This window comes from Mesorhizobium tamadayense (genome assembly GCF_003863365.1).
Classification (GTDB): domain Bacteria; phylum Pseudomonadota; class Alphaproteobacteria; order Rhizobiales; family Rhizobiaceae; genus Mesorhizobium; species Mesorhizobium tamadayense.
This window is the reverse complement of sequence record NZ_RQXT01000052.1, coordinates 1-50574: the sequence shown is the minus strand read 5'-3', so window position 1 is coordinate 50574 and position 50574 is coordinate 1. Positions and strand designations below refer to the sequence as shown.

46 protein-coding genes and 1 pseudogene are annotated in these 50574 nt (G+C 61.1%); 6 read left to right on the top strand and 41 right to left on the bottom strand.

Annotated elements, in window-relative coordinates:
* The 5 genes from EH240_RS29950 to EH240_RS29930 all read right to left on the bottom strand — a co-directional run.
* The coding region (locus EH240_RS29950) for an electron transfer flavoprotein subunit beta/FixA family protein (protein ID WP_425374845.1) at positions 1–312 on the bottom strand (312 nt) is incomplete at its 3' end.
* 24 nt (positions 313–336) lie between these two features.
* Positions 337–1197 (bottom strand): sugar phosphate isomerase/epimerase family protein, encoded by an 861-nt coding sequence (locus EH240_RS29945; protein ID WP_125005343.1) that lies wholly within the window; start codon positions 1195–1197, stop codon positions 337–339.
* A gap of 9 nt (positions 1198–1206) precedes the next feature.
* Positions 1207–2355: a dihydrodipicolinate synthase family protein gene (locus EH240_RS29940; RefSeq protein ID WP_125005341.1), complete on the bottom strand. Its 1149-nt coding sequence runs from the start codon at positions 2353–2355 to the stop codon at positions 1207–1209.
* A 34-nt stretch (positions 2356–2389) separates the two neighbouring features.
* Positions 2390–3172, bottom strand: coding sequence for a 3-ketoacyl-ACP reductase (locus tag EH240_RS29935; protein ID WP_125005339.1), 783 nt, complete (start codon positions 3170–3172; stop codon positions 2390–2392).
* Entirely contained in the window at positions 3169–4314 is a 1146-nt protein-coding gene (locus EH240_RS29930; protein ID WP_125005337.1) for an acyl-CoA dehydrogenase family protein, read from the bottom strand. Before EH240_RS29930 ends, EH240_RS29935 begins: the two co-directional genes overlap by 4 nt.
* Before the next feature lie 164 nt (positions 4315–4478).
* Between EH240_RS29930 and EH240_RS29925 the strand changes: the two genes are divergently transcribed.
* Both EH240_RS29925 and EH240_RS29920 read left to right on the top strand, forming a co-directional pair.
* On the top strand, positions 4479–5495 hold the full coding sequence (locus EH240_RS29925; protein WP_125005335.1) for an aldo/keto reductase: 1017 nt from the start codon (positions 4479–4481) through the stop codon (positions 5493–5495).
* Positions 5408–5959 carry a MaoC family dehydratase gene (locus tag EH240_RS29920; protein WP_425374844.1) on the top strand — a complete coding sequence of 184 codons (552 nt, stop codon included), beginning with the start codon at positions 5408–5410 and terminating at the stop codon, positions 5957–5959. The genes EH240_RS29925 and EH240_RS29920 overlap by 88 nt, the downstream gene beginning before the upstream one ends.
* Before the next feature lie 30 nt (positions 5960–5989).
* Here EH240_RS29920 and EH240_RS29915 read toward each other — a convergent pair whose 3' ends face one another.
* The 3 genes from EH240_RS29915 to EH240_RS29905 are packed head-to-tail and all read right to left on the bottom strand — an operon-like array spanning position 5990 to position 8719.
* Entirely contained in the window at positions 5990–6301 is a 312-nt protein-coding gene (locus EH240_RS29915) for a Dabb family protein (RefSeq protein ID WP_125005333.1), read from the bottom strand.
* Positions 6302–6356: 55 nt separating this feature from the next.
* Positions 6357–7127, bottom strand: coding sequence for an enoyl-CoA hydratase/isomerase family protein (locus EH240_RS29910; protein ID WP_125005331.1), 771 nt, complete (start codon positions 7125–7127; stop codon positions 6357–6359).
* Entirely contained in the window at positions 7127–8719 is a 1593-nt protein-coding gene (locus EH240_RS29905) for an acyl CoA:acetate/3-ketoacid CoA transferase (RefSeq protein WP_125005329.1), read from the bottom strand. The genes EH240_RS29910 and EH240_RS29905 overlap by 1 nt, the downstream gene beginning before the upstream one ends.
* Positions 8720–8927: 208 nt before the next feature.
* Between EH240_RS29905 and EH240_RS29900 the strand changes: the two genes are divergently transcribed.
* Positions 8928–9746: an aldo/keto reductase gene (locus EH240_RS29900; RefSeq protein ID WP_125005355.1), complete on the top strand. Its 819-nt coding sequence runs from the start codon at positions 8928–8930 to the stop codon at positions 9744–9746.
* Between the two features lie 74 nt (positions 9747–9820).
* Here EH240_RS29900 and EH240_RS29895 read toward each other — a convergent pair whose 3' ends face one another.
* The 7 genes from EH240_RS29895 to EH240_RS29865 all read right to left on the bottom strand — a co-directional run bounded on the left by EH240_RS29895 (position 9821) and on the right by EH240_RS29865 (position 18700).
* Entirely contained in the window at positions 9821–11422 is a 1602-nt protein-coding gene (locus EH240_RS29895; RefSeq protein ID WP_425374846.1) for a GMC family oxidoreductase, read from the bottom strand.
* A complete protein-coding gene (locus EH240_RS29890) occupies positions 11419–12918 on the bottom strand; it encodes an aldehyde dehydrogenase family protein (protein ID WP_125005325.1) in 1500 nt (499 codons plus the stop codon). The genes EH240_RS29895 and EH240_RS29890 overlap by 4 nt, the downstream gene beginning before the upstream one ends.
* Positions 12919–13005: 87 nt before the next feature.
* Positions 13006–14034: a zinc-dependent alcohol dehydrogenase gene (locus tag EH240_RS29885; protein WP_125005324.1), complete on the bottom strand. Its 1029-nt coding sequence runs from the start codon at positions 14032–14034 to the stop codon at positions 13006–13008.
* A 7-nt stretch (positions 14035–14041) separates the two neighbouring features.
* Entirely contained in the window at positions 14042–14986 is a 945-nt protein-coding gene (locus EH240_RS29880) for an ABC transporter permease (protein WP_125005322.1), read from the bottom strand.
* Between the two features lie 14 nt (positions 14987–15000).
* Positions 15001–16506: a sugar ABC transporter ATP-binding protein gene (locus tag EH240_RS29875; RefSeq protein WP_125005320.1), complete on the bottom strand. Its 1506-nt coding sequence runs from the start codon at positions 16504–16506 to the stop codon at positions 15001–15003.
* Positions 16507–16513: 7 nt separating this feature from the next.
* Complete coding sequence (locus tag EH240_RS29870; protein ID WP_167484216.1) at positions 16514–17521, bottom strand: ABC transporter permease; 1008 nt, start codon at positions 17519–17521, stop codon at positions 16514–16516.
* A 69-nt stretch (positions 17522–17590) separates the two neighbouring features.
* Positions 17591–18700, bottom strand: a complete 1110-nt coding sequence (locus tag EH240_RS29865) for a sugar ABC transporter substrate-binding protein (protein ID WP_125005318.1) — start codon at positions 18698–18700, stop codon at positions 17591–17593.
* 422 nt (positions 18701–19122) lie between these two features.
* Between EH240_RS29865 and EH240_RS29860 the strand changes: the two genes are divergently transcribed.
* The gene (locus EH240_RS29860; protein WP_125005316.1) at positions 19123–19764 is read left to right on the top strand and encodes a TetR/AcrR family transcriptional regulator; all 642 of its coding nucleotides are present in this window, start codon (positions 19123–19125) and stop codon (positions 19762–19764) included.
* Positions 19765–19981: 217 nt separating this feature from the next.
* On the opposite strand, the gene EH240_RS39325 is transcribed toward EH240_RS29860, so the two are convergent.
* The 12 genes from EH240_RS39325 to ccoN all read right to left on the bottom strand — a co-directional run bounded on the left by EH240_RS39325 (position 19982) and on the right by ccoN (position 33486).
* Complete coding sequence (locus tag EH240_RS39325) at positions 19982–20152, bottom strand: hypothetical protein (protein WP_245436497.1); 171 nt, start codon at positions 20150–20152, stop codon at positions 19982–19984.
* Positions 20153–21017: 865 nt separating this feature from the next.
* On the bottom strand, positions 21018–22925 hold the full coding sequence (locus tag EH240_RS29855; RefSeq protein ID WP_125005314.1) for a putative bifunctional diguanylate cyclase/phosphodiesterase: 1908 nt from the start codon (positions 22923–22925) through the stop codon (positions 21018–21020).
* Between the two features lie 310 nt (positions 22926–23235).
* Positions 23236–24417, bottom strand: a complete 1182-nt coding sequence (gene ubiM, locus EH240_RS29850) for a 5-demethoxyubiquinol-8 5-hydroxylase UbiM (protein WP_125005312.1) — start codon at positions 24415–24417, stop codon at positions 23236–23238.
* Complete coding sequence (locus EH240_RS29845; RefSeq protein WP_125005310.1) at positions 24417–24803, bottom strand: globin family protein; 387 nt, start codon at positions 24801–24803, stop codon at positions 24417–24419. Before EH240_RS29845 ends, ubiM begins: the two co-directional genes overlap by 1 nt.
* Positions 24804–25457: 654 nt before the next feature.
* Complete coding sequence (gene ccoS / locus EH240_RS29840) at positions 25458–25613, bottom strand: cbb3-type cytochrome oxidase assembly protein CcoS (RefSeq protein WP_125005308.1); 156 nt, start codon at positions 25611–25613, stop codon at positions 25458–25460.
* A 49-nt stretch (positions 25614–25662) separates the two neighbouring features.
* Entirely contained in the window at positions 25663–27897 is a 2235-nt protein-coding gene (locus EH240_RS29835) for a cation-translocating P-type ATPase (protein ID WP_125005306.1), read from the bottom strand.
* Entirely contained in the window at positions 27894–28391 is a 498-nt protein-coding gene (locus EH240_RS29830) for a FixH family protein (protein WP_125005304.1), read from the bottom strand. Before EH240_RS29830 ends, EH240_RS29835 begins: the two co-directional genes overlap by 4 nt.
* Positions 28388–29953, bottom strand: coding sequence for a cytochrome c oxidase accessory protein CcoG (gene ccoG, locus EH240_RS29825; RefSeq protein WP_125005302.1), 1566 nt, complete (start codon positions 29951–29953; stop codon positions 28388–28390). The genes EH240_RS29830 and ccoG overlap by 4 nt, the downstream gene beginning before the upstream one ends.
* Before the next feature lie 152 nt (positions 29954–30105).
* On the bottom strand, positions 30106–30969 hold the full coding sequence (gene ccoP, locus EH240_RS29820; protein WP_125005300.1) for a cytochrome-c oxidase, cbb3-type subunit III: 864 nt from the start codon (positions 30967–30969) through the stop codon (positions 30106–30108).
* Positions 30970–30971: 2 nt separating this feature from the next.
* Entirely contained in the window at positions 30972–31121 is a 150-nt protein-coding gene (locus tag EH240_RS29815; protein WP_125005297.1) for a cbb3-type cytochrome c oxidase subunit 3, read from the bottom strand.
* Between the two features lie 11 nt (positions 31122–31132).
* Complete coding sequence (ccoO, locus tag EH240_RS29810) at positions 31133–31864, bottom strand: cytochrome-c oxidase, cbb3-type subunit II (protein WP_125005296.1); 732 nt, start codon at positions 31862–31864, stop codon at positions 31133–31135.
* Positions 31855–33486, bottom strand: coding sequence for a cytochrome-c oxidase, cbb3-type subunit I (ccoN, locus tag EH240_RS29805; RefSeq protein WP_125005294.1), 1632 nt, complete (start codon positions 33484–33486; stop codon positions 31855–31857). Before ccoN ends, ccoO begins: the two co-directional genes overlap by 10 nt.
* Here ccoN and EH240_RS39935 point away from each other — a divergent pair.
* Positions 33473–34147 carry a hemerythrin domain-containing protein gene (locus tag EH240_RS39935; RefSeq protein WP_342634114.1) on the top strand — a complete coding sequence of 225 codons (675 nt, stop codon included), beginning with the start codon at positions 33473–33475 and terminating at the stop codon, positions 34145–34147. The two genes, ccoN and EH240_RS39935, sit on opposite strands and share 14 nt — an antisense overlap.
* A gap of 2 nt (positions 34148–34149) precedes the next feature.
* On the opposite strand, the gene EH240_RS29795 is transcribed toward EH240_RS39935, so the two are convergent.
* Complete coding sequence (locus tag EH240_RS29795) at positions 34150–34905, bottom strand: Crp/Fnr family transcriptional regulator (protein WP_125005292.1); 756 nt, start codon at positions 34903–34905, stop codon at positions 34150–34152.
* Positions 34906–35062: 157 nt separating this feature from the next.
* On the opposite strand from EH240_RS29795, the gene hemN reads away from it, so the two are divergent.
* A complete protein-coding gene (gene hemN, locus EH240_RS29790; RefSeq protein ID WP_125005349.1) occupies positions 35063–36412 on the top strand; it encodes an oxygen-independent coproporphyrinogen III oxidase in 1350 nt (449 codons plus the stop codon).
* Positions 36413–36540: 128 nt separating this feature from the next.
* Here hemN and EH240_RS29785 read toward each other — a convergent pair whose 3' ends face one another.
* From EH240_RS29785 to EH240_RS29725, 13 genes and pseudogenes are all read right to left on the bottom strand, one after another.
* Positions 36541–36813, bottom strand: coding sequence for a DUF2274 domain-containing protein (locus tag EH240_RS29785; RefSeq protein ID WP_125005290.1), 273 nt, complete (start codon positions 36811–36813; stop codon positions 36541–36543).
* 284 nt (positions 36814–37097) lie between these two features.
* Positions 37098–38046: pseudogene (locus EH240_RS29780) on the bottom strand (IS110 family RNA-guided transposase).
* Positions 38047–38185: 139 nt separating this feature from the next.
* On the bottom strand, positions 38186–39403 hold the full coding sequence (locus EH240_RS29775) for a TraB/TrbI/VirB10 family type IV secretion system protein (RefSeq protein ID WP_125005288.1): 1218 nt from the start codon (positions 39401–39403) through the stop codon (positions 38186–38188).
* An 11-nt stretch (positions 39404–39414) separates the two neighbouring features.
* Positions 39415–40443 carry a P-type conjugative transfer protein TrbG gene (trbG, locus tag EH240_RS29770; RefSeq protein WP_125005347.1) on the bottom strand — a complete coding sequence of 343 codons (1029 nt, stop codon included), beginning with the start codon at positions 40441–40443 and terminating at the stop codon, positions 39415–39417.
* Positions 40433–41164 (bottom strand): conjugal transfer protein TrbF, encoded by a 732-nt coding sequence (gene trbF / locus EH240_RS29765; RefSeq protein WP_125005286.1) that lies wholly within the window; start codon positions 41162–41164, stop codon positions 40433–40435. Before trbF ends, trbG begins: the two co-directional genes overlap by 11 nt.
* A complete protein-coding gene (gene trbL / locus EH240_RS29760) occupies positions 41165–42487 on the bottom strand; it encodes a P-type conjugative transfer protein TrbL (RefSeq protein ID WP_125005284.1) in 1323 nt (440 codons plus the stop codon).
* Between the two features lie 32 nt (positions 42488–42519).
* Positions 42520–43245, bottom strand: a complete 726-nt coding sequence (gene trbJ / locus EH240_RS29755; RefSeq protein WP_125005345.1) for a P-type conjugative transfer protein TrbJ — start codon at positions 43243–43245, stop codon at positions 42520–42522.
* A complete protein-coding gene (gene trbE / locus EH240_RS29750) occupies positions 43245–45695 on the bottom strand; it encodes a conjugal transfer protein TrbE (protein WP_125005281.1) in 2451 nt (816 codons plus the stop codon). Before trbE ends, trbJ begins: the two co-directional genes overlap by 1 nt.
* The gene (locus EH240_RS29745) at positions 45689–45961 is read right to left on the bottom strand and encodes a VirB3 family type IV secretion system protein (RefSeq protein WP_125005279.1); all 273 of its coding nucleotides are present in this window, start codon (positions 45959–45961) and stop codon (positions 45689–45691) included. Before EH240_RS29745 ends, trbE begins: the two co-directional genes overlap by 7 nt.
* Positions 45961–46269, bottom strand: coding sequence for a TrbC/VirB2 family type IV secretion system protein (locus EH240_RS29740; RefSeq protein WP_125005277.1), 309 nt, complete (start codon positions 46267–46269; stop codon positions 45961–45963). The genes EH240_RS29745 and EH240_RS29740 overlap by 1 nt, the downstream gene beginning before the upstream one ends.
* Positions 46270–46280: 11 nt before the next feature.
* Positions 46281–47249: a P-type conjugative transfer ATPase TrbB gene (trbB, locus tag EH240_RS29735; RefSeq protein ID WP_125005275.1), complete on the bottom strand. Its 969-nt coding sequence runs from the start codon at positions 47247–47249 to the stop codon at positions 46281–46283.
* On the bottom strand, positions 47246–47659 hold the full coding sequence (locus tag EH240_RS29730; protein WP_125005273.1) for a CopG family transcriptional regulator: 414 nt from the start codon (positions 47657–47659) through the stop codon (positions 47246–47248). The genes trbB and EH240_RS29730 overlap by 4 nt, the downstream gene beginning before the upstream one ends.
* A 120-nt stretch (positions 47660–47779) precedes the next feature.
* The gene (locus tag EH240_RS29725) at positions 47780–49810 is read right to left on the bottom strand and encodes a conjugal transfer protein TraG (RefSeq protein WP_125005271.1); all 2031 of its coding nucleotides are present in this window, start codon (positions 49808–49810) and stop codon (positions 47780–47782) included.
* Positions 49811–50574: the final 764 nt, after the last annotated feature.

Genomic DNA, 50574 nt, shown 5'->3' with positions numbered 1-50574 from the left:
CACGCCCTTCAGCACCTTGGCGACACCCAGCGGCTCGGTCTGCTCGTCGGTCTTGACCAGGATCGCGCGGTCGGCGCCCATGGCGAGCGCGGTGCGCAGCGTCTCCTGCGCTTGGCTCGGACCGACCGAAACGACGATGATTTCTTCCGCCTTGCCGGCTTCCTTGAGCCGGATCGCCTCTTCCACCGCGATCTCGTCGAACGGGTTCATCGCCATCTTGACGTTGGCAAGCTCGACGCCCAGTCCGTCGGCCTTGACCCGGACCTTGACGTTGGCATCCACAACCCGCTTCACGGGCACAAGAATCTTCATCGCTACAACTCCCAGCATCCGCTTTCAGCAAACCGTTCGAAAGCGCTCGACGCAGGTATCGAGCACGTCGGCCGGATCACGTTTCCACCAGTTCCCAGCGGAAAAGATCTCTACTTCGCACAAGCTGCAGTAGCCGGCCGTCTCGACTGCAGCCCGGATCGCCTTCAGATCGGCAACGCCGTCGCCCATCATGCCACGATCGACAAGAACGTCGCGCGTTTCGGCCAGCCAGTCGCACAGATGGTAGCCAAGGATGCGTCCCGCGCCGACGCGATTCAGTTCTGCCTCGAGGGTGGTATCCCACCAGACGTGGTAGACATCGATGGCCACGCCGACATTGGCGTGGCCGATGGCATCGCAGAGATCGATCGCATCGCGAATGGTCACCAGGCAAGAGCGGTCGCCGCCATAGACGGGGTTGAGCGGCTCGAGCGCCAGTTTGACACTGCAGGTCGAGGCATAGGAGGCTGCCTCGGCGACGCGTTCGGCGACACGCTTCAGACTTTCCGACACACCGAGCGTGCGCGGCTCGACACCGCCCGTCACGATCGTGAGCACCGGCGCTCCAAGGTCGGCCGCCATGTCGATGGAGGCGCGAAAATCGTCCATGATTGCGGACCTTGTCGGCAGCGCCAATGGACCGACGAGGAAAGGCGCCCGGCAGAGCCCGGCCACGGCGAGCCCCGCGGCACGGGCGCGATTGCCGATCTCGACCGCTCTCCCCCCGATCTCGCGCCGCCAGAACACGATGCCGCCGAAGCCCCGCTCGGCACAGGCATCGATGACACGCTCGATGGGCCAGCCGGCTCCGTGCCCGTCGACATTGTGGCCGAGCGTGGCCGTATTGAGGGCCAGCGCGGAATGATCGTTCGAAAAATCGCGCATCAGTTCGTTTCAGGCGCCGTAGACCGCAAGCAGTCGTTGCATGCGGTCGGCCGCCATCTCGGGATCACGCAGCAGTCCGCAGCCATCGGCGAGCTTGAAGGCCTCCACGAAATAGGGCAGCGGACGCTTCGCCTGCGCACCGCCCAACATGACGAAATGATCTTGGAACCCGTTCAGCCAGGCGAGGAAGACGACGCCGGTCTTATAATGTTGCGCCGGCGCCCGGAAGATCAGTCGCGCCAGCGGTACGGTGGGATCCAGCGCGTCACGGAACGCCTTGACATCACCCTCTCCCAACCTTGCCACCGCATGGGCAGCCGCCGGCGCCAGTGGATCGAAGATGCCAAGCAGCGCATGCGAAAAGCCGTGCTCGTCGCCGGCAATCAGCTCGGGATAGTTGAAATCATCGCCCGTATACATCTTGACGCCCGCCGGCAGCCGGCGGCGCATCCGGATCTCTTTGTCCTTGTCCAGCAGCGAGATCTTGATGCCGTCAACCTTGCTTTCGTTCTCGGCGATGATGGCAAGCACCGTTTCCATCGCCTGCTCGAAGCTGTCCGTTCCCCAGTAGCCCGCAAGTGCCGGATCGAACATATCGCCTAGCCAATGCAGGATCACCGGATTGTCGCATCGGCCAAGCACGTCGCGGTAGACCGACATGTAGTCGTCCGGGCGCGAGGCGACCGCCGCCAGCGCGCGGCTCGCCATCAGGATTAACCGCCCGCCCAGCGCCTGGATCGTCTCGACCTGTTCGAAATAGGCACGCCGCACATCGTCAAGCGAGCGCGTGGCGCCGGGGTCAAGGTGATCGGTACCGCAGCCGTTGAACACCAGCGCAGCAGGAAGTTCCTGCCTGGTGCGGCGGATCAGTTCGAGGGCGCCGGGCCAGTCGAGACCCATGCCGCGCTGGGCCGTGTCCATCGCTTCCGCAATGCCGAGGCCCATATCTGCAAGATAGCGTCGGAATGCCATGGTGGCGTCCCAGTCCACGCTGGCCGGCCCTAGCGGATCATTGTCCGTAAACGGGTCGGCAACGACATGGGCGGCCGAAAAGACGACGCGCGCGGAACGCTGCGAGAGTGTGGCCACCGGAACGGTCTTTCCGCCCATGCGGTAGTCGGAAAAGACGCCGTTGGCATCTGGAAGACTGATCATCATCGGGTCGCCTCCTGTCTCACATCGCCGCGGGAGCTCAAAAACGCGGCACCAGCATTCCGGCATCTGCCGAGATGACATGACCGGTCGTATAGGGCAGCGCGCCCGACGCCAGCGTCGCCATGATGCGGCCGACCTCTTGCGGCTGCCCGAGCCTGCGGATCAGGGTCAGGCCTTCCTCATCGATCCGCCGCTGATAGCTCTGCGAGACGGGTCTGGTCATCGCCGTCTCGATCAAACCTGGCTGGATGTCGTAAACCGCAATGTTTTCCCGCCCGAGCCGCACGGCGAAAACCTTGCTGATCATGGCGGAGGCGGCCTTGGAGATGCAGTACTCGGCGCGCGGCTCGGCCACCGCGGAGGCGTTGGATGACGACACGTTGATGAGGCTATAGAAACGGCCGTCATCGCGCGGCCGCGTCAGGACCCGTCGCGCCCAGCGCTGGCCGAGGAAGAATTGCGCCTTGGCGTTGACCGCTTGGCAGCGGTCATAACTCGCTTCCGACACCTCGAGCGGATCGCCGCGATCCATCACCGACACGCCAGCATTGTTGATGCATGTCGACAGCGGACCGATCGCATTTTCCACCTGGTCAAGGAGCGTATCATGCGATGAAAGATCGCTGACATCACAGACCATCCGGACCACCGGAGCACCTGTGGCGGCGACCGTCGCCTCTGCTTCACGCAACTCTTCGTCGTCGGCCGGCCCGTTAAGTGCAATGGCGAAACCGATCCGGGCCAGTTCGAGGGCAGCGGCAAGCCCGATGCCGCGGCTCGAACCCGTGATCAGAACCGCATGGCGCGGCGCTGCACTCATGCCCGCGCCCCATGCTTGAGCAATTCACGCGCGATGATCATCCGCTGAATCTGGTTGGTGCCTTCATAGATCTGCGTGATCTTGGCATCGCGATAGAGCCGTTCGACTTCGAAACCGCGGATATAGCCGGAGCCACCGAAAATCTGCACCGCATCGGCGGTGCGGGCGACGGCCATGTCGCCGGCGAAGCACTTCGCAATCGAGCAGGCCTTGGTCGCATTCTCGCCGGAGTCGATCTTGGCGGCCGCGCTCTGCACCAGAAGACGCGCCGCTTCGATGTCCTTGGCCATGTCGGCCAAAAGCCACTGGACGCCTTGAAACTCGACGATAGCCTTGCCGAATTGCCTGCGCTGCTGAGCATAATCGACGGCCGCTTCCAATCCGGCCTGCCCGATCCCCACCGCAAGCGAAGCAATGCCGACGCGCCCTTTATCAAGCACGCTCATCATCATGTGGAAGCCCTTCCCGTCCTCGCCGAGCAGAGCCTCTTCACCGAGTCTGGCATCGGCGAAATTGAGTGCGCCCACCTGGCTGGCGCGCTGGCCCATCTTGTGCTCCTTCGGGCCGCGTTCGATGCCCTTGGCATGTAGATCGACGATGAAGATGCTCATGCCGCGATGGCCGGCGTCCTTGTCAGTGCGGGCAAGCACGAAACCAATATCGGCGACCGGCGCGTTGTGGATCCAGATTTTCCCACCGTTAAGCCGCCAGCCGCTTCCCTCACGCGTCGCCGTGGTGCGGATGCCCGAGACATCGGTGCCGGCTTCGGGCTCGGTGATGCAGTAAGCGACCTTGGTTTCGGCGCGCATCACGGGACCTAGCCATTGCTCGCGCTGAGACGCAGTGCCGTGGCGCACCAACAGCGTGCTGATCAGTTCAACCAGACCGCACTGGTCGGCTACCGATGCGTAGCCCCGCGACAGCTCCTCCATCACCAGCGCGTAAGTGAGCGTATCGAAACCAGGGCCGCCCATCTCCTCGGGAACACCCACGCCGAACAGGCCGAGCGAACCCATCTGCTGGTAGATTTCCGCGGGAAAGCGCTCGTCACGATCGAGAGCCTCAGCCGCCGGCCGGATGACCTCGTCGGCAAACTGGCGGGCCATGTCCCGCACCTGGCGCTGGGTGTCTGTGATCAGCATTGCGTCCATCGTTTGTAACTATCTAGTTACTCCTAACGCCAATGCGGCTCCCGCGTCAAGCGCGGAAAATCGACGCGTCCGATCAACCTCCATAACAACGACTTGTCTGGCACGGGAAGTTGGGATAAAAAATAACCAGATGGTTACTAACGGGAGGAAATCGGATGCAGCCTTCAGACAGGCGCAAGTTCGGCCGGGTCGATCTCGATGTCACGGCTTTCGCCTTCGGCACCGCGCCAATCGGGAACTTTCTCAGGGAAATCGACGAAACCACGGCCGATGGCATGATCCAGCATGCCTGGAACGCCGGGGTCCGGCTCTACGACACCGCACCGATGTACGGCCACGGACTTTCGGAACTGCGCCTTGGCCATTCGCTGCGTTGGAAGAACCGTTCGGATTTCGTGCTGGCATCGAAGGTCGGGCGCGTGCTGAAGGCGAAGAAGCGATCCGAGATCGACTTTTCGCCGTGGACGAACGCTGCCGCCAACGAGATGATCTTCGACTACAGCTATGATGGGACGATGCGGTCGTTCGAGGATTCGCTTCAGCGTCTGGGGCTGGAGCACATCGACATGCTGTTCATCCATGACATCGACCGCTTCACGCGTGGCGACGCCCAGCCTGAGGTGTTCAGGCAAGCAATGGACGGCTGCTGGCGCGCGCTGGAGAAGCTGCGTGGGGAAGGCCTGGTCAAGGCGATCGGCGTCGGCGTCAATGAATGGGAGGTTTGCCTCGAGGCGCTCAGGCAGCGCGACTTCGACTGCTTCCTGCTGGCGGGCCGATATACGCTCCTGGAGCAGGATGCGCTCGACGAATTCCTGCCGCTTTGCCAAGAGCGCAACGTCGCGGTGATCGTGGGCGGCGGCTTCAACTCCGGCATCTTGGCGACAGGCGCGGTCGATGGCGCCAAATACAATTACGCGCCGGCGCCGGCGGCGGTTATGGACAAGGTCGCCAGGATCGAGGCCGTCTGCCGCGACCACAATGTGCCCCTCCCCGCAGCCGCGCTGCAATTCGTTGTGGCCCACCCCGCCATTCCATCCTTCTGCGCTGGCACGCGGACGGTGGAGCAATTGTCCCAGAACCTCGCATGGTTCAGCCATCCGATCCCCACAGAGTTCTGGGCCGACCTGAAGCAGCGCAAGCTGATCCGGGAGGATGCCCCGGTGCCGGTATGACGGCAGGAAATGCGCCGGGTCGCCTGATAGCTCAAGGCTTGTCCTACGGGGATATAGCTGTCGGCGATTGGTACGAGACCGGTGCCGTGGCTGTCACAGAGCAGATGATCGAATCTTTCGCCGAGCTGACAGGCGATCGTTTCGAAATCCATATGAGCGTAGCGGGCGCGCAACGCCACGGCTTCCAGGCCCGCGTCGCGCATGGACTGCTGGTGCTGTCGCTGGTGGACGGATTGAAAAACCAGGCACAGGCAGGGTTTCGGGCAATCGCTTCGCTAGGCTGGGACTGGACTTTCGCGGCGCCTGTCGTTGCCGGCGATGAGATCCGCGCACGCATCGTCGTTGCCGGCAAGCGAGAAACCCGGAATGCAGCGCGAGGGATCCTGGCGCTGCGCTTCGTCGTCACGAACCAGCGCGGCGAAACGGTCCAGTCCGGAGACAACAAGCTGATGGTCTATCGCTAGGTCGCGTCGCGCCGGTCAGTGGACCTGCCATTAGAATCGAAGATCGACCACCGTCACGCCATCAATGCCGCCTTCCGTATGGGCCACGATCCGCGCACCGACCTCCTGGTGACTTTGATCGCGCAGATAGTCATCACGGGCATTCTCATCTGCGAAATCGACCCAGAATGCGTCGCGGTTGCCGCGGATCAGGTCGGTTTCCACGCTGACATTCGGTCCACCGTGAAAGGCCACAATGCCCGGCAGATGATCGCGCAGGCGGCCCAATTCCTGATAGAGTCCGGATTTGGTTTCGGCACTTACATCGTCGCGAAAACGCAGCAGCACAAAATGGCGGATCATCGGAACCTTCCCCTAGTCACATGTCTCGCCTCGTCGGACGACCAATTGGCCGTCCTCAAAAACGCGCAGGCCGCTTTTCGCGGAAGGCGGCCAGACCCTCCTGAAGGTCGGGAGAGCGCGCGGCGGCAATGCCTGCCATCGCCTCCAGGATGCGTTCTGATTCCTCGCCTTCGGCAGCGTTGACAAGCATCTTTGTCAGCTCGGTCGCAAGCGGCGCGCGACCGCAGACCCGCTCGGCTATCTGCCGAGCTGCGGTCATTCCCGCGCCTCCTTCCGTCACGTGATCGACGATGCCGAGGCCAAGTGCCTGTCCGGTGTCGAAGACCTCGCCGAACAGCGCCATGCGCCGCACCAGTTGCGCGCCGAAACGGCGGGCCGCGCGCTGTGTGCCTGACCACCCCGGAATGATGCCCAGCCCGGTTTCCGGCAGAGCAATTCTGACATGCTGCTCGGCAATCCGCAGGTCCGCGCAAGCTGCCAGTTCCAGTCCGCCGCCGTACACATCCCCGTTGAGCACAGCGATCACCGGCTGCCGGAGTCGGGCGACGGCCGCAAAGGCATCATGGCCTTCGCGCAGCCAGAAGCGGCCGAAATCGTCCGGAGCCATGTCGCTCCAGGCCTGGATATCGCCGCCCGAGGAGAAGGCCCTGTTGCCCGCGCCGGTCAGGATCACGATCCTGATCGTTGCATCGTGCTCAATGGTCCTGCAGGCCTTCGCAAGCCCGTCGATCATCGCCGCGTTCAATGCGTTGCGCTTTTCGGCACGGTCGAGTGTCACGACCGCGACCTGGCCGACGACATCAAGACCGATCGGGTTTTCCGGCATCACTCGGCAGCCACGGCTAGGCAAAAATGGGCTTCCATTCGGTCCGGCATGAAAAGATGTCCCGACATCGGGCGAATGGTGTCGGCGACTGCCAGCGGAAACGCCGCCTGGCCAAGGATGTCCCGGTTCAGATCAACTCCGGGCGCGATCTCGGTCACCGTGACCTTGCCATCGATGAGCCGAAGCACGCAGCGCTCGGTGACATAGGTCACATCCTGTCCTTGCGCAGTTGCGCGCTTGCCTGAAAAGGACACCTGCTCGACACGGGGTACCAGCTTGGCCACCTTGCCTTCCTTGTCGATGGAGAGCTTTCCATTGCCGACTGAGAGTTTCGCCCCGGCATTGAAATAGCCGGAAAAGACGATCTTCCTTGCCCGGGCGGTGATGTCGACGAAGCCGCCGGCGCCGGCGGTGACGTGTGGCCGCGCCGACAACTTCGAGACGTTGACCGACCCGTCGGTATCGATCTGCAGGAAAGAGAGCAAGGACGCGTCGAAACCCGCCGCCTGAAAATAGGTGAACTGGTGCGGTGAAGGGACGAACGCCTCCGCATTTGCCGAACAGCCGAACTTGAAATCGAGCAGCGGAATCCCGCCGACCGCGCCCTGCTCGATCACCCATGTGACATCGCGGTGCCGGCCCTCCTCGAGGAAGATACGCGGCACGTTGGCCGAAATGCCAAAGCCGATGTTGACGACCCATCCCGGCTGCAGTTCCATCGCAACCCGGCGCGCCATCGTCTTGGCTGCATCGAAGGCCGGCAGCCGGAACGTATCGAGCGGCCTGAACAGTTCGCCGGATATCGCTGGATCGTATGACGTGGCCGTCGTCTGCAACTGCTCGGGATCCTCGACGATCATGTCGACCAGAACGCCCGGCACGCGTACGTCATGCGGGCGCAGCGTGCCGGCCTGGGCGACGTGCTTGACCTGGGCGATCACCAGCCCGCCGCAATTGTGCGCCGCAAGCGCAAGCTCCATCGCGCCGAGATAGGCGCCCTCGTGCTCGAATGTCAGGTTGCCTCGTTCGTCGGCGGTGGTGGCACGAATAATCGCCACGTCCGGCTTGATCGACGGGAAATACAGCCATTCATCGCCCTCGAACTCGATCTTGCGCACGATCGGACGCGCCCGCGCACACGCGTTCATGGCGCAGCCGTCCAGGCTGGGATCGACGAATGTTTCGAGGCCAACCTTGGTGATCACGCCCGGGCGATGTCCGGCCGCTTCACGCAGCATGTCGAAGATGATGCCGCTTGGGACATTGTAGGCAGCGACCCGCTCTTCGCCGAGCATCTGCCAGATCAAGGGAGGCTCCGACGAGGACGGTCCGGACGGGTACGACCCGCCGATAATGGTGTCGATCATGCCGTCTTGCGCCAGATGGTCGATGCCCTTGGTGCCGAACATGTCGCCGGCTGCGATCGGGTGGATCATGGTCAGCCCAGCCGGATGGCGCTCGTCACGGTAGCGCTCGCCAAGCGCCTTCAGGACCAGATCTGGACAGCACAGTCCGCTCGACGAATTGACCGCGACAATCGCGCCATCCTTGACTGCCGCTGCCGCATTCGCCGCGCTGGTAACCTTGGACATGAAGCCGCCTGCCTGCATCGAGTAAAGTAACTGTTTAGTTATTACCACGCTCCCGGATTTGGTCAAGACCGATCTGTGGCGGTCGCGCCTGGGATGCCACGAAATCGCTTCGAGATCGGCAGACGGCGATCTTGCCAGCGACATGCGGAGTGGTGTAAGTAACTATTCAGTTATTTATTTAGAGCAACCGACGACACTGGAGGAAATCGTGAACATCCTTTTCCAGAAGACGCACCAGAGGGCCTTCGGCACGTTCCCGCTGCGACACGACGCCTGCATGGCCGCAATTGCGGTGGCGCTGGACGTCGGCTACCGGGCTTTCGACACCGCGCAGATGTACGGCAACGAGGCCGAGGTCGGAGAAGGCCTCGCGCGGTCCGAGGTGCCACGTCAGGACCTTTTCCTTACCACCAAGGTCCATCCCGACAATTATGGCGAGGCGCTGTTTCTGACCTCGGTCGAACAGAGCTTGAAGGATTTGCGACTGGACTATGTCGATGCGCTCCTCCTGCACTGGCCGCCGCTCGACGGTGACATTGCGTCGCCCCTGAGGCAGCTCCAGCGCGCGCAGGACAAGGGCCTGGCACGCCATATCGGCCTGTCGAATTTCACCGCCAGCATGATGCGCGACGCACGCAACATCCTTGACGGGCCTATCGTGACCAACCAAGTCGAGTTCCATCCGCTTCTCAATCAGGACATCCTGCTCGGCGCGGCCAACGAGACCGGCATTCCGCTGTCGTCCTTCACCTCCGTTGCCCGCGGCGAAGTCTTCAAATATCCGCAGTTCGCCGAAATCGGCCAAGCCTACGGCAAATCCGCCGGTCAGGTGGTGCTGCGCTGGATCCTCCAGAAAGGGGTCTCGGTGAACACCATGTCGACCAAGCCTGAGAACATCCGTGCGAATTTCGACATCATGGACTTCACACTTTCCAGCATAGACATGGCGCGCATCGATGCGCTCACCCATACGAACAAGCGCATAATCGGCTCAGACCTGGTGCCATGGGCACCCGACTGGGACTGACAGGACGGCAGAATCTCGGATTCAAACGAAAACGGCAGCCTGCACGGCTGCCGCTCTCTGCCGGGAGAGTTCCCTTACCTATTGCCGCGGATGAGGTCTGCTGCCCTTTCGCCGATCATGATCGTCGCGGCGTTGGTGTTCGAGCCTACCAGGCTGGGCATGACCGATGAATCGCAGACGCGTATGTTTTCCAGCCCCCGCACTCGAAGTTTCGGGTCCACCACTGCGATTGCATCGATGCCCATCTTGCAAGTGCAAGTCGGATGGTAAGAGGTACGGCCATAGTGGCGCGCGTACTCCTCATAGTCCTTCTGCGTCTTGACGTCCGCGCCCGGCAGATGCAGGCGGCGGATGTATTTCTGCAGCGAGGGTTGCTGGAAAATCTCGCGGCTGATGCGCACCCCTTCCGCCGAGATCTTCAGATCGGCGGGATCGGCAAGAAAATTCGGATCGACAATCGGCTTGTCGGCGGGATCGGACGAGCGCAACCGGACAGTGCCGCGGCTTTTTGGCCGCAGCGCATAGGAATTGAGCGTGATGCCGGAGCCCGACGGGACGCTCGGAACGCCGTCCTCGGCGCCGGCACCGGCCAGGAAATGAAACTGCAGGTCAGGAATGACCGACGATCGGTCACCGTACCAGAACGCGCCGCCTTCGACGACGTTTGACGTCACCGGGCCGCTCTTGAACAGCTTGTACTGGATGCCGGCCCAAATCATCCAGTGAAGCTTGTTGTATTTGTCGAGGCTGGTCGGGCCCTTCAGTTCGGCGACGATATCGACACCGTAATGGTCGGTGAGGTTCTCACCGACACCGGGCAGGTCATGGACGACCTCAATGCCATGCTGTCTCAGATGCGCCGCCGGCCCAACGCCGGACAGCATCATGATCTTTGGCGAACCGATCGCGCCGGCGGTGACCAACACCTCGCTGTCGGCTCGCGCAACGCGCTTCTCGCCGGCACGGCGATACGCCACGCCGATGGCTCGAACTCCCTCGAAAAGGACGCGGTCGACCAGGCATCCGGTCTCGACCGTCAAATTGGGGCGGCCCTTGGCCGGCCTGAGATAACCGACAGCTGCAGAACAGCGCCGTGCGTTCCTGGTGGTCGTCTGGTAGACGCCCGCGCCTTCCTGGGCCTTGCCATTGAAATCGGGATTGTAGGGCATGCCGAATTCCAGGCATGCTTGCACAAATGCCCGGGTCGTTGGCTGCGGGTCCGGGATGTTCGAAACGCCGAGTGGACCATCGGTGCCGTGCATCTCTCCCGAAAACATGGTGTTGCCTTCCGAGCGCAGGAAATAGGGCTGGATATCGGCGAACGACCATGCCTCGGCCCCTTCGTCGTGGGCCCAGCGGTCGTAGTCGGCGGGATGACCGCGCGTATAGACCTCGGCGTTGATGGACGATCCGCCGCCGATCACCTTGGCCTGGGCATAGGGAATCTCGCGCTGGTTGGCATGTTTCTGCGGCGCGGTCTTCAATCCCCAGGTCAAAGGGCCGGAGGTCATCTTGGCAAAGCCGACCGGCATGTGAATGTAAGGATTGGTGTCGCGGCCACCGGCCTCAAGCAGAAGCACGCGCGCATCCGCATTTTCCGACAGACGCGCGGCCACCACACAACCTGCCGAGCCGCCGCCGACGATGACGAAGTCGTATCCGCGTTCGCTTGTCACGACACCCAAGGCTCACGCTTTCCGAGTTCGATATGCACGGACTTGATCTGGGTGTATTCCTCGACACCGTATATGCCGGCCTCGCGTCCCCAGCCTGACTGCTTGAAGCCGCCTAACGGAAGCTCCGGTCCGCCGGCAAGCGTAGTGTTGATCCAGAACCGTCCGGCGCGCACGCGCCGGGCCACCGTCAACGCCTTGTCTATGTTCTTGCTCCACACGCTGGCCGCCAGCCCATAGACGGTGTCGTTGGCGATGGCGATCGCCTCCTCGATCGTATCGAACGGCATGACGCTGAGCACCGGCCCGAAGATCTCGTCACGCGCGATCGCCATGTCGGCGCTCACGTCGCCGAACAGGGTCGGCGCGATGTAGTGACCATGGCCGAAATCGAGCTGTTCGCCACCGCAGACTAGCCTTGCGCCCTCCGCCCTGCCCTTGGCGATATATGTCATGATGGTCTCATTCTGCGCGGCCGTGGTGATGGCGCCAACCTGCGTCGCCGGATCGAGCGGGTCGCCGACCTTTACCTTGGCGAACTTCGCCGTGACCATTTCTTCAAACGCGCGCGCCACCGAGCGCTCGACGATCAGCCGGCTGCCGCTGACGCAGCACTGACCGGTATTGAAGCCTATGCCGAAGGCGACGCCATCGGCGGCGTCCTCGAGATCAGCGTCGGCAAAGACGATCTGCGGGTTCTTGCCACCGAGCTCCAGGCCGAGTTTCTTGAAGTTTCCGGTGGCCGCCTGGACACAGCGCCGGCCAACCGAGGTCGAGCCAGTGAAGGACAGCATGTCGACGTCCATATGCTCCGTCATCGCCTGGCCGATCGTGCTGCCCGACCCGGTGACCACATTGTAACAGCCCGCCGGCAGGCCGGCCTCCGCCAATACTTCGGCGAGGATCAGTGTCGTCGCCGAGGTCACTTCGGACGGCTTGGCGACGATCGTGCAGCCGGCTGCAAGAATGAACGGCACGCGCTCGCACAGGATGAGGAAGGGAAAATTCCAGGGCGTGATGAGACCGACCACCCCAATCGGCTCCCGTGTGACCAGCCCAAACAGGCGGTCGCCCAGATTGTTGAAAGCATCGCCATGCAGTGCGCGGGCTGCGCCGGCCGCGTATTCGAAGATGCCGACGCAACCGTCGATCTCGGCGCGGGCCTGACTGATGGGTTTGCCATTCTCCAGCGTTTCCCAAAGAGCGATCTCCTCGGCGCGCCGGCGGATTATCTGCGCGGCCCGCAACAGCACGCTCGCCCGTTCGACCGAGGGGATGCGCGACCACCGCCCGTCCTCGAAAGCCCGCCGCGCTGCAGCCACAGCCAGGTCGAGATCTTCCTTGGTACATTTCGGGATGCGGGTGACCGCAACGCCGTGCCCCGGACTGTGCCGCTCGAAATATGGACGGGCGCCAGCCTCAACGATCTTGCCGTCGACGAAGAAACCGAACGTCCGTGGGTCGGACGGTAGCAAGAAATGGGCGGGTTGATGATCCATGGTATTTCTCCTCCGGCCGTCGCCACGATCGCACTATAAGTAACTATTTGGTTATTTCAAGCGTCGCCGCCGCGCGCTCCCTGCCGTTCAGATCGCGATTTGCGTCTTCAGAACATCGGGCCGGTCCTTCAGCGTCTCGAACGCCTCCTGGATCGCAGAGAGTTCGTAAGTGGCTCCCAAGAAGGGGGCGACATCGAACCGGCCATGCAGCAGCAGGGTCAGCGCGTCGTGCATGTCCTCTCCCATGCCTGCGACCGATCCTTTCACCGAATTTTCCCTGAGCACGGTGTCGAGCAGCACAAGCGGAATGCTGTCCCCAGGACCGGTGATGCCGAAGGCTGCGACATGGCCACCGGGCCGGATCAGGTCGAAAGCCTGGGCGTAGAGCTGCGGCAGGCCCACGCTTTCGATGACAACGTCTGCACCGCGTCCGCCGGTCATGGCGAGTACGGTCTCCTCGACCCTGGAGGGATCGGTTACAACCGCGTCGGCGCCTGCCGGCCCTGCGAGCCGGGCACGCTCCGGAGAAAGTTCAACAACGATGATGGGCGCCGCCCCGGCCAGCCGCATCATCTGGATGTGGAGATTGCCGATCGGTCCCGCGCCGAGGACGACGACGGATTGGCCGAAGCGCACGTCGGCCTTGCGCGCGGCGCGCACGACGCAGGCCACCGGCTCGGTCAGCGCCAGCATCGACGGCGCGGCATCGTCGGGGGCCGCAATGACCAGCCTGCCGGGAAGCGAGACATATTGCGCGAAAGCACCGTCGCGCGAGATGCCGACCTGGCGAACCTCGGCGCAGTTGAGCACCTCGTTCCGGCGGCAGAAATAGCATCTGCCGCAGCCGATATTGATGTCGGCGACCACACGCTGCCCGAGTACGAATGGGCCTGCCCGCTCGCCGAGCCGGCTGATCGTTCCGGTGAATTCATGGCCGGGAACGATGGGCAGCCGCTCAGTGGCATAATGACCATTGAACATATGGATATCGGTGCCGCAGATCCCACAGCGATCAATCTTGACGAGGACGTCATCGGGTCCGCACACCGGGACAGGCAATTCCTTGATCTCGAAAAGTCGCGGCGCGACGAGCACCGCCGCCATCATCGTTTCCATGGCCGGCCTACTTCACGATACGAATTTTGGAACGGTCGATCGTCAGCGCGATCGCAACGATCAGCACGATGCCGAAGACGATCTGCTGGCTTGTCGCTGGCACTCCGAAATACAGCATGCTGGCGCGTACCACCGCCACGATCAGCACACCGACCAAGGTGTTCAGCACGCCGCCGACGCCGCCCGTCAGCGGCGTGCCGCCGACCAGGACGGCGACGATCGCCGGCAGCAGAAAGCCTTCGGCAAGCGTCGGCGAACCGCCGGAAAGCTTGACGGAGAAAAGCAGCCCGGCAATCGCGGCGAGCATGCCGGAGAAGGCAAAAGCCAGGATCTTGTAGCGCTCGACCTTCAGCCCGGAAGCGACGGCGGCAGGCTCGCCGGCGCCGATAGCTTTGAGGGCGCGTCCTATCGTGGTGCGGTTCTGCAGGAACCAGGCAAGCACGACCAGGACCAGGGCAAGGATTAGTTCATGCGGCACGCCGCTCCATCCGCTGCCGACCATCCAACCGAAGGCGTGATCGCGTTCACCGGCGTCCATGTAGAGCGCGCGCTGGCTGGAGGCATATTGCCCAACGGACAGCGCCAGGCCTCCCACCGCGAGCGTGGCAATGAAGGACGGCACTTTAAGCCGTGTCGTCACGAAACCGGAAAGAGCGCCGAACGCCAAGCCTGCCAGGATGACGAGCACGCCGCTGAACACGCCAAATATTGGCAGCGATATGGTCGCAAGCACAGTGGTCATGTTCGCCACCGACTGGGCGGAAAGATCGATGCCGCCGATGTAGATGACGAGCGTCATGCCAAGCGCCATGATGAACAGCGGCACGATGTCGCCGGCGAGCTCGATGAGGTTTTGCGGCCGCAGGAAACTCGGGTGGATGGTGCCGACGATGAGAACCAGGACCGCCAGGGTGATCCACGGAAAGTGTCGCTTGAGGCGACCAAATGACATTGCGCGCTCCTGGGTCATGTCATGTAGTGGATGAGATCGTAAAGCGACGGCTTGCCGCCGGGTGGGCAGTCGTACCATTTGCGGATCTCGCCATCCCTGATGACGGCAATGGTGTGGCTCAGACCAATTGCCTCTTCGAGCGTGTCGGCGACCAGGATGATGCCGACGCCGGCACCGCACATGTCGCGCACCATATCGTAGACGTCCTCCTTGGCGCCGATGTCCAGGCCCCGCGTCGGATGATCGAGGAGGATGATGTCGGAACCGCCGCTCCGCCACTTGGCGAGCACCACCTTCTGCTGATTGCCGCCGGAAAGGTTGGCGCAATCGACGTTCTCTGAAGATGCCTTGATCGAGAGTTTCTTGATCCAGTCGCGGGCAAGCCCCCTCTCCCTGGCAATCTCCAATACGCCTGCATTCGAATAGTTGCGCATCTGCGACAGCGTGATGTTCTCGTAGACGGTCATGCCACCGACCATGCCCTCGATCTTGCGCTCGCGCGGCACATAGCCGACGCCGCACTCGACCCCGTGCGCGGCGCTGAAGGTCTCGACCCGCCGGCCCTTGAGCGTGACCTGACCGAGATGCGGCTTCTGCAGGCCGAAGATGGTGCGCAAGATCGCTTCGCGCCCCGAACCTTCGACACCGACCAGACAGAGTACCTCCCCGGCATGCAGCTTGAGCGAAATGTCGTTGTAGCGACCCGCAAGGCTGATCCCATCGACTTCCAGCAGAGGCTTTGCGGCGTCGAAGGGCTTCTGCTTCTCCTCGCGGTAATATTCCTTGCTGATGTTGCGTCCGACCATCTTGTGCTGGATCGAGGCGACGTCAGCATCCTTGCCATCGACGACGTCGACCACGGCGCCGTCCTTCATCACATAGATGCGGTCGGACAGCTCGATGACCTCATCCAGCCGATGCGAAACGAAGATGAATGAAGCGCGCTTGCGCAGGTCCCTGACCAGGCTGAACAGAAGCTCGATTTCCTCCTTGGCCAGCACCGATGTCGGCTCGTCGAGCAGGATGACGAGGTCGCCCTGCACACGCTCTTCCAGTGTCAGCACCTTGGCAAGCTCCACCAGCTGGCGCTGTGCGAAGGACAATTTCGAGGTGACTGTTGCCGGATCGATCGAAAGCTTGACCTTGTCGAGTTGCTGACGAGCTGCCGTCGCCATCTTCTTCCAGTTGACGACGCCCAGGTGCACGAACTGCTGTTCGAATCCGAGGAAGATGTTTTCCATGACGGTCAGGTTCGGGATCAGCGACTGTTCCTGGAACACCATGCCGACGCCCATATCCATGGCCTGGCGCGGATTGTGGAAGCGCACCGCCCGTCCATCCACGAGCACCTGTCCGCCGTCATGCTGATAGGCGCCATAGATGACTTTCATCAGCGTCGACTTGCCGGCGCCGTTCTCCCCGACAAGACCAACGATCTCGCCGCGCTTGATGGTGAAATCGATGCCTTTCAGTGCGTGCACGCCGGGGAATTTCTTTTCGACTTTCTGAAGCTCGAACATTTGCGCGTCACTTCACGAAAGACAAAGAGCGACGGTCGGTCGACAGATAGACCGCGATAATGACAAGCAGTCCGAGCACGCCGTCCTGAACGTAGCTTGGCAATCCCATGACCACCATGCCGTTACCGATGACATTGACGATGAGGACACCAACGAGTGTGTTCCACACGCCGCCGGCGCCTCCCCAGAGCGCGGTGCCGCCCACGACCACGGAGGTGATGGAGACGAACATCAGGTTGCGTCCGGTCACAGTCTCGGCAATGCCGATCTGTGCCACCGCCAGCATTGCACCAAGCGCGTAGAAAATCCCGGCAATGACAAAGCCGATGATGCGCACCCTGGGTACGTTAAGGCCCGATGCATGGGCGAGATCCTCACCGCCGCCAACGGCATAGAAATTGCGCCCGATTTTCGTCTGCCCCTGAATAAAGCCCGCAATGAGCAGCGCCGCCAGCGCGACATACACCATCACTGGAAAGCCACCCAGCCGATAGGTAAGCAGCGAGCGGAAGAGCGGGTCCTCGACACGGATTCTGTCACCGCCAGTGATCAGAAGTGACAGGCCGATGCCGACGAAGCCCATCGACAGGCTCGCCATGAAGGACGGTATTTTGAGCCCGACATGCACCAGCCCATTGATCAGACCGAAAAGAGCTCCGACGAACAGCGCACCTGGGATCGCCAGCCATCCCCATCCTGCCAGACTTCCCCCCAATGCCGTGAACATCGTGGCGAACAGCACGGCGCAGACTGCCACGGCCCCTTCCATGGAGAGATCGATCGATCCCATGAGGATAATGAAAGTCACACCGACGCCGATCATTAGTGCCGGGGTCGAGAGAATGGAGATGCGCGCGAAGTTGCGCATGGATAGGAAATTCGGATTGGCGATCGAGAAAAACAGGACGAGCGCGAAAAGCACCAGAAGCGGTGCCCATTTCTGCAAATTGTCTCTGGTCAACAAATTTTCCACGCTCTTCTCCCACGGGCAAGGGACGGCGAAGCGGGTCGCCATCGCAAGCATATCGCAGACCGCCGGATCGGAACGCGCGCCGCTGCCGGTGCGCGTCCGCCGGCAGGCCGATTACTTGTACTTGATCTGACCGTTGCCTGGACCCCAGAAGTCCTTCCAGTCGTATTTTGGCGTGCTGTCGAGGTATTTCGCCTTGAACTCCGCCGCGTCCTTGGGCGTGACGAGGATGGTCGGGCCATAAAATTCGCGATGTTCCTTTGGCTCGGCCGAAGGTTTGAACGCGCCCGTCGCCGCATAATAGGCAAGCGCCGCCGTGATACCGCCGCCCCAATGGGGATTGGTGAAGACGGTAGCCAGGATCTCGCCCTTCGCCACAAGTTCGACAGCCTGCTGGTTGCCGTCATAGGAAACAATCGGCATGCCCTCGATGCCTTCGGCACGCAGAGCCTCTATGACGCCATAGGCGATGGTATCGTTGGCGCAGTGCACGCCCTTGATGTCGTCGCCGTAACGGGTCAGGAAGCTCGCCATGATCTGGTTTGCCTTCTGCGTATCCCAGTCGGCGGGCTGGGCATCGAGCAACTGCACATTCGGATAATCCTTCAGCGCGTTCTTCAAACCGTTGAGGCGCTCGATCGCCGGATTGTTGGACGCGATGCCGCCGAGATGTACCACTCCGCCCTTGCCGCCCATAGCATCGAACAGGATGCGGGCGGTCTTCTCGGCGGGCCCCTCGTCCGACCAGGTCATATGCGACACGTAATTGTCGCCGAAATCCCAGGGGTGCAGGTCGTCTGTCTTGTTCCAGATGGTGGAGACATATGCTCCGGCGGCGGCGACCGCCTCAACAACCGGCCGGCAGTTCGGTGCATCATTTGCATCGATGGCAAGCGCGAGGTTGCTGCCCTCCTTACCCAGAAGCGCCTTCACGTCGGCGAGCGACTTCTCGCTAGATCCTTCATTGATGAGGTTGACGAGCGCGTCCTTCGGCTTGCCGAGGCTTTCGACAAAGGCCTCGCCGCCCGACACGATATAGTTCCAGTACGGGTTTGTGCGGTCGCGGTAACTCCACGCGATCGTCGGATTTGCGGTTGTCGCGCGCGCCGGCGTCGCGCCCAAGGTGCGCAGCGCAGCCGCGCCGCCAAGCCCGTAGGCCGATGCGAGAAGAAGGTTGCGGCGATTGACGGTTTCCTGCTCGATGAATTCCTTGATGAACGACATTTTCTCTCTCCCTGCTGATCCGAATTCGAGCGAGCATCCTCCCAAGACGCGCACTCGGTTGAAACCTTTACGCACTATCTAGTTACTTTTTTAGCGCACGCTTGTCAACAGGAGTCCGGCTGCGGTGGCCGCGCCCCTTGGGGACATTTGGTGATCCGCCCGATTGCGCCTTGGGGGCCTCTATGTAACTATTGGGTTAGTTGAACTGGCCTTCAGATTCAAAGGCAGGCGGGAACAGGAAAACTTTGAAAAATGCAGCAGATCGCCAATGTTTCCCATGCACCCGACCGATGCTATCGGCGGGCTCCTGGCCGATGCGGAGTGCCCTCTGAGAATTTGCTGAGCGCTCTGTTCACAATCCAGTTAGTGCGTCATATCGATGGTCAAATGGCGGATTCGAAATGGACCAGCTAAGGAAAAAGATGTTGGCGACCAAGACAAGGAAGCCAAGAATTCGCGATGCCGAGGCTACCCAGAAGCGGATACTCGCAGCCGCCAAGCAGGAATTCGCCAAGAAGGGTTTGGGCGGCGCCAGAGTGGACGACATAGCCGAGCGCGCAAAAGCCAACAAACGCATGATCTACCATTATTTCGGCAGCAAGGAGGACCTGTTCCAGCGCGTGCTCGAGGACGCCTATGTCGATATCCGAACAGCCGAGCAAAAGCTTGAACTCGATCATCTCGACCCCAAGGACGCGCTGGAAAGGCTGGTGCGCTTCACCTGGAAATACTATCTCGACAATCCGGAATTCCTCACCATGGTGAACAGCGAGAACCTGCACAAGGCGCGCCATCTCAAGAAGTCCAAGGTCGTTCAGGACATCAGCAGACGCCTGGTCACGATGGTCGACACCATTCTGGAGCGTGGCGTAAAGCAGGGCTTATTCAGAGAAGGCATCGATCCGGTTCAGTTAAACATCACGATCGCCGCCATTGGCTACTACTACTTAACCAATCGCTTTACGGGCGCCATCATCTACGAGCTTGATCTAATGTCACGGCAAGCTCTCGATACAAGGCTGCAGTTCAATATCGATACCATTATGCGCCTTGTCTGCAAGTAGCCGTCGCTGGAGGTTCAGGAAGCCATTTTTGCTCGCGCAATGCGAGAGACCACAAAAGCCACCGCTTGCACCAACAATGGCGGCTTTGGCATCGTCCATTCCGCCATGTCGATCCGTTGCAGGACGTGCCGAGATCGACAACGGTGTTACCGGTGGCATGCGCCGCGAGATGAACTTCGCAATATTGACGCGCCTGTGACCCTGCAGTGAAGCTTCCTCAGACTTCGCGTGTCCAGCTGTAAACGGGCCACCACATGGGGACAGAAGTCGCGTTTCCTACAGACTGCAGGGCAAGCATCCGGACATGAATGCGAATACCGTCACGATCAGCAACCTTGTATATTTTGCCTTTAGGTTTCAGCTTCTTAAGTGCAATGTCGGTGAGCATGGCGAGGGCAATCCGAGCGCGTGGCCGCATATTCAGCGCCCGATTTTACCGTCATCGATTTTACCGTCAAGGTTTGACAATTTCGCTTGTAGTTCAACACCTTACCTAAATTTTAGCTAGCCTGCTAGGAAATCAGGTGGTGACGGTCTCGAGCGAGAATGATGAGGAAAGCGATACCATCAGGTCTACCGCCAAATGATTCCGCTTGCGGGCGATAGTCAGCGATAGGAAAAGAAAAATGTTACATGTCAATATGTTAAGTGTCTGGCGCCGATAGCCAGCAAATGCTGGCGAACGACCGATCTTTATCCCACTCGATCATCAATCATTGCCGCATCCTATTAATTTTGCAAACAAAATTTGGACCAATAATTTTCGATACCGTCAAAAATACCGCCAGATTCCTATGCTGTTGAAAAGGCTGCAACAATGTAGCCGCCGTCGCGGCATGCATATTTTTGACTCGATCGTTCCCGTTCCTGCCATTGCGGCACGGCGCCCGCAAGGAGAGGTCGGCAGCTTTGCTACCGCGTATCACGGATTGAGTGGGGCCGAACCCAGCCCTCGACAGTTCCGGCATGCTGTGTTCGCCGCCACCTTCAACCGGATCGAGGATCGCCCCCCAGGCCTATTCCTTCGGCGCGCGCCAGCAACCGGTGGTGCTGACCGCCAAACGGAATATCGATTTGGCAGGCACATCGTCAGGCGGCCAAGCCCGTGCCCTTGGCGTCGTGCGTGACAACGCGAAGATTCCAGCTCATCTACGGTTGTGACCGAATGGGCGTCGGAAGACTTCGCCAGCCTCGAGCCGTCATCCGGCTCAAGCTGCTTCCATCGCTCAAAATCAGATAGAACTGGTGGCCAGTCAAGAATCCTTAGCATGTTCCTTTAACACAAACTTAAGCGCCTGGCTCAGAGGCACCGCCTTTGAGAATAGGAAGCCCTGAGCGGTTCTGCAGCCAAGCTTGTACAGAGTTTGCCGATCTGCCTCTGTTTCGACGCCCTCGGCCATGACCTCAATCCCGAGTGACCTACCAAGATCAATCACCGTTTTGACAAGCAGCCGGTCCTCCCGGTGCTTGGCTAGGCCGCGAACGAAGCCCTGGTCTATTTTCACCTTGCGTATCCGACTGTCCTTGAGCGATGCCAACGTGGAAAAGCCGGTGCCGAAGTCATCGAGCGCGATGGAAATGCCGGCGTGTGAAAGCCGTCCGAGCTTTTCATCGACCCTCTCCGCGTCCACCGGCGATTCTTCTGTTATCTCGATTTCGAACATCGTTGCAGGGAGGTCTTTTGCCGCCAGACCATTCAGAACCATCTCGTCGATATCGCCGGCCTCCAATTCGCGCGGTGAAACGTTCATCGCCACACGGACCTCATGACAGTCAGCTTTCGCCAAGGCGTCGATAAAAGCGCAACATTCGGAAAATACAGTTTGAGTTAGCAGCTGAAGCATTCCGGTTTCGCGTGCAGCTGTGATGATTTCGGGCGGAGAGATAGAACCATGAATCGGATGGCACCACCTTAGCAAGGCTTCAAAACCGACGACGGCCTTGGTGTCCAGCCTTACAATCGGCTGGAACCAAGGCCCCAAGCTTCTGGTCTTGATCGCAGAGTGAAGATCGCGTTCGATGGACTGGCGGCGCTGCAGTTCCCTGTCGAGTTCGGTATCGAACAGGCAAAATTCGTTCCTGCCACGACGCTTCGCCGTGTAAAGCGCGATATCCGCCCGCAGCAACATTTCGGTCAGCGTCGGGCTCTCAGCTAAGTATATCCCTATGGATGCCCCGATCCGAACTGACGCTACCCCGAGATAGGGGCTAGCAACTTTGGCTATGATATTGGATGCAAGACTGTTGGGAGAAAGCGAATAGCCCGCCGAAGGAAAAAACAGCACGAATTCATCGCCGCCGATGCGGGCGAGCGTTGAGCCGTGCGGTGCTGCCTCCTCTATCCGTCTGGCGATCCTGACAAGCAGTTCGTCACCAGTCCTGTGACCGTAGGTATCGTTGACAGATTTGAACCCGTCCAGATCGATCAGCATTGCAACGAAGGGGCCGTCTTTGGTCTCGAATTGATCGATTGCATGTTCGAGGCCGCGCCTGTTGAGAAGCGCCGTCAGGTGGTCCTCCCTGGAATTGCGCTCCATTTCCGCGGCGAGCCGCTCCGCCTCATGTCTCAGGCGGCTCGCTTCGCGGAAGCGCGCCTGTCCAACAAGCGAAGCTCGAACCAAGCCGCCCATGAAGAGCAGAACGGCAAATGCCAAAACGCAGTCTTCAAAGTTGCCTTTCGCCGACAGGCACCCCGCGGTGATCAGGAGCGGCGGTGTGATGAAGTTGATCGCTGCCGCGGAATATGAACTGCCGTATGTAACCGCACCAGCCGATATACCTGCCAGAATTATCAGATGCAGCGCTGCTTGAGAGGTCGTGTATTCATCCGTAAGCACGGCAAGAAAGGACCAGGCAAATCCTGCCAGAAGAGCGAGGATGCCAAACCAGCGAAGCCGCGGCGAGACCCTCGCTGAAGCGTCCTGGGGCCCGGCTTCCTGCAGTTGGTAATGGGCGAGTGCAAGCCGAGCGGCATTTATCCCATTGATGACCAAGAACCAGATTGCGACGGCAGAGCCGTTGCCAGAAAGGGACTGCACGGTCAAAATCAGACCCGACAAGACGGTGCTTATCGGCATTGACACGAAAAGACCGGCCCTCAGGTCAGCAAGCTGATCCTGAAGGATTTTGGTCTCGAGCGCGTCATCTATCTTTAGGGCCATAGGCGGATAGAGTGCTTCCCTGCTTCGTCGCAGCGCAACCTATGCAAGCCCACTGAAGGACAGGTTAACCATTCAGCGGGGCATCAGCCCTGTGCCGCTCAGCGACAGAGTGCAATTTTCGAGACGGTGCGGCGCTCCGCAGCCGTCCTTCGATTTGCCTCTCCAGCCGCTCTTCAATGGCCAGAAGCGTCAGCGCGGAACCGCGCCGGGATTTTTCAAGCTCAGATCCGGTACCGCGGCGGTCGAAGTTCGCAAAGGAGGCCGTAGCGAGACAGCGCCGCAGAGCGGTTGACGCTTTGGCTACTGTGGTTCACCGCCGCAGCATTGCCGAAATGCCGTGGCGAACAAACGGAACATATTGGCCAAATCGAAGCCCAACGTGTCTTGCAAGCCGGGCCGCCGGGTGCTCGCTTGAGTAGAGTCCGACCAGTATATTGGTGGCGTAATAAAGCGGTGCCGCTGATAGGCGTAGCCAGCTTTCGTACCTGTGCAGCATGCCGGGATCGGCAATGTCGCGCCGGTCGCGAAATGCTGTCAGAATTCCATGGGCGAGTTGCTTCTGGGCGCTGAGGCCGATGTTGAAGCCATGCGCAGTGACCGGGTGCATGCCAATGGCAGCGTCGCCGATGAGTGCGGCGCTCGGGGCCCAGAACTTATGCGCCCACGTAGTGACCAGCGAATAACTATGGCGGTTGCTTGCCATGGTCATCCTTCCAAGACGCCCTCGACACCGGTTCGTCAATTCCATCAGGAACAAATCGTCTTCGCAGGCAAGCAGTCTATCGGCCTCGTTTGAAGGCAAAGTGAGAAGCAGCGACGAAACGCCTTCCGCAAGGGGCAGCATCGCTATCGTCTGATGGTGATCGAACCATTCAATTGCAATCTGGCGGTGGGCGCGCTCGTGCCTGACCCGGCAAATCAGCATCGAGTTGCCGAGCCGATTGATATCGGCGCCGATGCCGAGCAGATCACGTGTGACAGACAGACGCGAATCTGCGGCAACAACAAGCCGAGCAGACAACTGCATGCCATCAGAGAGCGTTATGACTGCTCCTTTGTGGCTGTTTGCTGCGTCCATGACCGAGTGGCCACACAGCAGCCGGGCATGATCTTGCAAGCGGACGATCTTGAATAGGGCGTCGCGAATCCGGCAATTTGGGACCAAAACTCCGAGGGGTTCTCCAGATCCACTGGGAGCATCGAAACGCAGAGCGAAAGGGCTCGATCCATTTAGCACGCGCGCGCCTTGAAGCGGTGATTTGTCCGAGGCAGAGATGGCGTCCCAAGCGCCGAGTTCGCGAAGGATTTTGATCGAGGCGTAGGTCAGCGCGATTTCGCGACCATCGAAAGGCGGATTGGCCAGACTTTCCAGCGGGTTCTGTTCAACAACTGCCACCTTGAGTTCGCTTTGAGCGAGCGATGTGGCGAAGGAAAGGCCGACCGGTCCGGCTCCGACGATTACGATGTCGAAGGTTTCGTCAGAGCCGCCCATCAGCGTGCCGCCATCGCGTCGGCTATCCTGGTGAGAGGCTTGTGGAGTGCCGCATGCCGCGGATCGATTGCGCTACGTTCTAGGACCCACCGCATCGTCTCAACGCGCTGGGCAGGCAAATCCGCATAAATCGGCAACAAAGCATTCAATTCTTTCAGACGCGGATGCGGGTGATACGACCAGCCCTTGCCGCCGTGCGGCCAGGCACATATCCAGCCAGCAAGCAAAGTTTCTGACGTGGCCGGTTCCTGGCCTGTGAAGCGTCGCTTCCCCTCTGCATGCGGGGCCGGTTTCAAGCCGACAGTTCCCGAGTTTCTGCTGATCACGACTGTCATCTCATGTTCGAGCAGCAGGGCGTTTCGCTCGGCTGATTTGGCTTTGGTCATTCTTCGCGTCGGCCTTTGTACAGACCGGTCGCCTCGGCGTTCGGCGGCGCGATTCATCGAAGGAGGCATAGCCGATCAGAACATGACAGTATCAGAGGGCTGCAAAGACGATGATGAGAGCTGACCGTTAGCACAAGCATTCTCCTTAAAACACCGGTCGAGGAAACCACGCCAGTGAGGAGATAACCTTGATCTGGATCAGCCAACACGCAGGCAACGGCCGAGTCGGCTGGTCGATCGCCAGGAAATGTCACCGTGGAAAGGGGGCTCCGTTCGTGGCGACCCAGCCGAAACAGTGAAACCAGAGGGTCCAGAAGCGAAGTAGGTGCCTTGACTATGCCGACGAGCAGCCGGTTTCGCCGGAACCGCAGATGGACTCGCCAACGCGTGGATAGCCTTGATGGTGCACCCTGTGGCAACATTTCTACGTAAGATCGGAGGTGCTTATCAGGATGTGGCGTCCGGCCGTGCGAGTAGTTGGTGACATCGGCGGCCCCTCGGCGACGCAGTCCTTCGAGTGACAGGACTTCCAAGGCGACGTCAAACACGGCTTACCAGGTGTGAGTCACAACCGGCTGTTCCCGGCGGACGGCGTCGGCGGACGACGTCGGCTGACGGCCGGCATCCGCACCGTCGTCGGCATAGCGATCTGAGTCAGCGTTCCGGATTGTCATCCCGGTGAATGAGGATACGCTCGGCAGCCCCGTCAAGATCCTCATATTGACCACTCCTCAGCGCCCACAAAAAGCCGGACAGCCCTAGGGCGCCAAGCAACAGAGCTACTGGTATGAGGTAGATAAGTGTGGTCATGATGGCTGCACCGATGCGCGAATGCCGGAGCGCGTTGCCGACGGAGCCCTCATCCGATGGGTGGTTCAGGGCTGTGCAGGCGCAACGCATTTCCGATCACAAGCAATGACGAGGCGGACATCGCGATCGCCGCGATCAGCGGCGTGACATGGCCGAGAATGGCGATCGGCACGGCAACGGCGTTGTAGACGATCGCGATTGCCAGGTTCTGGCGTATCAGCCGTCCGGCTTTCCGCGAGATGCCGAGGGCGAGGGGAACCGCCAGGAGGCTTTCGCGCAGGAAGACGAAATCGGCGGCGTTGCGCCCGACATCGGCGGCGGTTGCCGGCGCGATCGAGACGTGTGCCGCGCCCAGCGCGGGCGTGTCGTTGAGCCCGTCACCCACCATCAGAACCTTGTGGCCCGCCTTGGTCAGCGTTTCGATCCGCTCAACCTTGCCGGACGGAAGCAGCGCTGGGAGGAAGCTCTCGATACCCAACGTCCTGGCAACCTCGCCGCAGGCATTGGCGACATCACCGGAGAGCATTTCGACCGACACTCCGGCATCCTTCAACTGCCCGACCGCCGCCCTGGCATCGGAGCGCATAGCGTCCTCGAACGTGAAGGATGCGACGATCCTGCCATTCTTCGAAAGCACCGTTCCGCCATAGCCGCCATATTTGCCTTCGCCACCGGTCTGGGCCTTCCATCCAGCCCAGCCGCGCCGGCCAAGACGCCACGAGTTGCCGGCGGCTGTGGCTTCGATGCCGAGACCCGGGTGCTCGCTGATGTCGTCCAGCTTCGGCTGGCCGGCAGAACCCGCGAATTGGGCTATGGCCTTTGAGAACGGGTGACGGGAATGCGTGGCCATGTCGGTTGCGATCGCCAGCATCGCCGGATCGACGGACGACGCGTTGACCAGCCTGGGCTGGCCAAGCGTCAACGTGCCGGTCTTGTCGAACACGGCCGCGTCGATCGCCGCCAGGCGCTCCATGGCCGAGCCGTCCCTGACCATGACGCCGGCTTCGAACAGCCGGCGCGCCGCGACCACCTGGACGATCGGCACGGCAAGGCCAAGCGCGCAGGGGCATGTAATGATGAGGACGGCGATGGCGATCGTCACTGCCCGGTGCCAGTCGCCACTTGCTGCCATCCAGCCAAGGAACGTCACGAAGGCGGTGAGATGCACTACTGGAGCATAGAGCGCCGAGACTCGGTCGGCGATCCGGCGGTACTGCGCACGACCGCCTTCGGCGGCTTCCATCAGCCGAACCATCTCCGCCAGGAAGGAGTCCTTTGCTGCGGCGGTCGCCTCGATGGTCAGCGGGCCGGTCAGGTTCAGCGTGCCAGCCTGAACCTGTTCCCCGGACGCCACGGTTCTCGATGTGCTCTCGCCGGAAACCAGCGAGCAGTCGAGATCCGACGCTCCGCGAATGATCCGGCCGTCGACAGGCACCCTTTCGCCGGCGGCGACCAGCAGATGCATGCCCGGTTCGATCTCCTCGACAGGCAGGTAGTCGTGGCTGCCGTCATGGCGCAGCACCATGGCGCCGCGCGCCGCCCGCCGCGCCAGTCCATTAACCGCCGTCCTTGCCCGCTCGCGCATCACGTGATCCAGCGTGCGGCCGATCAACAGGAAGAACAGCAGCGACACCGCCGCATCGAAATAGGCGTGATCGCCGTGATTGATGGTCTCGTAGAGGCTCATGGCATAGGCGAGCGAGACGCCGACCGCGATCGGCACGTCCATGTTCATGCGGCCGTGGCGCAGTGCGTTCCAGGCAGAGCGAAAAAAAATGCCGCCGGCGAAGGCGAGCGCGGGGATGGCGATCAGCGCCGAGACCCAATGGAAAAGATCGCGGGTCGCGCCTTCAGCTCCGGACCAGACCGAAACCGAAAGCAGCATGATGTTGCCCGCTGCAAAACCGGCGACGGCGACGGCGCGGATCAGTTCCGAAAGCGTCTTGTCCTTGTCATCGACCTCGGGAGCGAACAGATGCGCCTCGTAGCCCAGCCCTCCAAGCGCGGCGACCAACGGTGGTACCTCATCCCCACGCCACCGGACCGCGACCCGCTTCGTCGACAGGTTGACGCGCGCGCCCTCGACTCGCTCAAGCTTTCCAAGTGCTGTCTCGATCGTCTGGATGCAGGCTGCGCAATGCACTGATGGCACCGAGAGATCGGTTTGGTGCAGATCGCCGCCAAGCGAGCGGCTCGCCAGCCTAACTTCCTGGCTCGATGGCAGGACGGATATGCTAGCTTTCAAATCCAGCGCCATTTCGGCGCCCGGTGCACAACAGCTCATTGTAGCGCTCCATGGAAAATGATGATTCTACGGACGTCGCGATAGGGCTCTGCGAGACCGGCATCGGCGTCGATTTCGACGATCCAGACGCCACCTTTCGGCGTGTGCTGCGCGGCAAATTCCTGGCCCGAGGCAAGGCCAAGAGTAACAGTCTTGTCTTCGGTCTCATAGGCGGGGTGACGAAACAGCACCTTGACGCCATGCAAGGGAACCGGCTTGCCGGCGGCATCGCTGAGGCTGTAGCGGACCTCGCCCCCTGCGATCGTCAATCTGCCTGTCCAGCCGAGCGCGGCCTGCGCACGACCTTCTTCGGCCTTTCGGTTGAACTGCTGGCTGGCCACATAGGTATTCTCGACGACGAGGCCGGTCCAGCTCTTGCTGGCCAGCGTCGCCATGGTCAGGTTGACGCCTATGACCACACCGAAAAAGGCAAGAATGGTGGCCAGCATGTGCCTGCCGGTGAACTCACGCGATTTTTGCGTATTGGCGCTCATCTGACGGTCTCCGGTGCGTTGAAGGTGGCCGTGTATTCATCCGATTCGAAACTCGCCTTGTCTTCGACCCGGAACTTGAAGGTCTGCGCTGCGCCGCGAACCTCACCTGCCGGCTGGCGCACGAAAACCTTGAGCATTTTCAGCCGGTCGGGTTCGACCGGGATGGCGAAGGAGCGATCTGCAGGGAGGTCGATTCCGACGATGCTCATTTCGGCTCCATGAAGCCCCTTCATTGTGACGACGATCGTCCTTGGCTCGGGGATCATGTTGAGCAGCTTGACGGTGTAGCCGTTGCGGATCGAACCGTCGGACAACCTGACGAATTGTGGATTGCGGTCGTGCAGGACGTTGAGTTCCAGCCGCTCGCGGGTCAGCAGCGAAAAGAGCAGCGCGAGCCCGACCGCCGACCAGGCGCCGAGATAGATGAAGGTGCGCGGCCGGAAGATCTTGCGGAAATGGAAATGGGCCAGCGCGTCTGAGAACGCGCCGTCGGCGGTCTGGATGAGCGACGGGTTCACCGGGCGAGAGCCGCCCGCAGTGGCCACCGCCATGTTGGCGTTGTAATCGGATAGCGTCGCATAGGAGATCAGTCCACGCTCCTTACCGAGCTTGTCCATGATGCCGTCACAGGTATCGATGCAGAGCGCGCAAGTGATGCATTCAAGCTGCTGGCCATCCCGTATATCGATCCCCATCGGGCAGACCGCGACACAGGCATTGCAATCGACGCAGTCGCCGACCAACTGCCCCGCGGCTTGGATCTTCTTGGCGTGACGCGAACGCGGTTCGCCGCGCCAGTCATTGTAGGTTACGGTGAGCGAGGTCTCGTCGAGCATGGCGGCCTGGATCCGCGGCCACGGGCACATATAGGTGCAGACCTGCTCGCGCATAAGCCCGCCGAATGTGTAAGTGGTCGCCGTCAGCACGGCGATGGTGATGTAGGCGACGGGCGCGGCGGTGCCGGTGAAGACTTCGCCAATCAGCGTTGGCGCATCAGCAAAATAGAAAATCCAGGCGCCGCCGGTCGCCGCCGCTATGATCAGCCAGATGGCGTGTTTCGATACACGCAACACGAGCTTGCGCGCGCTCCAGGATCCGGCGTCGAGCTTCATACGGGCGTTGCGATCGCCTTCGATAGCGCGCTCCACGACCAGGAACAGATCGACCCATACGGTCTGCGGGCAGGTATAGCCGCACCAGGCGCGGCCGACAGTGGACGTGATCAGGAAAAGGCCGATGCCAGCCATCATCAGAAGGCCGGCGACGTAGTAGAATTCCTGCGGCCATATCTCGATGAAAAAGAAGTAGAAGCGGCTATTTGAAAGGTCGACCAGCACGGCCTGATCCGGGGCGAACGGTCCGCGATCCCACCGCAGCCAGGGTGTCAGGCAGTAGATGCCCAGCGTGATCGCCATCACCAGCCATTTGAAGCGGCGAAAGCTGCCCGAGGCCCGCTTGGGAAAGATCTTCTTGCGTGGGGTATAGAGAGGCTGATGGGCTTCGGGGGAGTTGACCGCTTTTGCTTCGAGCCGTTCTCGCTGCGGTTTATCACGCACGTGCATCTCCACTCCACAGCCGATATCAGGGCCGTCTGTCCAACAGCCCGCCGTAAGGCGGGTCGTGCCGCGTCGATGCAGGTCGCAGCCGGAATGGTGCCGGGCTCGCGCCGGGCCTCGTCGCTTGGCAGGCGGAGGCCGAGGACAGGCTTCCGTTCCTATTCTCCGCCGCCAAGCGAATGGACATAGATCGCAAGTTCCTTGACCTTGGTCTCGCCGAGGCGGCCGATCCAGGCCGGCATCACGCCATGTTTCGGCGCGCGGACCTGGGCGGCGATGTCGGTCTCGCCGGATCCGTAGAGCCAGATCGCGTCGGTCAGGTCGGGCGCACCCAACTCCCTGTTGCCTTTCGCGTTGTCGCCGTGGCAGGCCACGCAGTTCTCCGCAAAGACCTTGGCGCCGGGTTCGACCAGTTTCGCGTCCTGGACTTGGCCGGAAAGGCTGGCGGCATAGGCGCTGACCTGTTTGATCTGGTCGGCCGTTATGATGTCGCCAAAAGCCGGCATTTCCGACAGGCGCGTGTCCGGGTCGGATGGGAAACGGATGCCATGCGTAATCGTCTGCTGGATCTGGTCGGCGTTGCCGCCCCACAGCCAGTCGTCGTCGTTGAGATTGGGAAAGCCGGCTGAGCCCTGGGCGCCTGAGCCGTGGCACTGCACGCAGTTGACCTTGAACGCGGCACCACCGGCCGCGACCGCGAATTCGCGCAGCGCGTCGTCGGCAGCGATCTCGGAGATGCTCTTCGCCTCGATGGCGGCGATATACTTGCCCTTGGCGACCTCGGCCGCCGCCAACTCGTTCCTGACGTCATTGCGGCTCGAATAGCCGAGCACACCCTTGGTTGCCGAGGTCAGCATCGGCCACGCCGGGTACGCAATGGTGTAACCGATCGCCCAGACAATGGTGACGTAGAAAGTTATAACCCACCAGCATGGAAGCGGGTTGTTCAGCTCCCTAATGCCATCCCACTCGTGGCCGGTCATAGAGACGCCGGAGAATTCATCGATGTGCTCGTCGCTCATGATCACTCGTCCTGAAGCGGAACTCGGGCAGCTTCGTCGGCCAGCTTGCCGCTGCCGGGGCGGAGCGCGAAGGCGATTGCGCCGACGAAGAAGAGCGCCATGGCAACCAGGACCCAGCTGTCAGCAAACTCCCGCATCAAATTGTAATCCATCGACATTTCCCTCAGCGGTAGCCGGCGGCTTCGTCGTAGTTCTTGAAATCGACCAGCGTGCCGAGCATCTGCAGGTAGGCGACCAGCGCATCCATTTCGGTCACCTGCTGCGGGTTGCCGTCGAAGTCGCCGAGCTTGGCTTTGAGGTAGCGGGCTTCGACGCCGGATGTATCGGCGGCGGGATCAGCCTGCGCTCTCAGATCGGCATTGGCGCTGGCGATCATGTCATCGGAGTAGGGGACGCCAACGCGCGCATTCGCAACCAGATGCGTCGAGAAGTCCTTCACCTCGATCGGCGAGTCCTTCAGGAAGGCATAGCTCGGCATGACCGATTCCGGGACTACCGAGCGCGGGTCGGCAAGATGCTGGACGTGCCATTCGTTGGAATAGCGGTCGCCGACCCGGGCAAGGTCAGGGCCGGTGCGCTTCGATCCCCACTGGAACGGATGGTCGTACATCGACTCGGCCGCCAGGCTGTAGTGGCCGTAGCGTTCGACTTCATCGCGGAACGGCCTGATCATCTGGCTGTGGCAGAGGTAGCAGCCCTCGCGCACATAGACGTTGCGGCCCGCGAGCTCCAGCGGCGAATAGGGCCGCATGCCTTCGACCTTCTCGATTGTGTTGTCGAGATAGAAAAGCGGTGCGATCTCGACGATGCCGCCGATGGTCACGATCAGCAGTGACCCGACGAGAAGAAGCGTGGCGTTCCTCTCGATGAGGGCGTGTCCGTCCATCAAGCCCATTTTTTGGCTCCTGATCGCGCCGCTCGGAAGACTGGAGCGGAGCCCGGCATCGGCTCCTCCTCGCGCTGGTAGCCGAGGATGGTCATGGTGATGTTCCAGGCCATGATCAGGGCGCCGGACAGGTACATGGCGCCGCCGATGGCGCGCATGATATAGTATGGATGCATGGCGGCGACGGTTTCGGCGAAGGAGTAGACCAGGAAGCCCTGCTCGTCGTTTTCGCGCCACATCAGGCCCTGCATGACGCCAGAAACCCACATCACCGCGGCATAGACAACGATCCCGAGCGTCGCCAGCCAGAAGTGCCAGGTGACGAGCCGCAGCGAATAGAGCCGCTCGCGGTTCCAGAGCTTCGGCACCATGTAGTAGATTGCGCCGAACGAGATCATGCCGACCCAGCCGAGCGCGCCGGAATGGACGTGCCCGATGGTCCAGTCGGTGTAGTGCGACAGCGAGTTGACCGCCTTGATCGCCATCACCGGACCCTCGAGGGTCGACATGCCATAGAAGGCGATGGCCATCACCATCATGCGGATGATCGGATCGGTGCGGATCTTGTCCCAGGCGCCGGAGAGCGTCATCAGGCCGTTGATCATGCCGCCCCATGACGGCATCCACAGCATGATCGAGAACACCATGCCGAGCGTCTGCGCCCAATCGGGCAAAGCGGTGTAGTGAAGATGGTGCGGGCCAGCCCAGATGTAGAGGAAGATCAGCGCCCAGAAATGGATGATCGACAGGCGGTAAGAATAGACCGGCCGGTTCGCCTGCTTGGGCACGAAATAATACATCATGCCGAGGAAGCCGGAGGTCAGGAAGAAGCCCACGGCGTTGTGGCCATACCACCATTGCGTCAGGGCGTCCTGGACCCCGGAAAAGGCGGAGTAACTCTTCGAGCCCAGGAAGGATGCGGGCATCGACAGGTTGTTGATCACATGCAGCATCGCGATGGTCACGATGAAGGAAAGGTAGAACCAGTTGGCGACGTAGATGTGCGGTTCTTTGCGCTTCAAGATCGTGCCGAGGAACAGGATTAGATAGGCGACCCACACGACGGTCAGCCACAGGTCGACATACCATTCCGGTTCGGCATATTCTCGGCTCTCGGTGATGCCGAGCAGATAGCCGGTCGCGGCCATGACGATGAAAAGCTGGTAACCCCAGAACACGAACCAGGCGAGATTGCCGCCGAACAGTCGGGCGCGGCAGGTGCGCTGTACGACATAGAGAGACGTGCAAAGCAGCGCGTTGCCGCCGAAAGCAAAAACGACGCCGGATGTATGCAGCGGCCGCAAGCGGCCGAAGTTAAACCAGGGCTCGATGTTGAGATCGGGGTAGGCGAGCTGCAGCGCGATGACCACGCCCACCAGCATGCCGATGACGCCCCAGAACACTGTTGCGATGGCCCCGTAACGGATCGGCCCGTCCATGTAAGCGGAGGGGTCGGTCGGCGCCGCCGGCTTGAATTCCGTTTTGCGCAACAGGATCGCCGTGAAGCCAGTCACGGCGAAAAACAAAATCCACATATGCTGGCGAAAAGGTTCATCTACGCCGAAGCCGGCAGCCACCAGGGCCGCAAAGGCAAACAGGCTTAGAAGGACGATCGCTGTGCCGAATTTCATCGCAAATCCCGATCTCGAATTCGGCGGACGCCAAATCCCCAATGCATTAATTGCGCAGCTGCCGCCTGCTCGCCCTGATCCATGTCAGAGCCGCACGATCTTACTTGGGCAGCATCAAGTTCGGTTCAATCTGAAGGTGGCGATTGACGAGAGAACGCAGCACGGGCCGCCCCTCTCATGGACAGGCCCGGCGTCTTTGGGTCTGGCCCGTGCGGAGGCGGTCCGGAGTGATGTGATGAAGCGTGCCCATTTGCAAAAGCTGAGGCTTTGCGACACGCTGGAAATTATTGCCGATGCCCTGCCGAACGTCGATCGCCTCAGATGCCTCAGGACGGCCAGCGCGATCGTTCAGCTGCTTCGTGACATTCATAGGTTCGAGGAGACGGTGATTTTTCCTGCGTATGAGGCGAACTTGACGTCGGCCGAGGCCAATCTTGCCTCTACCGCCCGGTTGCGCGTCGAGCACATCGAGGATCAATGTTTCGCCGGCGAGGTAGCCGAATCGCTCCTGGCGATCGGTCATGGTGAACCGATAGAGAGCGCGGAAGCTGTGAGGTTCATGTTACGCGGCTTCTTCGACGGCCTGCGGCGACACATCGCGTTCGAACGCGAGCATGTCCTGCCTCGGATCGGAGTGAGCGATACGGATCCCGCCGCTTAGGCTCATTCAAATGGTGGTTGCCGCGCCCTTCGGCCGCCGCAGCGCTGCTCCAGCCGGTTCATGCTATCCACCGTCACATGGCGTTTGTTCTCGATCCGGATCACGCCATCGGCCCGCAATCGCGTCAGCTGGCGGCTCACGGTCTCGTTCGTAAGTCCAAGGAAATCCGAGATATCGGCACGCGTCAGCGGCAGATCGAACGACGCTGACCTGGCGGCCGGGTCAATACTGGAATCGGTATTCCGGGCGATCATGAGGAGAAAACTGGCTACCTTTTCCGATGCGGTCTTGCGCCCCAAGGTCACCATCCAGTCGCGTGCTTCGTCGAGTTCATTCAGTGTCTGCTTAAGCAGGCGATGCTCGAGTTCCGGTGATTCCTTCATTATCCGTTCGATGGCTGCCTTCGGAAACGAACACAGGGAAACAGCTGTTGCCGCTTCCGCATTAATCTCGCTTTCCACCTTGAAGGGCCGTCCCAGAAAATCCGGTGCAAACTGAAGACCGACGATCTGCTGGCGCCCATCCGAAAGGCTCTTTGTTAGCTTCACCACGCCTGAAAGCACATTCGAATAGCTGTCGATGGCCTCGGCGTCGCCGATCAGTTCGACCCCTGCCTCGATCTGGTGCCTCGACGATACCTTGGCGAGCCCAACCAAATGGTCTGGATCGAGCGCGCCGCAGACACCGCGATGCCGTGCCTCGCAAGACTGGCAAAGAATGGGAAGGCCGGAACTGTGAATGTCTTGGCGTACTGTCATGCGTTCGCGCTATCCGATCCAAAGTGCCGGCAGGATAGCAATCTGGGGTAGAGAAATCCTTGCGGCAGTTTGTCCGTGCTGGTGGTTGACCGAAATCAGGGCTTTGGCTCACCAATGCGCCCAGAGTTCCGGCAATGCAATCCGGGTGGACCACGACATGCAATCGGAATTAGCTGCCAGACTTGGCGAGAACGTCCCGCGCTATACCAGTTATCCGACTGCGCCGCATTTCCATGCGGGCGTCGATGCTGCCGTTCACCGTGGCTGGTTAGAGGCGCTCGAAAGCGGTGACGAGATCTCCCTGTATCTGCACATCCCGTATTGCGACAAGCTCTGCTGGTTCTGTGCGTGCCATACCAAGCAGACGCGCCACTATGAGCCGGTGACCGCTTATCTGCGCTCGCTGCATGCTGAGATCGCGACGATTGCCGGTCTGGTCAGCGGCAAGGTACGTGTCCGTGCAATTCACTTCGGTGGCGGTTCGCCAACGATGCTGAAGCCCGATGACATGGTTGCTCTGGGAGCGGTCTTGCGGGACAGCTTCGATTTTCTACTGGATGCCAAGATCAGCGTCGAGATCGAACCCAACGACATGGACGAAGCACGCCTTGACGCACTTGCCGAGATCGGCATGACGCGGGCGAGCCTCGGCGTGCAGGATTTCGATCCGAAAGTGCAGAAGGGGATCAACCGAGAGCAAAGCTTTTTGCAGACCAAGGCAGTCGTCGAGGGAGTTCGTTTACGCGGCGTCGGATCGGTCAATCTGGACCTGCTCTATGGCCTGCCGCACCAAACCAAGGAGAGCGTCTGTTCCACCGTAGCGCAGGCGCTGACCCTGGAACCGGACCGGATGGCGCTGTTCGGCTACGCACATGTGCCCTGGTTCAAGAAGCATCAGACGATGATCGACGAGGCATGGCTGCCAGGCCCCGCGGAGCGGCTCGCCCAATCGCAACTCGCTGCGCGAGCGATTGTGGACAAGGGATACGAAGCGATAGGGCTTGATCATTTCGCCAAGCCGGGCGATGCATTGGCGATAGCGGCCCGCGCGGGGGCTTTGCATCGCAATTTTCAGGGCTACACCGACGATCGCTGCGAGACATTGATCGGACTTGGCCCTTCATCTATCGGCCGTTTTCGCCAGGGCTACGTACAGAACATGCCTTCGACCGCCGAGTACGGACGCATGGTTGCGGATGGCGGGCTGGCCGCCGTCCGCGGCATCGCGCTTTCCGACGACGATCGTGTGCGTGGCTGGATCATCGAGCGGCTGATGTGTGATTTCGCCTTCTCGGCAATCGATCTGGTGGAACGCTTCGGCGAAGCCGGCCAGAAGCTCCTTCGTCAGTCGAGTTCCATCGCCCTGCACGATCCCCTTCGATTGCTTGAACTCGATGGCGACAGTTTCGTCGTGCGGGATGAAAGTCGCCCCTTCATCCGAAGCATCGCGGCCAAGTTCGACAAATATTTCGAAAGCGGAACGGCCAGGCACTCGGTGGCAGTCTGAACGTCACAGAGTACGGTCGCCGCGAACCGACTGTGCTACGCACTCATCCGCGAAACCGTCGCATAAAGATAGGGTTCCAGAACCTATAGGCGGCGCCACGGTCGGACTTGACCAACTCTCTGCCTCGGTTACTCGGAACCTGAACCCGGCCGGGATCGCGATTTCTCCGTCACGCTTGCCGTCGGCAAACCTTCTTTTCTGGCCTTAGCAAACGCGCGGTCGCTTTCCAGAAATTCCGCCAGCATAAATGGGATCAGTTCAGCCACCGTTTCTGACTCGCCATAGGTCTGACGGTAAATCGCCGCATAGTCCTGAAGCGCTTGGCTCAGGTCCGCGCTAACTGTGATGGTGATCTTGGAAGGCGTCCGGTCCGGAAGCTTCCCAAGTTTCAGGTGCGTCATGATTACTCCAATGAAAGAACACAAGGGCGGAATCGGCGCTTGTGCCGTTGTTTCCTTGGGTTCGGTTGCGTTTTGACCGGCTTTGCGACCGATCGGCTACATCTCCCCCATTCGCGCAGAACAGACTTCGCTGTCCTGCTGCTCTGAACCATTCTCCAATCCGTGACCCTGACTATCCGGCTTCAGTCACATAGTGGCGTTCGGCTCCCGGCTTCCCATTCTCCTTTAAGAGCGCAACCAGATTTAAGAGCGCAACCCAGACCTGCGGGCTCGCTAGGCAATCATCAGGACAGCCGGGATATTGTGGACGATGAACTCTCCTCGCCGTGGGCGCCGCGCCGCTCGTAAAGACGTTGGTCGCGCAGGATCTGAAAGGCGATCGTCAAAAGCTTGCGCGCCATCACTGTTTGATGATCTTGCCGTGATATGTCTTGCCGCCGGAGGATTAGGTGGAGGAACAAGACCGGCATAGGCGGCCAGCTTCTTCGGGCTGTGGAAGCGGCTGATGTCGTCGATCTCGGCGTCGATCAGCCGGGCGAAGAACTCCTCGATGCCGGGAATGGTCTTCAAACGCTTCGCGTTGCCATTGGTCTTGGTCATCGCCCGGATCGTCGCTTCCGACTGCTTAATCCGCCCGTAGATATCGCCGACGAACTCCAGCCCCCGATCGATCTGGATGCGATCGATGTCCGACACGCTGAGCGCAGCGAACTGCTGGCGACCGGCCTTGCCACACAGGTCGCCCAACTTCCTCAACTGCGCTGTCTGCTCTGGATAGGGGTCGAACACCGTGAGGATCCGGTTCTTCACCGTCGTGCGCAGCCGCACATAGAACATCCGCTCTCGGAGCGCTATGCGAAGCTCCCGGGTCTTCTCACCGGGAGCCCACGCCTCCGGCACCAGGCCGGCCCGCAGAAGATGCGCCAAAACCGTCGCGTCGATCTTGTCCGTTTTGATCTTGGCGTCGGCGATCGCCTTCACCTTCAAGGGATGCGCCAGCATAACATCGTCGCAGATGTCGTCCAGCCGGTCGTACATCACCATCCAGTTGCGCGTCGCTTCCAGAACGGCATTAGAGTTGTCAGAATATCGTTCCAGAAATGAGCTGAGAGATTGACGGTCGTTCTTCACCCGTCCGGGTTGCAGCATCTTGCCAGTTGAATTCTGCACGACCAAGTGGCTATAGCTTTTGTGGTAATAGACGCCCATGTGAAAATCATAAGGTGCAGTCACGTTTTGCCTTCCTTCCATGAGTTTTTCTAAAACCAGGAAAGGTAAGCCAAACGGCGCAAGACGTGACTGTCCCAACATTATCTGCATCTCAGCGATCCGTTCTCCCAGCGGGCGAAGCCTCTTTCATGCCACCTCCTTTTCAACTTGGGTAAGGCCGCAATACAAGATCCTTGTGCACGATTACGCGCAGCGGCCAACCAGGGCGCACGGTGATTGTGGGTTGAATGTTGAGGTTCTTTTCGGTGATGCGCTGGCCAGCTTGACTGACGTTCTGCTGAGCCGATTCCCGGATCGCTTTAACCAAATCGCTTTCGTTCTCCCCAAAGCTCAACTCGGTGCCGACACCCAGCAACGTAGCCAGCGCAACGCCCTTGATCAGCTGCCAGGTGTGGAAATCGACCTTGTCCTCCAGCCCTGCATAGCCGGCAGTGTCCGTCGCTGGCAGATTGTCGATTTCGATCGAGGAACCGTCGGGCAGGATTATTCGCTGCCAGACCAACAATGCGCGCTTCTGTCCAAAAGCGACGACGCTGTCATAAGTGCCGATCAGCCGCGAGCCTTGCGGAATGAGCAGGATGCTGCCGGTGACGGTGTCATGCACATCCTCGGTGACCTGCGCGACGACCAGGCCGGGCAAGTCCGAATTGATGCCGGTGATGAGGCCTGCGGCGATCACGCTGCCGGCCATCAACTGACAGGGCGAAGCCGGCGTCTGCAGCGCATGCGGATTGTAGGTCCCGCTGGTGCTTCGCTGGTTAACAAAATCAAGCTTGCGCTGCTGATTGTTCTGGTCGCCTTCGGCCGGCGCGACGACGGCTGACGCGCGTGCTGTATCGGATTGCGGAAGCGGTATCCCAAACGGCTGCGGCACACTTTGCCCACCGCTGGCGAGGTCCGTCTGCCTAGATCGATCGTCAATGCGGAAGAACACCTGCGATTCACGCGCCTCGATCGCCTGCTGGGCTAGACGCTGCTCCTCGGCGGAGATGTCCTGGCCCGGCGCGATGCCGAGCTGGCGCTGCCGCTCAAGGATGGGGCGACCTAGGTCGCCCGGCAATGGCGGCCCAAGGACGGGAGGCTTCGGCTGCATTCCAGAGTAGTCCTTGGGGAGCGTATCGAGTCCCTCTGCGGTTGGTTTGCGCTCAGTGTTGTAGAGATCTTCAGCCTGGTCTTTGATGCGCAAGGCAGGTCCCTGAAGCGCTATCATCGTGACGCCCAGAATGGCACCGGATCCGACTGCGGCGATGGCAACGATCACACCGCGCCGGAACCGTACGGCGTGGCGAGGAGAAGCCCGCAACTGCAGCTGCTCCGGATCGAGTTTCGGCGGAGGATCGGAGCGAGGGATATCGGTCATGACCGCCTCCCTCACCTGCCGGAACGCGCAAAAAGTGGTATGCGCTGCGTCGGCTCCCGGCCGTCGGTCCTCGTGACGCGCACCACCTGCTGTTGCTTAGTGCCAAGGCGCAGTTCGGCAGCGGCAAAGAGACGATCGACGACGTAATAATTGCCGCGCATGCGGTAATTGACGAGTTGGTTGTTCCCGTCGGCACCGACGATGAAGAGGGGCGGCGCCTCGCCCTGATCGATACGGCGCGGAAACTCGATGTAGACCTTGCTGCCGTCGTCGAAGGCACGCGTCGGTCTCCAGGGCGGTGTGTCACCGGTGATCGAATAGCGGAAGCGAATATTCTCGAGCGCCACATTCGACGCCACCGGCATGACAGCCTCGGCTTGAGCGTTGCGTTGGCGCAGCGCGATGATCTGGTCCCCGCTGTACGTCCAGGAGATTGCAGCCATTGCCGTCTTCTCGGTGCTTTGAAGCTGCAGGTGATATGTCCGGCGCTCGGTGGTGATCACCAGATTTGTGCTGAGCCCGGGCGCAAAGGGTTTTACCAGCACATGGGTGCGCTGATTGTCACCGGTGCCGCTGACGGTGTCGCCAATGACCCAGCGCACCGTGTCGCCGGCCGACACGGATGTCAGTTTCTCGCCCGGTTGCAGAGCGATATCGCTGACGCGCTCCGGCGCGGCATAGAGCTGATAAAGTGCACCATCGGTGAAGGGATAGACCTGCACCGCATTGACATAGCCGTACTTGGTGGGCTGCTGCGTCGCCGCCTTGTTGGCATCAGCGATGCGTTCTTCAGGAGAGCGCTTGTCCTCAACGACCTTGCTCGGATCAGGCTGTAGCTGGCCGGGCAGCGGCAGCGGCTTTGGCACCTCGACGATCTTGACCGGCTTCTCGGGCGCCTTCTCGATCGCGGCTAGTTTGAAATCGGCACCATCGTAAGAAATCTGAGGTGGCGGCACTGGCTTCGACGCGCAGGCGGGAAGGAAAGCTGCTGACGCGGACAGGATCAGCGCGGCACGGAACGATGGGGCTCTATTTGTCATTGGCGGGCTCCTTCGGGGAAACGGATGTTGGCGCGGCGCTGTCGAGCTCACGCGACCAGTCGATGGCGTTGATGAAGACGCCGAGCGGGTTGTTGCGCAATTGGTCCGTATTGCTCGGCGGGCGGATCACGATGGTGAGGATCGCGGTCCAGCGCGTCGTGCTGGCCAGGCTGCCGCGCTCAAAAGCCTGCTCGGTCCATTTGACCTGGAACGAGCTGTTGGAAGCCCTAACCACACTGGTCACCTGCACCGACACGCTGCGCGTGCCGATCTGACCGAAGGGGTCGTTGGCCTTCGCATATTCGTTGAGGAAAAGGGCCGCCCGGTCGGTGGCAAAGTCGTAGGCCGCTAGCCAGTTCTGCCGGACCAGGACCGGATCGGTGGAGATCGAACGGACGTTCTGGATGAAACGGCCGAGGTGCCAGGCGATCTGGGCGTCGGAGGCCCCGTAATCCTGGATTGCCGGCGCAACGGCGCGCGTCTCACCGAAGCGATCAACCTCGACGACGTAGGGCACGACTCGACTTTGCATCGACTGCCAAACGAGCCCGCTGGAGAGCCCAGTTGCCAAGGCCAGACAGCCAAGAGCCATGAGCCGCCAGTTGCGGGCCTGCATCCGCGATGAGCCGATGCGCTCATCCCAGAGCTGGGCGGCCTTCTGATACGGCGTGACCGGCTCGGGCGTCTTGCCGTAGCGTTGAACGGGTCGCTTGAAGAGCATCTAGTCGTCCTTGTCATTGAGAGAGGGATTGGCGCTGCCGCCCGGTCTGTCGCCGTCGCGGACGGCCTGAATGGCGGCGTGGCGATGAGCACGGGCGGTCTGTTCGGAACGCAAGCGCCTTGCCCATGTCGGCGCGGCATCGGCGGCCGTGCCAGCTAGGCTTCCGGTCATTGACGCGGTCGGCGTACCGCCGGTCGCGGTCCAAGCGGCTTCGCGCCCGACATCAGCGCTGCGCCCGAACGCTCCGGCTGCAGATCGTGCTGCTCGCATCGAGGCGCCGCCGGCGGCACTGGTCACACCATGCATTCCGGCAGTCACACCGGACAGGCCGGTATCGGGCGACGTTGCACGTCCCAACTGCCATGCCGAGGAAGCTGCCGAGCCCATGGTCGTGCCGGCTCGGACTGCGGCGAGACCGCCGCCGGCCGCTATGCGCGCGCCAGCGAACGCCGCGCCTCCGGCGACGAGCGATGCACCGGCTGCGGCCGCGGTGGTTCCAAGCGCGGCGCCAGCACCAAGCTGGGGCGCGCCTGAGACAAGACCCGAAGCGATCCCTGGCCCGAAAATGCCGAGCCCAAGCAGTGCCAGCGCACCCAGCACCTGAGACATGGCAGCGGCCAGATCCGGCTCCTTGCCCTGCAGCGCCGAAGCGAACTCGCCGAACAGCGTGGAGCCGATGCCAACGATGACGGCGAGCACCATGACCTTGATGCCCGATGAGATGACGTTGCCAAGCACACGCTCGGCGAGAAACGCTGACCGGTTCCAAAGCGCGAAGGGCACAAGAACGAAGCCAGCCAGCGTGGTGAGTTTGAATTCGAGGATAGTGATGAAGAGTTGGATGGAGAGGATGAAGAAGGCGATGATGACCAGGAACCAGGCTATGAGCAGCACGAAGATGGTGAGCGCGTTGCCGAAGATTTCCGGAAACCCGAGCAGCTGACTTGCCTGATCCAGCAGCGGCCAGGCGCCTTCGAAACCGGTTGCGGCGATGCGGCCTGGATGGAGAAGATTGTCGGGAGATAGGTTGCCGGAGGAGGCGTTGATGCCGAGGCCGGCAAAGGAGCGATAGAGGATGTCGGCGAGATTCTTGAAGTTGTTCAGGATGAAGGCGAACACGCCGACATAGAGCACCTTGCGGGTGAGCCTGCCGAGAATGTTTGGCTCGTCGCCGAGCGCCCAGGCCTGCCCTGCCAGCGTGATGTCGATGCCGATCAGGATCGTGGTGAGGAAGGCGACGTCGCCCGAGAGCAGACCGAAACCGCTGTCGATGTAGCGGATGAAGGTCTCCATAAACCGGTCGATGACGCCAAGGTCGTTCATGCCGCCGCCTTCCTCGCTGTGAAAAAACTGGTTCAGTTGCCGGGATAGGCTGTGCCGGTGCCCAGGAAGTGCTTGGTCGTCTCGCGGGCGGCTTCCTCTGACTGAACCTTACGCGCCTCATCCTCGGCCTCAGCTCGAAATTGCGTCGCGAGCAGCGTCTGGATCTGCATCTGCTGTTTGGTCGAAAGCGCGATCAGTTGATTGGTGGCCTGGCTTGCCTCAAGCGCACCGGCCGCACCTTGGCTGCGATTGACGAGATCGGCGAGCAGGTCGCCGTCGCCGCGGACATTCTCAATGATCTGTGACTGCACACCCATGGTTTGCCGGAACGCCTGCATGGCGCTCTGCCAACGCTCGCGTGCGGCACTCGCCACGTCGCTGACCTTGATCGTGGCGTCGTAGCTTTCCGGATATTGGTTGCGCCACTGGTCCTGGAGCTTAGTGAGATCGAAGCTCAGGCCACTCGCCTGGTCCATCAGACCGTCAATCCGTTGGAGTGAACCGGTAAGCTGGCCCACGGAAGAAAAATCCAGACTCTGAAGGTTGCGCGCCATGTTCTGTAGCATGGTCGCCTGGTTCTGAAGCGACTGGATCTGGTTGTTGATCTGCTCCAATGCGCGCGCCGCCGAGAGCACGTTCTGCGTATAGTTCGATGGATCAAAGACAATCAGGGCATAGGCTGGCTGAACATAGTCGGCCAATGGTTTGGCGATCAGGGAAAGAGCGATCAGGCTGGAGAGGAGGCGGTGTCGCATCATCATGATGATTGTTCCTTGGTTGTTTGAGGGAATTGCCGGAGAAGCTCGGCGGCCCAACCGAGGCCACGTGCGCTCAGGAAGCGGGAGGCAAAACTCTTCTGCCCGTCTTCGGACAACACGTTGTCGATCAGGGTCTGCGTGGCCGGATCGGAGGCGCCGCAAAAGGCGAGCGTGATCGGGCCGAGCCCAAGTTCGAAGAGACGGTTGCCACGGCGCGATTGCAGATAGTATTGCCGCTTCGGCGTGGCGCGGGCGATCAGTTCGATCTGGCGCTCATTCAGACCGAAGCACTCGTAGGCTGACCGCGCCTGCGGTTCCACGGCACGATCGTTGGGGAGAAAAATGCGCTGGGGGCAGCTCTCGATGATTGCGGGCGCGATGGAAGAGCCGGCGATGTCGGCAAGCGACTGCGTGGCGAAGATCACCGATACGTTCTTCTTTCGCAGCACCTTCAGCCATTCGCGGATGCGGGCGGCAAAGAGCGGGTTGTCAAGGTAGACCCACGCCTCGTCGAGCATCAGAAGCGTCGGCCGCCCATTGAACCGCTCCTCGAGACGATGGAACAGATAGGTGAGCACCGGCAGCACAGCACCTTGGCTGTGCATCAGTTCCTCGGTCTCGAAACACTGCACATCTGACAAGGCCAACCGATCGTCATCGGCATCGAGCAGCCGGCCAAAGGGACCGTCGAGCGTGTAGGGCATCAAGGCAGATTTCAGCGCATTGGACTGAAGCAGAACCGACAGGCCCGTCAGCGTGCGTTCCTGCGCTGGCGCGGTGGCAAGGCTGGTGATTGCCGACCAGATTGCCTCCTTCACCTCCGGCGTGACGGTGACGTTCTCATGGGCAATCAGCCCGGCGATCCATTCGGCCGCCCACCTACGGGTAGGCTGGTGGTCGATGTTTCGGAGCGGCTGGAAGGCAAGCGCACCATCCGCCCCCAGCGCGTGGTGTTCCCCACCCATCGCAAGCGTTGCCGCCCGAGCCGAATTGCCTTTGTCAAAGACATAGACCTGCGCCCCGGCATAACGTCGGAATTGCAGAGCAATCAGTGCAAGCAGAACCGACTTGCCGGCACCGGTCGGACCAACGATTAGCATGTGACCGACATCGTCGACATGGGTGGAAAGCCGGAATGGGGTCGACCCGCTGGTCTCGGCAAAGAGAAGCGGCGGCGCCTCTCGCTGGGTGACCTTGGCCAGATGTTCGTTTGCCGCCGGACCGGCCCACACCGACGACAGCGGCATGAGATGGGCGAGGTTCAGCGTGTGAATGAGCGGCTGGCGAACATTGGCATAGACATGGCCAGGCAGCGAGCCGAGCCAGGCTTCCACTGCGTTGACGCTTTCACGGATCGCGGTGAAGCCGAGCCCATTGATGATGCGCTCGACCGCGCGAAGTTTCTCCGCGGCGGCTTGGCGGTCCTCGTCCCACACCGTCACCGTAGTGGTGAGATAGCCGAAGCCGACATGATCCCCGCCCAATGCCTGAAGTGCTTCGTCGGCATCGAGCGCCTTGTTGTCGGCATCGCTGTCAACGAGAGGAACGGGTTCGTTGGTCACGACCTCGCGCAGGATGGCCGCGATCGATTTGCGCTTGGCAAACCACTGCCGGCGCAACCGCGTCAGAGTTTTCGTGGCGTCCGCCTTGTCGAGCGGAATGAAGCGCGTCATCCAGCGATAGGCGAAATCCTGATGGTTGAGAGCGTCGAGCATTCCGGGGCGGGTGAGGTTCGGAAAACCGAGCATGGTGAGTGTGCGCAGATGCTGCTCGCCCAGCATCGGCTCCAGCCCGCCGGTGAGCGGCGCGTCGACCAGCACGCCGTCCAGATACATCGGAGTCTCTGGCACTGTGAGTGGATGGCGGCGGGTCGAGATCGTGCCGTGCAGGTAAGTAAGCGTCTCGGCATCATCGAGCACGCGGACTTCGGGCATGAAGCCCGATAGAAGGTCCAGAAGGCGATCAGTCTCGTCACGGAACCGCGCCAGCTCTTGGCGCCAGTCTCTTTCGCCTTCTGAATGATGAGAGTCGACGAGAGCGCTTTCCGCGCGAGCTTGGTTGTCCGGCGGCGGCATGAATAGCGCGGTCAGGTGATAGCGGCTTTCGAAATGCGCGACCTTGCCCTCGAAGGCCGCACGCCGTTCCTCATCGACCAGCCATGACCCCGCGTCGGGAAAGCGCGAATTCGGATAACCTAGCGCTTCGATGCGCTCGGCTTCGAAGAACAATGCCCAACCGGAGCCAAGCCTTCTCAGCGCATTGTTTGCCCGCGCGCAGATGCCGACAAGTTCGGCTTCCGTCGCGCTTTCCAGATCGGGGCCGCGGAACCGGAACGTGCGCTGGAAGCTGCCGTCCTTGTTGAGCACGATGCCGGGCGCGACCAATGCGGCCCAAGGTAGGTGGTCGGCAAGCCGGTCGGCTTTGCGTCGATATTCCGAAAGGTTCAGCACGCAAGCCATCCCTTCAGGCGAAGGTGACGGACAAGCACGCTGGCGAAGTCCGGGTCCCGTCTTGCGGCAAAGACCGCGAGAGTGTGGCCGGCAATCCAGAGCACCATCCCGGCAATCCACTGCTGCAAGCCAAGACCTATGGCCGCGGCCACCGTGCCGTTGAGAATCGCTACCGCTCGCGGTGCGCCGCCCAGCAAGATCGGCTCGGTCAATGCGCGGTGAACGGGAACCTCAAAGCCCTCGATATGCTGCTCTCCGGTGGCCATCAGACAAGTGCCCCGCCGCCGAAGGAGAAGAAGGAGAGGAAGAAGCTCGATGCGGCGAAGGCGATCGACAGCCCGAAGACGATCTGGATAAGCCGGCGGAAACCGCCTGCAGTGTCGCCGAAGGCGAGCGTCAAGCCGGTGGTGATGATGATGATCACCGCGACGATCTTGGCGACCGGTCCCTGCACCGATTCCAGGATCTGCTGCAGCGGTTGTTCCCACGGCATGCCGGAGCCCGCTGCGTAAGCTGGGGCCGTAGTAAGTAACGCGAGCACGGTGGACGAAAGAAAGCGAAGCTTCTTGCGCATGAGGTGGCCTTTCAAAGCTGCTGGAGTTGCGGAAGCGTGAGCGGGGCGACGGCATAATCGCCGCTGCCGTCGAGACCGGTTAACTCTGCGACCGCTTCGATGCGGCGCGAGGATCCGCGCCCGGCGATGAAGACGATCAGATCGATGGCATCGGCTATGAGACGGCGAGGCACGGTGACGACTGCTTCCTGGGCGAGTTGCTCGATCCGGTAGAGGGCGGAGCGCGCCGAATTGGCGTGAACCGTGGCGATGCCGCCGGGGTGGCCAGTGTTCCATGCCTTCAGCATGTCGAGGGCTTCCGCCCCTCGGACTTCGCCGACGATGATGCGGTCGGGCCTGAGCCGCAGCGTCGAGCGTACGAGATCGGCAAGCGTCACCGAGCCCCGGCTTGTCCTAAGCGCAACGCAGTCCTTGGCAGTGCACTGCAGCTCGCGTGTGTCTTCGATCAGGATCACCCGCTCGTCGCATTCGGCGACTTCGGCCAACAGCGCATTGGCGAGCGTCGTTTTGCCCGAGGACGTGCCGCCTGCGACCAATATGTTGCGCCGCTCACGCACAGCCTTCGCCAGCGCATCGGCCTGCAGCGGCAACATGATACGGTCGGCGACATAATTGGCCAGCGTGTAGAGTTTTGCCGCCGGCTTGCGGATGGCGAAGCATGGCGCCAGTACGACCGGCGGCAACAGCCCCTCGAAGCGCTCGCCCGAGGGCAGTTCGGCGCCGACGATCGGATTATCCGCGTGCGCCTCGGCGCGCACGTGGGAGGCGACCAGGCGGATGATGCGTTCCGCCTCGGAAGGGTGCAGATGTACGCCCGTATCGACACGGCCTTCTCCCAACCGGTCGAGCCGCAACGCACCGTCGGGATTGACCATCACCTCGATGACGGATGGATCGGCAAGGGCTTCGGTGATCGCCGGGCCCATTGCAGTGCGCAGCATCGCGCGGCGGCGATGGTCGGCCTCGGGATGAGAGCTCATCCTTCGCCTCCCCAGCAATTGCCTTTGCCAAGCGAGCGTTTCCCCGATGCGATCTGGCGACCGACTTGTTCGACGAACTTGTCGAAACGCTCCTGCGCAATCGCCTGCGTTGCCCTGTCCGGGACCGGCGTGTGGGCATGAAGCGTGATGGAAAAGCGGATGAACAGCGCCAGGCTCTCCAGGATCATCTCCACATCGCGCTTGACATGTCCAAGGTCCCGGGAGAGACGGTCGAGCCTCACGCCGTAGCGCCGGTCGAGCTCGTTCTCGCCACGCCGCTCGATGAACGCCTCGACCGCCTTCGCCACGATCGCTGATTTGGTCGTCGATGGATCGCGGCTGAGGTTGTCCAGTTTCTCGCTCAATTCAGGTTCGAGCAGAAACTGGTGACGAATGCGGTGGGGTTTCATGCGGCTTGTTCCAACCTGCCAGCGCTGGCACGCCGGCGACGGGAACAAGCATCGGCCAGATGCTCAAAAACGCTTATGGCCGTTATTTACGCTGAGATGCGCTCTGCAACTGAGCGGCGTTCAGAAGCCGGGCACGATGTCCTTGTCGTCGCCCCTGCCCTCGTTGATGCCGTAGGCGCGTCTCGCGGTCGAAATCCGATCCATCACACGTTTGTCGGCCACCGCCTCGCCATCGTCGTCAGTGAAGTCGAACAGATCGCTCTGATCAGGCTCGTTGGCGATGACCGTTTGTTCTTCAGGCAGACCGGGATGGCGCTGCTGCTGGACGCCTCCCTCGTCTTCGGTTGTCGCGCCGCCCCTGTCGTTGTCCCCAGCAAGACGGCGATCGACGCCGCGTACTTGTCCGCTCCAGTCGTGAGGGCGAGACACAGGTCGATCCGCGTAAGGTCCGTCGCCCGGCGCCAGCGAAGGCAGTACCCGTTCCGTGAAATTCTGATCCTGATAGTAACGCAGCTTTTTTGCGCGGATCGGCGGCAATCCCGAAACCAAAACCAACTCATCCGACGCGGGCAGCTGCATCACCTCGCCCGGCGTCAGCAGCGGTCGGGCAGTCTCCTGCCGGCTCACCATGACGTGCGAAAGCCAGGGCGCCAGCCGGTGACCGGCATAGTTGCGCATGGACCTCAGTTCCGTCGCCGTGCCGAGAGCGTCCGAGATACGCTTAGCCGTGCGCTCGTCATTGGATGAAAAGGCAATGCGCACATGGCAGTTATCGAGGATGGCGTTGTTCTCGCCATAGGCCTTTGAAATCTGGTTCAGGGATTGCGTAATTAGATAGACGCGGATGCCGTAGCCCGCCATGAAGGCGAGCGCGGTCTCGAAGAAATCGAGCCGACCGAGCGCCGGGAATTCGTCTAGCATCATGAGCAGCTGGTGCTTTCGGCTCTTCTTCGGATCGCCCTCCAGGCGCTCCGTCAGCCGCCGACCGATCTGATTGAGCACCAGTCGCACCAAAGGCTTGGTGCGCGAGAGGTCAGATGGCGGCACCACCAGATAGAGCGACATCGGTCGCTCGGCATCCATGAGATCGGCAATGCGCCAGTCGCTGGCCGATATTGCCGCCGCCACCGTCGGATCACGATAGAGCCCGAGAAACGACATGGCGGTCGAGAGAACGCCTGACCGCTCGTTCTCCGACTTGTTCAGGACCTCGCGCGCCGCCGACGCCACCACGGGATGGACCCGAGGCTTGTTCGTCGTGCCGAGATGGTTTGTCGCCATCATCCGCTGTAGCGTTGTGGCAAACGAACGTTGCGGGTTTGACAGGAAGGTGGCGACGCGGGCGAGTGTCTTTTCCTCTTCGGCGTACAGGACATGCAGGATGGCGCCGACAAGAAGTGAATGACTGGTCTTCTCCCAATGGTTCCGCCGCTCCAACGCGCCTTCGGGATCGACAAGAATGTCGGCGATGTTCTGAACGTCTCGAACCTCGTTCGGACCCTTGCGCACTTCCAGCAGAGGATTGTAGCGCACAGATCGCGGATCGGTCGGATTGAACAAAAGGCAGTGCGAGAACTTTGACCGCCATCCGGAAGTCAGCTCCCAGTTCTCGCCTTTGATGTCGTGAATGACAGTCGAGCCGGTCCAGGAAAGCAGCGTTGGAACAACCAATCCGACACCCTTGCCCGAGCGCGTCGGTGCGAAGGCCACGACATGCTCCGGTCCGTCGTGGCGAAGATAGCTATCCTTCAGCTTGCCGAGGAAAACGCCGTTCGGCCGAAACAGCCCAGCACGCTCGATCTCCTGTTTCATCGCCCATCGCGAGGAGCCGTAGGTGGTGACAAGTCCGCGCTGCCGCGCCCGCCAGAGCGACCCGGAGATCGCGGCGGCACAGCCCATGAATCCACTGACGCCGGCGAGAATACCAGCCTTGTCGAAGACCTCAGGGGCATAAGCGTCGAATTGGAACCACCATTCGAACAGTTTCCACGGTTTGTAGATCGGCCAGCCGGCCGCGACAAACCATGGCGATCCGAGTGGCGGCTGATGGGCAAGCATATGGGCGCACCATTGCGTTGCCGCCCAGATGCCAATAATGACGATCGCGAATACGACTGCGATCTGGCCAATCAGCAGCTTCGTGGGCGTCATCGGCTTTATCCGCTGTTCTGGAGGCTCAAGCATGGCACCGCGAGACCGCAACAGGAATGCGCCCTATGTACGACTTGGTGCGATGAGGCGATTGGAAGTGCGAAAAGCGACCATCCTGCTGGTCCTTCTTACGCTCGCAAAAATGGCGGCATGGTCCTTGACGAATTGGACAACAACTGTTCGGCGCCGCCTTCTGCAATGCCGCGCCAGCCTCACACGTGTCGCCGACGCTTAGATTTGTACTTTTCGGGTGCCGGACTTGCAGGATTTACGCTGCACGTCTCACGAAAAGCGGGCTGCTGAAAGCCTCAGAGTTCATCCTATCCTCCCGACCTGCTGAACAGCTAGTTGTGAACAGGCGCATCATCGACATCCGCCGACCATTGCAAAATGTGTTGTCAGGGCGATGACGCTTTCAAGAGAAATGTAGTCGCGTCATCCCCGGTAGCCACAGGCCGATTCCCGACATGCTGCTGCCGCAGGCGGTGAATCTAAATGGTTCCGACCCTTGCGGTCCGCCGTGCTGCGCCGGCCAAGCCATCACGAGCAGCTGCCGCTGACCCGCACGGCCATAGCGCTTGATAGTCTTGACCGACTACTCGCATCGAATCCTGCTGTGGAGCAAGCCCGCTTCGCAGAGGCCGAAGGTGATTCCAGGGTAGCTCGGATCGAGCTCCAGTCGCGCCGGCGTTAAAGGTGAGCCGCTTGAGGACGGGGGATGAAGCCGTCTCACTGCGGGGAGACTGCTGCTGGCGGGTGTTCGC

Bases quoted from the DNA above. Each gene is read 5' to 3' on its own strand.
- EH240_RS29945 (WP_125005343.1), bottom strand. From the start codon at position 1,197: ATGCGCGATTTTTCGAACGATCATTCCGCGCTGGCCCTCAATACGGCC.
- EH240_RS29940 (WP_125005341.1), bottom strand. From the start codon at position 2,355: ATGATGATCAGTCTTCCAGATGCCAACGGCGTCTTTTCCGACTACCGC.
- EH240_RS29935 (WP_125005339.1), bottom strand. From the start codon at position 3,172: ATGAGTGCAGCGCCGCGCCATGCGGTTCTGATCACGGGTTCGAGCCGC.
- EH240_RS29930 (WP_125005337.1), bottom strand. From the start codon at position 4,314: ATGCTGATCACAGACACCCAGCGCCAGGTGCGGGACATGGCCCGCCAG.
- EH240_RS29925 (WP_125005335.1), top strand. From the start codon at position 4,479: ATGCAGCCTTCAGACAGGCGCAAGTTCGGCCGGGTCGATCTCGATGTC.
- EH240_RS29920 (WP_425374844.1), top strand. From the start codon at position 5,408: ATGGTTCAGCCATCCGATCCCCACAGAGTTCTGGGCCGACCTGAAGCA.
- EH240_RS29915 (WP_125005333.1), bottom strand. From the start codon at position 6,301: ATGATCCGCCATTTTGTGCTGCTGCGTTTTCGCGACGATGTAAGTGCC.
- EH240_RS29910 (WP_125005331.1), bottom strand. From the start codon at position 7,127: ATGCCGGAAAACCCGATCGGTCTTGATGTCGTCGGCCAGGTCGCGGTC.
- EH240_RS29905 (WP_125005329.1), bottom strand. From the start codon at position 8,719: ATGTCCAAGGTTACCAGCGCGGCGAATGCGGCAGCGGCAGTCAAGGAT.
- EH240_RS29890 (WP_125005325.1), bottom strand. From the start codon at position 12,918: ATGGATCATCAACCCGCCCATTTCTTGCTACCGTCCGACCCACGGACG.
- EH240_RS29885 (WP_125005324.1), bottom strand. From the start codon at position 14,034: ATGGAAACGATGATGGCGGCGGTGCTCGTCGCGCCGCGACTTTTCGAG.
- EH240_RS29880 (WP_125005322.1), bottom strand. From the start codon at position 14,986: ATGTCATTTGGTCGCCTCAAGCGACACTTTCCGTGGATCACCCTGGCG.
- EH240_RS29875 (WP_125005320.1), bottom strand. From the start codon at position 16,506: ATGTTCGAGCTTCAGAAAGTCGAAAAGAAATTCCCCGGCGTGCACGCA.
- EH240_RS29870 (WP_167484216.1), bottom strand. From the start codon at position 17,521: ATGGCGACCCGCTTCGCCGTCCCTTGCCCGTGGGAGAAGAGCGTGGAA.
- EH240_RS29865 (WP_125005318.1), bottom strand. From the start codon at position 18,700: ATGTCGTTCATCAAGGAATTCATCGAGCAGGAAACCGTCAATCGCCGC.
- EH240_RS29860 (WP_125005316.1), top strand. From the start codon at position 19,123: ATGTTGGCGACCAAGACAAGGAAGCCAAGAATTCGCGATGCCGAGGCT.
- EH240_RS39325 (WP_245436497.1), bottom strand. From the start codon at position 20,152: ATGCTCACCGACATTGCACTTAAGAAGCTGAAACCTAAAGGCAAAATA.
- EH240_RS29855 (WP_125005314.1), bottom strand. From the start codon at position 22,925: ATGGCCCTAAAGATAGATGACGCGCTCGAGACCAAAATCCTTCAGGAT.
- ubiM (WP_125005312.1), bottom strand. From the start codon at position 24,417: ATGGGCGGCTCTGACGAAACCTTCGACATCGTAATCGTCGGAGCCGGA.
- EH240_RS29845 (WP_125005310.1), bottom strand. From the start codon at position 24,803: ATGACCAAAGCCAAATCAGCCGAGCGAAACGCCCTGCTGCTCGAACAT.
- ccoS (WP_125005308.1), bottom strand. From the start codon at position 25,613: ATGACCACACTTATCTACCTCATACCAGTAGCTCTGTTGCTTGGCGCC.
- EH240_RS29835 (WP_125005306.1), bottom strand. From the start codon at position 27,897: ATGAGCTGTTGTGCACCGGGCGCCGAAATGGCGCTGGATTTGAAAGCT.
- EH240_RS29830 (WP_125005304.1), bottom strand. From the start codon at position 28,391: ATGAGCGCCAATACGCAAAAATCGCGTGAGTTCACCGGCAGGCACATG.
- ccoG (WP_125005302.1), bottom strand. From the start codon at position 29,953: ATGCACGTGCGTGATAAACCGCAGCGAGAACGGCTCGAAGCAAAAGCG.
- ccoP (WP_125005300.1), bottom strand. From the start codon at position 30,969: ATGAGCGACGAGCACATCGATGAATTCTCCGGCGTCTCTATGACCGGC.
- EH240_RS29815 (WP_125005297.1), bottom strand. From the start codon at position 31,121: ATGGATTACAATTTGATGCGGGAGTTTGCTGACAGCTGGGTCCTGGTT.
- ccoO (WP_125005296.1), bottom strand. From the start codon at position 31,864: ATGGGCTTGATGGACGGACACGCCCTCATCGAGAGGAACGCCACGCTT.
- ccoN (WP_125005294.1), bottom strand. From the start codon at position 33,486: ATGAAATTCGGCACAGCGATCGTCCTTCTAAGCCTGTTTGCCTTTGCG.
- EH240_RS29795 (WP_125005292.1), bottom strand. From the start codon at position 34,905: ATGACAGTACGCCAAGACATTCACAGTTCCGGCCTTCCCATTCTTTGC.
- hemN (WP_125005349.1), top strand. From the start codon at position 35,063: ATGCAATCGGAATTAGCTGCCAGACTTGGCGAGAACGTCCCGCGCTAT.
- EH240_RS29785 (WP_125005290.1), bottom strand. From the start codon at position 36,813: ATGACGCACCTGAAACTTGGGAAGCTTCCGGACCGGACGCCTTCCAAG.
- EH240_RS29775 (WP_125005288.1), bottom strand. From the start codon at position 39,403: ATGACCGATATCCCTCGCTCCGATCCTCCGCCGAAACTCGATCCGGAG.
- trbG (WP_125005347.1), bottom strand. From the start codon at position 40,443: ATGACAAATAGAGCCCCATCGTTCCGTGCCGCGCTGATCCTGTCCGCG.
- trbF (WP_125005286.1), bottom strand. From the start codon at position 41,164: ATGCTCTTCAAGCGACCCGTTCAACGCTACGGCAAGACGCCCGAGCCG.
- trbL (WP_125005284.1), bottom strand. From the start codon at position 42,487: ATGAACGACCTTGGCGTCATCGACCGGTTTATGGAGACCTTCATCCGC.
- trbJ (WP_125005345.1), bottom strand. From the start codon at position 43,245: ATGATGCGACACCGCCTCCTCTCCAGCCTGATCGCTCTTTCCCTGATC.
- EH240_RS29745 (WP_125005279.1), bottom strand. From the start codon at position 45,961: ATGGCCACCGGAGAGCAGCATATCGAGGGCTTTGAGGTTCCCGTTCAC.
- EH240_RS29740 (WP_125005277.1), bottom strand. From the start codon at position 46,269: ATGCGCAAGAAGCTTCGCTTTCTTTCGTCCACCGTGCTCGCGTTACTT.
- trbB (WP_125005275.1), bottom strand. From the start codon at position 47,249: ATGAGCTCTCATCCCGAGGCCGACCATCGCCGCCGCGCGATGCTGCGC.
- EH240_RS29730 (WP_125005273.1), bottom strand. From the start codon at position 47,659: ATGAAACCCCACCGCATTCGTCACCAGTTTCTGCTCGAACCTGAATTG.
- EH240_RS29725 (WP_125005271.1), bottom strand. From the start codon at position 49,810: ATGACGCCCACGAAGCTGCTGATTGGCCAGATCGCAGTCGTATTCGCG.